Source organism: Chryseobacterium sp. GW823-FHT05E08, from assembly GCF_058795655.1.
Genome location: NZ_JBXAHY010000008.1, coordinates 74,557 through 132,227, shown reverse-complemented (window position 1 = coordinate 132,227; position 57,671 = coordinate 74,557). Strand labels below are relative to the sequence as shown.

The following is a 57,671-nucleotide window of genomic DNA, read 5'->3' as shown; positions in this document are numbered from 1 at the left end:
TACTTTTTACCAATTATTTATTGCTCATAAACTGCGGGTAATAAATATTCCTGTACTATTTTCTCAGATTGTGGATGAGCATATGCTTTATTATAGGCCTTTGCTGTAATTACGATCACTAAAGGAATTTCAGTGAACATAATGATTTTGTTACCACCATTTCCACTGCATTGATACGCCTCAAAACTTTGGTCTCCAACCTTATATACTTTTCTCCAAAATAAATATCCGTAGCCTTCAAAGTCTTTATTTTCAGTGAAATAATTAGTGAATGATTTTTTGATCCATGTTTTGTCTATTACTTTTTTGCCTTTCCATTCTCCATTATTTTTGTATAATTGACCTAATTTAGCAAAATCTAATGCATTCATTTTCAGTCCTCCTGCTAATGAGATTTTATGCTGTGGAGTGTATTGCCATTTATAATTTTTGATTTCTAATGGATTAAAAAGTTTTTCTTTGGCGTAATTTTCCAGTCCATTTGGAACCTTTTGGTCTAAAATATCTCCTACAACAACAACTCCCGCTGTGAAATAACTCCATTTTTTACTAATTTTATTATCCGTCATAGGAATATCAAGTGTAAACTTTACCCAATTGTCGGTAGGGTACATGTTTTCTTCATTTCCGGGAGAATCTTCATCTTCATCGTTCCCTTCAAACGCTGAACTCATCGTCAACAAACTTTTCAGGGTTATGCTGTCTTTTTTCGGAGCATAATGTTGGAATTCTTTTAAATGATAAAACTCTCCAAGTGTTTGATTTTCATTCTTTAAATAACCTTCTTTAATGGCAATTCCAGCTAATGCAGACGCAAAAGATTTCCCTACAGAACGGGTATCTTGTAAACTGTCTCTTCCAGAATTATTAAAATATTCTTCAATAAGAAGTTTGTTATTTTTAACAACAACAACAATGCTGGTAATATCTCTGAATCTGTTCTCTGCAATTTTTTGATTTAAATTTCTAATTTTTTCTGTGTTAAATTTTTCTGTAGAAACTTCCCATCCGCTGTTAGGTTTGATAGGTTGAAGTGCGATCTGTTTTTCGCTAATATCTTTTTTAGGAACATTTAGATTAATTTCACCTTTTGCAATAACACGACCTGTTTTTACTGATGCTAACTTTAAATAAGGTCGGATTTCTATTTTTAGAATATGCTTTCCTGCAGTCAAAGCATCGATTCCGCCATGAAGCAAATAAAAACGAGACCATAAATATTTCCCCCAAGAATCTTCATTATTAGAACTCATTAAAGGAATTCTAAAATTTGTTTTTATCTTTTTATTTTCTGCGGTTCCGGCACCTGTATTTAAATTTTCTACATAAATTAATTTCCCATCAACATAAAAAGAGAATTGATAATTTCCTTTTTTGAGTAATTCATCAGCGGTTAGGCTAGGATCGAGTTCATGTAAATAATTAACCAAAGAATTATCCATAAAAACTCTGATATCAAGGTCTTTATCTTCCTGAAAGATCATGTTTTTCAGAAGATCATTTTCTTTAAGGTTTTCCAGAGTGATTACTTTGTCTAAAAAGAGAACTGTATTCAAATGATTTTTCTGAACAGAGTTTTCAATTTTTTCTGGAGTAATAAGGTTTTGAGCTTGTCCATAAGATAAGCTAAATATCAGTGACAGAATAAATATGGAGATTGGTTTCATTTCAATTTTAAATCTAAACAAAAATATACAGCTTAGTTTAGAAAAAATAGAATAAAATTAACATTTGTGATTTCGTTGATTATATAGATTGATCCTTGTCAAGGTTTTAAACCTTGACAAGGATTATGCTGGAAAAAAATATAAACATCTGTGAAAATCTGTGGGATCTGTGGGAAAAAACTACTTCAAAATCTTCCTATATTTCAAAGGCGTTACTCCCATATTTTCTTTAAAACAGCGAATAAAATGGCTTTGATCTGCAAAACCACATTCTAAAGCAATTTCAGTTAAAGATTTTTCGTTCGTAATAAGAATTGACAACGATTTGTTGATCTTTAATTTTCGAACATAATCTCCAAGATTATAGTGAAAATACTTGTGGAAATCTCTGCTTAGATGAGTTGGATGAATGTTTAAAGTTTGGGCAATTTCTGTCAAATTCAGTTTGTCAGTACAAGTTTCATGAAGTAATTCACTGATTTGTTTCACCCAAATCGGTTTCTTTTCTAAAAGTACTTTTTGATTTGATAATTCACTGAAAATATTTAATAAAAGCTGTTGTGTTGAGGTTTCTGAAGCATTGTCATTGATCTTACTTTCTTTAAATATCTTGTACATCAACAACTTTAATTCAGGATTTTTAATATTAAAACTTCCTTCAATATTATCTTTTGAAATGTTAAGATTTTCAAACCATTCTTTTGGAATTTCAATGTGAAAACCTCTTGTAAAACCATCTGGTTTTATGTTGTAATGCGGGTCTTCCCAATGGTGATAGAGCATAGTTCCGGGCAAACATTCGTAGATTTCTTTTTTGTTTCCCTCAATCACATTTCCCTGAAGAAGAAAAGTAAAATAAGCGTTCTCATGATAATGCCAGTCGACATAAGGATGAGTGTATTCCGTATCAGTAATAATCAACCCGTCAAAGTTGAGGGTTTCATTGGTTTGACCGAAAAATTGTCCGTTACGGAGGGTATTCATTATAGTTTAAGCTTTAAATTTTCAATCTGTTCGTACATTTTATTGAAAAATATTTTTCTGTCTCTGTTTCCAGAAGTACTCATCGATTTTGAATTTTTAATCTGATGTTCAAAATAATTCAATGTTTCACCACAGGTTTTAGCATCATTAATCAAAATATATCCAAACATATTGGTCGGCAATGCAAAAAGTGACTGTTTTGGATGATGAAAAAAAATGTCATTGGAAAGATGCATCAATTCATTTTCATATAAGTGAAATTTAGGATTATTTTCTGTTTTTTGTTCAATATACTGTATTAATTCTTTCAGTTCATTCAAAATAATTTGAGCTTCATTTTTTTGTAAAAGTCCGGTGTCGTAATAGAAAGAAATCTGTTGTAAAATACTGGAAATCGTCATGTTATTCCATAGTTCTACTACATTTTGTTCTTCATATTTCTTTTTTAATTCCTTGGTATTTGTTTCAAAATAAGGTGGCGAAAATTGTAGAAAAGGAATAAAAACCTGTTTTGCATTCAATAAATTCATCCAGACATAAATCTTGAAACGGGAAAGAAGTGTATCTGAAAGCGTATAAAAAAACGGAATATCTTTCGCCGAATAATAAATAGTTATCCCATCAGAAAGTGGTAGACTTTCAAAAACATTGAGATTATTTTGAAAAAAAGATTGTAAATCTTCCGTTTCGGTCACTCCCGAAGTTTTTTGTACTACAATTTGGTGATCCGAAGTGATGAATTGATTCAACGAAATCTGATAATGTTTTGCCAATTCCAAAGCCTCTTCAAAACTGAATTTTGCCTTCAGCGAAGTTCTTCTGTGTGCTGCATCATAGCTTATATTAAGAATATTGGCGATTTCGTCATTCAAAGATTTATCTCCAATTCTTTTACGAATTTCCTTAAGCAAACGTTCCTGATGCATTGTTTTGTGATTTTCACAAATGTACTCTTTTATTTTAATTTTTTTTCGCATTCAGATTTGTGTTTTTCGCAGATAATTTTGAGGTATAATTTTAAAATAACGATTATGAAAACTAAATTATTAATAGGATTATTCCTCGTAAGCTCATTTGCTTTTGGGCAAGATAGTTTAAAAGTTAAGTCTTCTTTTTTTACAGTAAACCCGAACCAGAATGTAATTAAAAATACAAACGGAATTAATGTAGGAATCTTGGATGATTATAAGAAACAGAGAATTAATGGGATCAATATACAAGCTAACCCAATTACATTGCTTTACTTATTAATTCCAAAAGGAATTGAAGTTCCTAAAAAAGGACAAGAAACTGCAGTTATTAACGGTCTCCATATTTCCACCGGAGGTATGATGAACGGTAAAAGGCTTAATGGAATTGGTATTTCAATGTATCATATTGCTCAGGAAACCAATGGGGTATCATTTAATGGTTTTAATAATAATTCAGGAAAACTAAATGGACTGCATGTTTCCTGGTTAAATAATTCAGCAGATTCAGGAAATGGGGCAATGATTGCGTTTTCAAACAATGCTGAAAAGTTTAACGGACTTCAAACCGGAGTCTATAATTACAATGGAAAAGGTAAAGGATTACAGGTTGGAGCCAGTAATAAGAGCGAAAGTTTCAATGGGGTTCAGATAGGAGTTATTAATAAAAATAAAAATGGAAAAGCAGTTCAGATAGGATTGTGGAATATAAATGAAAAACGTAAGCTGCCTATCATTAATTGGAATTTTAAAGCTAAGAAATCATGAAAACAATACCTTATATATTAATCGCTATCAGATTCATTCTAGCACCGATTATTATTTCTTTGGCCTATTTTAAAGGAGAAGAATCAAAGTTTTTAATTCTAATATTAATGTACTTTGGATTATTAACAGATATTTTCGACGGAATTATCGCAAGAAAAGTTGGTGTTTCATCAGAAAAATTAAGAAGATTAGATAGTCAGACCGATTTGGTTTTCTGGTTGTCGTTAGGTTTTGCTGCGTACTTTCTCAATCCTGAATTGATCAAAACAGAATGGTTAAGTATTCTTTTAATTTTTATCATGGAAGCACTTTGCTACATCATAAGCATTTGGAAATTCGGAAAAGAAACCTGTACTCATGCATTTTTATCGAAAATATGGGGACTGAGTTTGTTGATTGCTTTTACTTATTTAATAGGATTTCAGGAAGCGGGCTGGGCATTTTACCTCACAATTGTGCTAGGCCTTGTTTCTCATATTGATGTTATTTTAATTATTTTAATCCTTCCAAAATGGCAATTTGATATCCCAAGTTCTTATCACGCATGGAAAATCAGGAATGGGAAACAGAGGAAAAAAACGATATTCTTTAATTAAATAATATTCAAAGCATAGTTTTTAGTTAAATAATTGATAAATGATTTTTTTTAAAAGACAGCGTAATATTCAAGTTGCGCTGTTTTTTTGTAACTTTGCCGACGTTAATTTTTATATAAAAATTTATAGTCAACAAATGAAAAAGCAAACAATTAAAGAAATCCTACAGGATTACAAAAAGGTATTACATCATGACATTACAGTTTACGGTTGGGTAAGAACTTTCCGTGCGAATCGCTTTATTGCGCTTAATGATGGTTCTACAATTAATAATTTGCAGATAGTTGTTGATTTTGAAAATTTTGACGAAGAAATTATCAGTAAAATCAGTACAGCATCTTCTTTAAAAATTGTTGGTGAAGTTGTAGAAAGCCAGGGAGCAGGGCAAGCGGTGGAAATTGTAGCTAAAAAGATTATCATTTTAGGAGATAACTTTACAGAAGAAAGAGACAAAACTATTCTTCAGCCAAAAAAACACTCATTGGAAACATTAAGAGATCAGGCGCATTTAAGATTCAGAACCAATTTGTTTGGGGCTGTTTTCAGAGTACGTCACGCGGTAAGTTTTGCAGTACATTCTTTCTTTAACAAAAACCAATTCTTTTACATCAACACGCCTGTAATTACGGGAGCTGATGCAGAAGGAGCTGGAGAAATGTTTGGAGTAACTAACTTTGATCTAAATAATATTCCAAGAGACGAGCAGGGAGATATTGATTTCGCTCAGGATTTCTTCGGTAAAAAAACGAACTTAACGGTTTCTGGTCAGCTTGAAGGAGAAACTGCAGCTATGGGATTGGGAAGAATCTATACTTTTGGACCGACTTTCCGTGCTGAAAACTCAAACACAACACGTCACCTTGCAGAATTCTGGATGGTGGAGCCGGAAGTTGCTTTCAACAACCTTGAAGATAACATCGACTTGGCAGAAGATTTCTTGAAATACGTTATTCAGTATGTTTTAGATAACTGTAAAGACGATCTTGACTTCCTAGACAAGCGTTTTGCAGAAGAACAAAAATCTAAACCGGAAAAGGACAGGGCAAAAGAAGGTCTTATTGAAAAATTAGAAAATGTTATTGCTAAACGTTTCAAGCGTGTAAGTTATACAGAAGCTATTGAGATCTTGATGAACTCAAAAGAAAATAAAAAAGGGAAGTTCCAGTATCCAGTTGAAAACTGGGGAACCGATCTTCAGTCTGAGCACGAAAGATTCTTAGTTGAAAAACATTTCGAATGTCCTGTAGTTTTATTTGATTATCCAAAAGAAATCAAAGCATTCTACATGAAATTGAATGATGACAACAAGACCGTTGCTGCTATGGACGTACTTTTCCCTGGAATCGGAGAAATTATCGGAGGTTCAGAAAGAGAAGCGAGATTAGATGTATTAAAACAAAAAATGGCAGAAATGCATGTAGATGAGCATGAACTTTGGTGGTATTTGGATACCAGAAAATTCGGTTCTGTTCCACATGCAGGGTTTGGATTAGGATTGGAAAGACTGGTTCTTTTCGTAACGGGAATGACTAACATTAGAGACGTGATTCCTTTCCCAAGAACACCGAAAAATGCTGAATTTTAGATAAATAAAAAAGCCTTAAAGTAAAATTTAAGGCTTTTTTTATTTTTTAATAGTTTATTGGGTACCACATATACAGCAAAAATCGTGCTAAATGCTTTTTTTGTCGAATAAATTTATCTAAATTCGTAGAATATGTTATGTTAAAACACAAAGATTAATATGCTTAGACAACACTTACAACTCAAATTAGGACAGAAGTTAGCGCCTCAGCAGATTCAGTTGATGAAGCTTATTCAGCTTCATACATTGGAGTTTGAAGAGGAATTGGAGAGAGAACTAGAGGAGAACCCTGCTTTGGAAATCGCGAAAGAAGAGTCTAAGGAAGATGATTATGCTTCTTTGGAGGATGCTTATGAAAATGAAGGTACGGAAAGTATTGAAACTGATTTTGATGTTAACGATTATCTTTACGATGACGAGCCAACCTATAAAACTGCTTCAAGCAACTATTCTGCAGATGATGAAGAATTCGATAATGAGAGCCTTTTAACGGAAGGTCAGTCTTTATATGATTATTTATTGGAGCAGATCCATCTTGCCAATATTAATGAAGAAGATGTAAAAATTGCAGAATATATCATCGGAAACTTAGATACAGACGGATATTTAAGAAGAGAGATTAAAGCGATTGTTGATGATCTTGCCTTTTCTCAAGGGATTTATACGACCAAAGAGAGAGTGGATGATGTTCTTGAAAATTATGTTCAGAAACTAGATCCGCCTGGTGTTGGAGCGAGAGGTTTGCAGGAATGTTTATTGTTGCAGATCGAGAAAAAAGTAAGCTCTGATAAAGCCGTTTCTTTGGCTGCCAATATTTTGAGACATCAGTTTGATGCTTTGACGAATAAGCATTACAACAAGATCATTCAGAAATATGATATTGATGAAGAAGATTTAAAAGATGCATTGGAAGAAATCTCAAAACTATCTCCAAAAGTAGGAGGGAATTTTGATACTCAGACGATTACGATCAACCAGGAAATTATTCCGGATTTTGTCATTCAGGTGAAGGATGGAATGGTGATCCCAATGTTGAACAGTAAAAATGCACCAACTCTAAGAGTTTCAGAAGAATATAAAGATATTTTAACGACGTATTCTCACGATAAAAACTCTTCTGAGCATAAACAGGCAGCTTTATTTATCAAGCAAAAACTTGATGCTGCAAAATGGTATATTGATGCGATCAATCAGCGTCAGAATACCTTATTACAGACCATTACGGCTATTGTTAAATTCCAGAAAGATTATTTCATTACTGGAGACGAAAAATCTCTGAGACCAATGATCTTAAAGGATATTGCCGATATTACAGGTTTTGATATTTCTACAATTTCAAGAGTTGTGAAAAGTAAATATGCCGATACTTCAAATGGGATTTTGTATCTAAAAGATCTATTCTCGGATAGTTTAACGAATGACGATGGAGAAGAAGTTTCAACAAAAGAAATTAAAAATCATCTTCAGGAAGTGATCAGCAAGGAGAATAAAAGAAAACCTTTGACTGATGATGCTTTGGTAGTTATCTTAAAAGAGCAAGGTTATAATATTGCAAGAAGAACTATTGCAAAATACAGAGAACAGTTAAATATTCCTGTTGCGAGACTAAGAAAAGAATTATAAAAATTCTATAAAATATGTAAAATGCTCAGATTGTTCTGAGCATTTTTTGTTTTTAGATATAAAATTAGATTTATCCGTATCTTAAAAAATTCTGGTAAGTACAATTCTATACTCTAAGCTCACGTTCCCATTGTTAGTAAGATTTATACTTCCTGCAGAAGGCATTGTTAAAGTATAGCTAAATGCCGTATTTGTTCCACCTGCACAATTTGGAATTCCAGACCAAACAACTGAAGTGGTATTTCTGTTTACTTCGGTAAAAGCTGGTGCTTTGTCGGTTGTATCGGTATTCAAGAGTCCGTTTATTCCTTTGATTGAGAAAGCGCTATTGAAATTATTATTAGTCACATAATAATCTGCAACTGCAACACGTCCACAAGAATTACTAACACTCACAACAGCTTTATATATTCCGCCGTCAGCAATTCCTGTAATAAGAGTATTTGTAGCTCCTGATGCTATATTGACTGTGTTATTAATTACTGTTCCGTATACATTACTCACAGCCTTGTTTAAAACTCCGTTAGGATCAGTATATACGGGAGTAATTAAGGTAGCTCCTGCTGCAACATCTAAAGTTCTTACTCTCGCGCTACCGGCTACATCTAAAGTATTTGTAGGAATGTTTGTGGCAACTCCTATATTACCTGTAGTTAAATCCATTGCAAAATCAGATCCGCCGGGAATACGCGAGATAATAAAAGCGCCATTATTTCCGTTGAAATTTGGATTTATTCCCATTACAGCTTGTTTGATTCCTGTAGTCCCGATTGTTCTTAAAATAGCTAATATGGAATTGTTAGTAACAGGATTTTCTATCAAAAGTCCGGTATTTGTTGCTTCACCACCTCCAATACTTGTAGCAGTTCCATTATTTACGATATGGAGATTTGATGTAGGAGTGATGTTTCCAATTCCGACTCTACCTGCTGAGGTTACTGTAAAGTCATTAGCTTGTTGTACGGTGTTAGGAATTCCTGTTGAAGGATTGTCTTTTCCTCCGTCAACATGTAGCATACCCTGAGGGTTTGGGGTATTAATCCCGACTTGGGAATACGCCCATGGCGCTACTGCCAAAAGACATAAAAGAATGAATTTTTTTCTCATTTTTAATCAATTTTGATGTTTGTATTATTTAATATCACTTTAATGTTTAGGACAATTAAAATCGTTTTTAAGTTTTAAAAAACAAATAACTCTAATTTTTCATATCGCGGTATCAAAGTTAAAACCCTTTATTAAAAGTTAAAATACTGCAATTATACTGCATCATGTTAATCAGTTGAAAACTAAATACTTTTAAATAATAAAATTGGAAAATGTGGTACGTAAAATTATTAAATTTAACATAATAAAAAATAAAATTTAAATTTTTTTACTGTGTTTTTTGATTTTACTTTAATGATATTTTATTTAAGTTTATGATATAAAAAAAGCATTTCAAATTGAAATGCTTTTCTTGTTTATAATTGTAAAAGATATTAGTCTTCCTCAGAATCAATATCTTTTAATTGTTTTAAATTTTTATCGAGCTTCCTCATAATGATTCCGTACACAATTTTGTAATAAAGCCAGATCAGAAGCACTGCCAATGCGGTACTTACAATGGTTCCAATTATGAAAACCATTAGATTAGAATTATTGACCTCAATATGCTGAGTATTTAAAATATAAAATACAAAAACAGTGAAAACAGACGTAAATGCTATTAATAGAAGGATATTAATTAAAATAAAAGCATTAACCGTTTTCTTAAACTGAATAATTCTAAGTATAAATTTCTTTAAGTTTTCTTCAATCTTTATTTTCTTATAATTTTGATAAAATTTGAATACAAAATAAGCAGTTATAGAAAGGCTTAAAATCTTTAATACTACATATATATTGTCGAGAAAACCTTCAAGCTCAGTAGTTTTTTTGGCACCAAGTCTTTCCAGAATACTGAGAAAACTGTTTGATTCTTTATCTTGGATAATATAAAATAATCCCAACACGGTAAAAAACAGAAATTCTACAACACTGATCCAGAAAATATACTTCACATAATTGCGTGATTTTCTGTTCAACATCTTGAGGATCTCGTTATTGTCGTATTTTTGCTGAACAGGCTGTTCCTGCCATGTTTTCTTAAAGCTGTCTAAATCAAATTCAGGCATATTTTTCCATCTGTTCTTTAAGGGTTTTCTTTAATCTGTTCATTTTCACACGCGCATTTACTTCGGTAATCCCGAGGTTTTCTGCAATATCCTTGTAAGGCAAATCATCCAGATACATGGTAACAATCGCTCTTTCCACATTGGGAAGCGTCTTTATTACTGTATACAAAAGTGAGACCTGTTGGTGTTTTTCGTCATCATCTTCGATAAAATCTCTGTGATTGATGTCTAATTCATTAGTAGGCAGACTTTTGCTTTTTTTTCTGAAAAGGGTAATAGCTGTATTCAGGGCTACACGATACATCCAGGTAGAAATTTTAGAATTTCCTTTAAAAGAATCATAACTTCTCCAGAGCTGTAAAACAATTTCCTGAAAAAGATCTTCCTCATCTTCCAGAGAGTTGGTATAAAGACGCGAAACCTTGATAATCAAGCCCTGATTATCTTTTATCAATTGCGCAAATTCTTTTTCTCTCGAGATCAAAATGGATGTGTAATAATTCACGAAGATAATAATAATTTGTTGATTGTGAACCGTCAATAGTTAATGGTGAATTGTCAATTTTTCAGTTTGGATTAATTTTTTACATTATTAAATTTGAAGAGAATAATTTTATGGGTTCTTTAAAATCTTCGACTTCACAATTGACTATTCACAATTCACAAATTATCTATACTAAAATTCCCTATCTTTGCAGCCACGAGAAAGTCGGCTTGTTGATTCTTGTTTCGGCAAGGGTAGGAAAGTCCGGACACCATAGAGCAGCAAAGCGGATAACATCCGTCACCCGCGAGGGTAGGACAAGTGCAACAGAAAGTATGTACAGTTCGGCTGTAGTGAAACCAGGTAAACTCTTTGCGGTGCAATGGTAAGTATATCGGTTCTTTTCAGTAATGAAAATAGGAGCGGCTCGCTCTGAAAGCCGAGGGGTAATCAGCTCAAGTTTTGCAGTAATGCACGACGTAGATAAATAACAGGCACTTCTTCGGAAGTACAAAATCCGGCTTATAGATTTTCTCGTGATTTTTTTTAGACGGAAGTTAGAGGCTTGAAGATGGAGGTTTAAAATTATTGCGTTAAAAACTTCTATCTTCAAGCTCCCATCTTCCATCAAAATTTATTCACTCTCCAATTGCTTTTTCGCTTCTTGCAACCCTGCTTTGTCTTCTTTTGAAAGTTCAGGATACTTCAAATCCATTTTTTCTAAAGTATCAATAATAATCTGGATAGCAGCTACTCTTGCAAACCATTTATTATCTGCCGGAAGCACATACCACGGAGCATCTTTTTTATTGGTTTCATTAATAGCAGTTTCGTAATTTTCCATGTATTGATCGAATAAAGCTCTTTCCGGAAGATCGGCAGTTGAGAATTTCCAGTTTTTTTCAGGCTCGTTGATTCTGTCTAAAAGTCTTTTCTTTTGCTCTTCTTTGGAAACATTCAAAAATATTTTAACGATGGTTGTTCCGTTCTGAGCCAGATGTTTTTCAAAATTTCTGATGCTTTCATATCTGTTTGCCCAGAATTTATCATCGAAATCTTTCACAGAACCCCATGTTTTTTCACTTAAATTATATTCCGGATGAACTTTACAAACCAAAACGCTTTCATAATGTGAACGGTTAAAAATCCCAATCATCCCTTTTTGAGGAAGTGCCAAATAATGTCTCCATAAAAAATCGTGGGAATATTCTTTTGAGCTTGGAGTTTTAAAGCTTGTCACATTACAGCCTTGTGGATTCACTCCTCCGAAAACATGTTCAATTAAGCTGTCTTTTCCGGCTGCATCCATTGCCTGAAGAACAACCAACAGAGATTTGCTTCCATCAGCATATAATTTTTCCTGCAGATCACGAAGTTTTTCCTTTTCCTGAATTAATAATTGTCCTCCCTCTTCTTTGGTAAGTTTTCCTTTATATTCTGTTGAAGTTTTTTTTATTGAAAATTTTCCTTGTACCAGGAAGTCGTCTGAGAAATTGGTGTCCATATTTTTTATAGTTATTAAAAGATTAATTTTGCCTAAAGCCTAAAGCCTAAAGCCTAAAGCCTAAAGCCTAAAGCCTAAAGCCTAAATATAACAAAAAAACCGTCTCCATGGAGACGGTTTCTTATTTTTTTTGAGTAGAGATTACTTCGCAGCAGCTACTTTTTTTGCAGCTTTAGCAGCTTTCTTTGCTTCTTTTTTAGCAGCTTTAGCATCAGCTGGAGTTTCCATTTTAGCTGGAGCTACTACAACATCAGGTGCATTAGCATCAACAGTTCCTTTGATGTAAATTACGCTTCTGCTGTTTGCAGGGTCGTTAGAGAAAACTTCAATCATTTTGTTGAATCCTCCATTGATTGCTGTGTTGTATCCAACTTTGATTTTAGCAGATTTTCCTGGCATAATAGGATCAGTGCTGAACTCAGGAGTTGTACATCCGCAAGAAGCTTTTACATTAGAAAGAACAAGAGGCTTATCACCAGTATTCGTTACAGTGAAGAATCTTACACCGTCAGAACTAGGCTTCACATTACCGTAGTCAAAAGTAGTTTTATCAAAAGTGATAGTCTGTGCAGATGCTAGAGCAAATGTTCCAAATAGTGCAATTCCTGCAATTAATTTTTTCATATTCTTGAATGTTAATATGTTTGTTAGATAAATTTTGAGAAACAAAGTTAAAAATTATTTTAATTCATACTGAATTTTTTTTTTCTTTAGACTATTTTTGCAAATTGTAAGCCAAAGAAATAGAATTTATGCAGATTTCAGAAAAGTATAATCCACAGGAAACAGAACAAAAATGGTACAACTACTGGTTGGAAAACAAGTACTTCCATTCAGAGCCTAATGAGAAACCACCATATACTATTGTAATTCCTCCGCCAAACGTTACGGGGATCTTACACATGGGTCATATGTTGAATAATACCATTCAGGATGTTCTGGTCCGTCGTGCAAGAATGCAGGGCTTTAATGCTTGCTGGGTTCCGGGAACAGATCACGCTTCAATTGCTACGGAAGCGAAGGTTGTTGCCAAACTGAAATCAGAAGGAATTAATAAATCAGATATTACCCGCGAAGAGTTTTTAAAACACGCTTGGGAATGGACAGATAAATACGGAGGAACGATCCTTGAGCAGTTGAAAAAATTGGGTTGTTCATGCGATTGGGACAGAACCCGTTTTACAATGGAAGAGTCACTTTCTCAGCAGGTGATCAAATCTTTTGTTGATCTATATAATAAAGGACTTATTTATAGAGGGTACAGAATGGTCAACTGGGATCCGGAAGCGAAAACCAATATTTCTGACGAAGAAGTTATTTTTAAAGAACAAAACGGAAAATTATATTTCCTAAAATATAAAATCGAAGGTACAGAAGAATTCCTTTCGGTTGCTACAACGCGTCCTGAAACGATTTTCGGTGATACTGCGGTTTGTATCAATCCTAATGATGAGAGATATGCTCATTTAAAAGGTAAAAATGTAATTGTACCGATCGTAAACAGAGTCGTTCCGATTATTGAAGACGAATATGTTGATATTGAATTCGGAACAGGTGCTTTGAAAATTACGCCTGCTCATGACATCAATGACTACGAGATCGGAAAGAAACACAATCTTCAAATGATTGATTCTTTGGATGATGACGGAAACTTAAACGATCACGGTTTACATTACTCAGGAAAAAACAGATTTGATGTAAGAAAGCAAATCGCGAAAGAATTAGAAGAAAAAGATCTTTTGTTGAAAGCAGAAGATTACGTAAATAAAGTTGGAACTTCAGAAAGAACAGGTGCAGTTATTGAGCCTAAAGTTTCTGTTCAATGGTTCTTAAAAATGGCTGATATTGCTAAACCAGCTTTGGATGTAGTAATGGATGATGAGGTTAAATTTTATCCTGAAAAGTTTAAAAACACCTACAAACACTGGATGGAAAACATCCGCGACTGGAATATTTCCCGTCAATTATGGTGGGGACAACAAATTCCTGCATTCTACTATGGAGAAGGAGAAAATGATTTCGTAGTTGCAGAAAACATCGAAGAAGCACTAGAACTTGCGAAGCAAAAAACCAACAACCAACAACTAACAACCAGCAACTTAAGACAAGACGAAGACGCTCTTGATACATGGTTCTCATCATGGTTGTGGCCAATGTCTGTTTTTGATGGTTTGAATGATCCTGAAAATAAGGATATTAATTATTATTATCCGACTTCTGACTTGGTAACTGGTCCGGATATTATTTTCTTCTGGGTAGCGAGAATGATCATGGCAGGATTGGAATACAGAAAAGAAGTTCCGTTCAAAAATGTTTATTTCACTGGGATTGTACGAGATAAGCAGAGAAGAAAGATGTCAAAATCTTTAGGAAATTCACCGGATCCGTTAGAATTGATGGATAAATATGGCGCAGATGGCGTTCGTGTTGGTATTTTATTGAGTTCGGCGGCAGGAAATGATCTTCTTTTTGATGAAGATTTAATGCTTCAGGGAAGAAATTTCATGACAAAAATCTGGAGCGCTTTCCGTTTGATCAACATGTGGAATCATGAGGACAAGCCAGCAAATATTGCAGATAACCAAGCTATTGAATGGTTTGAAAATAAATTAAATAAAACAATTTTAGAAATCGATCAGCAGTTTGAGAAATTCAGAATTTCTGATGCATTACATTTGATTTATAAATTGATTTGGGATGATTTTTGTGGTTGGTATTTGGAAGCAATCAAACCAAATTATGGAGAAGGTATTTCTAAAGAAGTTTATAATAAAACAGTTGCACTTTTTGAGGAATTAATGAAATTGGTTCATCCGTTCATGCCTTTCCAATCAGAAGAAATCTGGCAATTGATCTCGGACAGAAATATTGAAGAAGCATTAATTATTTCTCAGCAAAAAAAGGCGGAAACGTTTAATGAAGATATTATTAAAAACTTTGAAACTGCGGAAGAAATTATCTCTGGGGTAAGAAATTACCGTCAGACAAAAGGTATTTCACCAAAAGAAGCGGTTGAGATTTATACAAGTGCGAGCGAATTTGAAAATGAAGCCGTTATAAGAAAATTAGCCAACGTTTCTGATATTCATTTCGGTGAAAAAACAGATAAACCAAGCTTTACTTTCCTGATCGGATCAACGGAAGTTTCAATTCCTTTAAGTGATAATTTAGATTTAGGAGAAGAAAAAATCAAGACAGAAGAAGAGATAAAATATTTAAAAGGATTCTTAATTTCTGTTGATAAAAAACTTTCTAATGAAAAATTTGTTGCCAATGCAAAACAGGAAGTAGTAGACGGTGAGCGTAAGAAACAAAAAGATGCGCAGGATAAAATTGCAATTCTGGAAGAGAAACTGAAAAGTTTGTAATGAACTTTAAAGATAAAGTTGGTACTTTTAGGGTCATTAGCAGTTTTACAATAAGAAGAAAAAAAGAGTTTTATTTGATTGGAGAATTGTTGGAGGGAAGTTTAAATGAAAATAATTATATTAATATTATTTTAAATTCCAGTCTGGCCATATCTGCAAAAATTTCTTCACTTGAAAATGTTGAAGTTGCTAATGATTCTAAAACCTATCAATTGATAATAATAGAGAGTTTGGATGATGAAATGAATGATATTTTATTTCATTTAAATGTAGAAAGTGAAAATGTACACATCACAGTAAGTGGTGAAGAATAATTAAAACTAAATGACACACATAGAAAACATAAAAAAGCTATTCTCAAAAGACTTCGTAGAAAGTCCGTTATTAGAGAGCTTTGAGGTTGGGAAAATTTATCTTTCCAGCGGGAAATTGGTTGCCTGTGATCCTTTGATTACTAATGATATGCAGCCTTTTTCTATAGAATTTCCAAAAGGAGATTTTTCTGTTTTATTGCATAAAGAAAGAGAGAGTAATTGTGTAGCGTATGCCGAAATTATTTTCGCAAATTCTGAAGTCACCGACTGGAAATTGGCCACGACAGCCGATCAAAATGTAAAAGATCTGGCAGAAGGCGAGGTTTTTGGGTATCCTGCTGAAAGCGGCATGGGCTGTTTTATGGATGTAGATACTCAAGACAGTCTGGATAAGCTGGAAAAAAAGTTATATCACAGCAAAGGAGCAGATTTCATGGGAATTTATGAAGAATTCTTCCATGACTATTTCTTTGATGAAAATGGCGCGATCGATCAATATGCATTTTTAAAACCGTCAGAAGACCATCCCGGAACCATTTTTGGTTTTGAAACAGGGTATGGTGAAGGCTTTTATGCAAGCTATATTGGTTATGATAAGAATAATAATCCTGTAAAGATCATTACAGAATTTATAGAAATTAGTTAATTAAAGTTAATTGTTTTTGAAACAATATTTCCCTTTTTTACATTTGTTCAAACTAAAAACTAAATAAAAAAAACACAATGAATTTTTCCTCAGAACAACCCAAAATTATAGTGGTCGGCAGTTCTTCAATAGATCTGATTTTAGAAACCGAAAAAATTCCCATTCCAAACGAAACTGTTTTAGCCACTAATTCAGACAGTTATTTCGGAGGTAAGGGAGCAAATCAGGCAGTTGGTGCAGCGAGATTGGGGGCAAGTGTTTATTTTGTTGGCTGTGTGGGGATGGATCCTCTTGGTCAGCAAATCATGAGAAATCTTGTAGGTGAGGGTGTAAACGTAGGATTTGTTTATGAAACAGACAGAGAGTCTACGGGAACGGCTTATGTAACGACTTCCGGTGGAGACGCGGCTATAGTTGTGGTTCCGGCGGCTAATAAATGTTTAAGTATTGAACATATTGAGGCGGCAGATAAATATTTTCATACCGTTGATTTGATGCTTGTTCAACTTGAAGTTTCTCTTGAAGTGGTAGAATATTCGATCAGAAAAGCTAAGAAATACGGTAAAAAAGTCGGTTTATATGCTTCTCCTGCCATGAGGTTAAGTGATGAGCTTCTTGAAAATGTAGATTTTATCGTTTCTAAAAGTAGCGAATTGCATATTGTCTTTGGCGAAGATCAGCGAGAAGATATTCTTAAAAAGTATTCCAACAAAGTTTTTGTTAGAGATGATACCAATTCTACCGTTTATTTTGATGGAACAGAAATGAAGTATTACAGAAACGATAAAGACGAAACGGTTTATAAAATGGGAATGGGAGATGCTTTTACATCAGGATTTGCTGTAGCATTGTGCCACGGAAATTCTATTGAAGAATGCGTGAAATTCGGGAATGAAGTTTCTTCAAGAGTTTCAGGAACAAAGGGTTCACAGAGTGCATTGCCGAGAGTTTCAGACTTCTTTTCTTAAAACTATTTACTGCATATCGATAACAGATAAGTTAACATAAAAAATATCAATAAAATCTCCACTTTTATAGTGGATTTTTTGTTTTAAAATATGGAGAAGTTAATTCTTAACACTCACGACAATACAGCGCTCACAGCACATCTTTTTTTGCCTGAAAAGAGTAATAATAAATTCCTGCTCATCAATTCTGCGACGGGAGTTAAACAGCAGATTTATTTTTCATTTGCTCAGTTTTTTGCTGAAAAAGGATTTACAGTAATTACATATGATTATCGCGGAATCGGACTTTCAAAACCTGAAAATATGAAAGGTTTTAAAGCTTCCATGAGAATTTGGGGTTCAGAAGATTATAAAATATTGACGCAATATATCAAAACACAATTTCCAAACTACGAAAAATATTGTTTGGGACATTCTGTTGGGGCTTTGATTTTAGGAATGAATCAGGACTCTGAAATGTTTAAAGAATTTATTTTTGTTGGAACGCAAAATGCTTTTGTCGGACACTTAAAATTCAAAACAAAAATTGAAGCTTACGTAGGTTTCGGAATTATTCAGCCTGTAACTACCACTTTATTAGGTTATTTCCCAGCAAATTGGTTTGGTTTGGGAGAAAGTCTTCCAAAAAATTGCGCTTATGACTGGAGAATCTTAATTTTGAACAAGAAATCAACCAACGGTTTATTAGAGAAAATTGATGATTTTTCTAAAAATTTAACGCAAAAAGTATTCGTTATTCGGGCTGAAGATGATGCCTGGCTAACGGAAAAAGGAGTGAAAAGCCTTTTAAATGATACTTACCCTAACCTAAAACCAACTTACAGATTAGTTAAGGTTTCTGAATCAGAAAAGAGAGAAATTGGGCACGTTAATTTTTTTAGAAGCTTTAATAAAAAACTTTGGAACATTATTTTAAATGAATTAATTGAGAAATGAAAGAAATTATAGATAACACGGTAGAATTTGTAAAACAAAAACTGAAAGGTGCAGAAGCTGGTCACGACTGGTTTCATATCGAAAGAGTATGGAAGCTTTCAAAGAAAATAGCTCAGGATGAGGATTGTAATCAAGATGTTGTGGAACTTTCTGCGTTGTTGCACGATATTGCAGATCCCAAATTTCATAATGGTGATGAAACTTTAGCTTTAAAGGTTTCCCGTGAGTTTCTGGAAGGTCAAAATACACCTGAAAATATTATTGAGCAGGTTTTATTCGTTATCAAAAATATTTCATTCAAGAATAGAGGTGAAGCACCAAAAAATCTTCCTATTGAGCTTAAAATCGTTCAGGATGCAGATCGTATTGATGCGATTGGTGCCATCGGGGTTGGCAGAACGTTCAACTTTGGTGGATTTAAAAATAATCTGATGTATCATCCTGATATTAAGCCTCAACTGAATATGTCTAAAGACGAATACAAAAAATCGAATGGAACAACAATCAATCATTTTTACGAAAAACTATTGCTTCTGAAAGATCTAATGAATACTGAAAAAGGAAAAGAGATCGCGCAGGAAAGACACGATTTTATGTTAAAATTTCTGGATCAGTTTTATAAAGAATGGAATGTAGAGTAGTCTTCTTTTAAAGACCTTGCGAAATCAGTATCTTTGCAACATGGGCTTAATCATTTTTGTTATCTTTCTGGCTTCTATCGTTTCTCTGATTTTATCAAAAATCAAAAAAGGGAAAGGTGCCGAATGGGCGAAGATTTTCAGAATTGCTACTGTTGTTTTCTCGATCTCCATTTTTACGTATTGGTTTGTGAAGAAAAGTGCGGTGGGAATTGTGAAGGATTCTTTGGCTTTACAGGTAATCAATAAACTTCCTCAGACGCTTGATTTTTATGTGATTAACAATAATGATCCTGATAAAAATGGAATTTTAGAGGCCAAACATATCGGGAAAATTCGTCCAGAATACTACAGAATTGAACATCTTAAAATGGATAAATCCAATGAATACTGGATTGTAGGATATTTAGGGAAAAAGAATCTGGTCTATTTCTCACAACATTCCGTTCCTAATAAAAATATTGATCAGATTATTGAGGTTCAGAATTATATCAATCAGAGTGTAAAGCTTTCCGAAATCGCAAAGAAAGATGTTGAAGCTTATAATCATGAGAATATTAAACTTGGAATTTGGGTGTCTTTGGATTTTCTTTTATTGTTCCTGAATATGGTTTTGTTATTGAGAAAGAAAAAATAAAAAAAAGATAACGTAAGTTGGGATTTGTTTCGCTGAATTATGGTTTTTAATTGAGTTTTTTAACTTTTTTAGAAATTAAGGATAATCTAAAATCTGCATCACTCTTTCTTTGAATTCTTCAGGACAATTTTTAATCAGTTTATCCTTGTTTTGTTTACTGATTTGCTCTGCTTCCAGCCATTCGCTTACATCGGAACTCAGGCTGTTTTGTCATAAACTCTTTTTATCTTATTATCATCATAAAAAGTGTAGGTATCTCCAAGCCAAGTTGTGGCTATACTGATTGTACAAATTTCTTTTTCCATAACATTAATTTTTGAACATTAAATATTCAATATGTTTTCATCTCTAATTTAGTCAATTTTTATTATAAATAGAGGGTTTTATTAATGTTTTTATAAAACAGGATTATGGAGAAATCTATTATATTGAGATCAAATAGGTGTGAATTATTTTAGGGTATTACTTATGTCTAAAGTATAATAAAAAATGATTAAAATAAGGTTGGCGTGTTTTCTGTTGCCATTTTAGGGAGGAGAAGATCAGTTTTCCATTCTTCATTCATTTTATTAATGAAATAAGCGGATAATAGCGGAGATGCCTTTTCGATATTCTGATGCACAAAAAAGTATAGATTCTGAAGACCTTCTTTTTTCCATTTTGTTAAATGTTTCATCCAGTCATCCAGCCTTTCGTAATCACTTTCGGCATTGGCGCCCACGTATCGGATGAACGCGTTTGGAGTTGTAAGACGCATGTGAAGCATATCTCTTCTTCCGGCAGTATCTACAATGATGTTCGTAATATTATTAGCCTCAAAAAGCTCGCAGGTAGTATTAAAAATGTCTTCATCGGTAAACCATTCGGTATTTCTTAACTCAATAGCGAGAGGAATCTCTTTTGGCCACTCTTTCACGAATTTTTCTAACCTATCGTAATCTTTTGGTTTAAAATTATCATGAAGCTGCAGAAAAACCATTCCTAATTTTTCGTTGAAATTCATCACAGAAGTCGCAAATTGAGTCACAGGATCTGTAACATCAATCAGCCTTCTAAAATGAGAAACAGTATTCGTTATTTTTGGAAAAAATTTGAAGTTTTCCGGAGTCTTTTCTTTCCATGTAAGAACTTGCTCCGGAGTTGGCATTCCGTAAAATGTAGCATTTAATTCAATGGAATTGAACTGTGTTGCGTAATATGTTAATTCGTCTTTTGTTCCTTTAGGATAAAATCCTTTAAGATCTGTTTTGTTCCATTTTGCACATCCGATAGAAATATTTTCTAAGCCTTTTTTGTTTTGACTTAAAATTTCCTTTGTTCTGGAATGATCTTTTGGTAACGTAAAATCTATTTTTGAAGGATCTTCTACTTGCCCGAATTTCATATCTATTTTTTTTTGGAATTAAACCGTCTAACAAATATAAAACAAAACCACAGAAATTTCCATGGATTTTGATGTTAAAATATCAGGATAAATATTTTATAGTTTTGATTAAGTTTTAATTCAAACAAAAAAAAGATCCCAAACGAGATCTTTATATTTAAATTATTAATAATCAATTTTATTGTCCTAAATACACAAAAATATACGTTGACAAATACTTAGGAGTTAAATTCAACGGAGTGCTTGATCCTCCTGTAGACAAACTGTAAGTGTGCGTGTGAGCCCCGGCACTGGCTGTGGTTGATATTTCAGAATCATTATCAACTACGGTTTTGGTACTTCCGCCTTCTACACTGTCTGTAATACCGCTTGCTCTGTCATTATAAGTGTGAGTATGTGCTCCTGCGCTCGTAGTTGTAGCGTTATAAGTTGTGTTTGGCAAGTTAACTCTTGCAAGGGTAACAGAAGTGCTTCCACTGGTCGTTCCTAATGTTTCAGATGCTGATTTTGCCTTTAAAAATTTATCTGAACTATCCGGTAAAACGGTTGAAAATCCCAGAGAAGTTGCATTCGTTTGTGCAACAGCTGGTAAAGTAGATATTGTTCTTCCGTTTAAAAGATACCATCCTTCGTGATCGGTTGCTGTGCTGCTGTGTTTTATGTCTCCTACAGTTGGTGTCTGTACTTCCAGTTTATTCCATGAAGTTCCGTCGTTGTAATAAAATCCGGGTGTTACGCTTGTCAGAGCTGTTGCTGTAGCAGTATTTGTGTTATAAACTGTAATTCCTGCAATATGACTCGGAAGCGGACTTGGGTTATTAGTTGCCGTTAAAGATACTTTTGGCATTAATAAACCTTTATTTCTATTTTGTGAATATAATTCTAAAGCAGCATCTGTATTAGGTGAAGGTGTTGCTGTAACACCTGCCGTGATCATAACCTGAGCCTGAGTAAAAGTGCAAGCTATAAGTAAGAGTATGTAACTTAATTTTTTCATTGATTTTTGTGTTTTTGTTTATTTTCCTAAATAAATAAAGTTCTGAACAACCATATGTTTAGGATATTGATTGATAGCTGTATTTGTTCCTCCACTTGGGACAGAGAATGTATGCTGGTGATCTCCTGCAGCTCCTGTTGTTCTTACTTCTGTGTTAACCGTTCTTGTTGTATTTTGTCCTCCGGCATTGTAATTCCAATAATTAACACCTCTGTTGGTGTAACTATGAGTGTGTGCTCCACTTTGAACGGTGTTTCCGGTGATGCTTAGATTGGGTAAATTAGCCTGAGTAATCGAGTAAGAATTATTTCCTCCCACGGCAGCTAGAGCTTCTGATGTATTTTTACCTTTTAAAATTCTGTCGCTTGAATTGGGCAGAGTAGTGGCAAAACCAAGTGAAGAAGCATTTGTTTGACTAATTGTTGGTAAAGCTGTGATATTTCTTCCGTTCAACAAATACCAACCGTCGTGATCTGTTGTTACCACACTAGATTTGATATCTCCAATTCTTGGAAGATTGTCATTGATGGACATTAATACCCATTTAGCTCCGTCATTGTAATATAATCCAGGAATTACGTTATTGGGTGAAGTTCCTGCTGTTGCTGTATTGTAAACCCACATTCCTTCAACATGGCTACTCATCGGAGAAGCAGAGTTTAAAGAAGCAAGAGAAACAGTATTCATAAGAAGGCCTTTATTAGAACTATTTAATTCTAAAACAGCAGAGTTGGAAGGATTTGAAGTTCCTATACCAACTTGGGATTTCAATACTGCAAAAAAAAGAATCCCTATCGATGTGTAAAATGATCTTGTTCTCATAATTAGTTGCCTAAATAGATAAATACGTTAGTGATAATATTGTCCGGTTTTAAGCTTACAGCCTGACTGCTTCCTAGTGTAAAACTAAGAGAGTGGGTATGCGCTCCTGAGCTGAAAGTTGTGTCATTTACACTTGCTGTATTAGAAATCGGATTGTTAGTTCCCGCTGCAACACCATTTGTTGTTGCGTTTGCCGGATTATCTGTATAAGTATGCGTATGACTTCCTGTCGTATTGGTTGTTCCTGTGAACGTTACATTCGGTAAATTAGCTTGTACTAAAGTAAATGTATCACTTCCTGAAGCAGTTCCCATATTGTCACTTCCACTTGTATTTTTTAAATACCTGTCTGTTGCATCAGGTAAGATTGCAGAAAAGCCTAAAGCAGCGGCTCTGGCTCTTGGATTTACCGCTAACGTAGAAACCGTTCTTCCGTTTAAAAGATACCATCCGTTGTGATCAGCACTTTGGAAACCGTTTTTAATATCTCCAACTTGAGGTTTTTTTGTAGATAATTTCACCCAAGCTGTACCATTATTGTAGTAAAGACCTGGAGTTACATTGTTAGGTGAAATTCCTGCTGTTGCTGTATTGTAAACAACCATTCCTGCAGAATGTGAAGCAAGGGGAGCTGCTAAATTCGTGGCTTGAAGTGTAATTCTCGTCAACAAGAAACCTTTGTCGCTGGAATTACTTTCAAGATGTAAAACACTTTCTGAGTTTATTACGGGTGATGAATTTGAGATTTTTACCTGAGCCTTGACTTCAAAGAGGGCTGTTAATAAAATCAACATAATGATTTTATTAGCGTTAATAATTTTTGTCATAATAAGGGTTTGAAATAATTTTTATTGTGTTGTGGGCACAAAAATATAAAAAAAATACAAAATATTGTTACTTGGAAATCAACGATATACCGTCTAAATATCACTGTTTGGAGAGTATGAGCGTAAAATTTCTAGTATTAATCGCAGATAAACGAAAAATAAATGTTTATTAATGCTAAATTAAATTTTCATTAAAAATTTTAAAAACACGAAAAAAGCACGCTAAAAAACGTGCTTTTATGAATAATATGTTGAGGTTTATTACTTGTATTCTATGCTTCGCAAGCTGAACATGAAACAAAATTTACCATCATTTCTTTAGAAACTGATGAACTTCTTTGGTAATACAACGTCTTAACTCCTTTTTTCCAAGCTTCTATGTAAAGGTAGTTTACATCTTTTACCGGCATTGTAGAAGGAATCTGTAAGTTTAATGATTGAGCTTGGTCAATATACTGTTGTCTTTGAGCAGCCTGAGAAATAATCTCCATCGGAGAAATTTCCTTAAATGTTTTGAATACTGCTTTTTCTTCGTCAGTTAATTCAGCTAAATGCTGAACAGAACCGTGGTTTAACATGATCGTTCTCCAAGTTTCCTCGTTGTCTAATCCTTTTTCTTCTAATAATTTAGCTAAATACTTGTTCTTACGCATAAAGTTTCCTTTAGCCAAACCAGCCTTGTAATAGTTAGATGCAAAAGGTTCAATTCCAGGAGAAGTTTGTCCTAAAATTGCAGAACTTGAAGTGGTAGGAGCAATAGCCATTGTTGTGGTATTTCTTAATCCGTAACCTTTTAATAATTCAGGTTCTCCGTAGATATTTGCAAGCTCTCTTGAAGCTGTTTCTGCCTGTTCTTTGATGTGTCTGAAAGCTCTTGCATTGAATTGAGTCGCTTCAAAACTTTCAAACGGAATCATGTTTTTCTGTAAATAAGAATGGTATCCTAAAACTCCTAAACCAAGCGCTCTGTGACGCAATGCGAAGTTTCTAGCTCCTTGTAGATAGTAGTTTCCTTCTGTTTTTTCGATAAATTCAGTTAGAACTGCATCCAGGAAGTAAACAGCCAATTTTACAGCGTCCGTATCTTTCCATTCGTCGTACAATTCTAAGTTCATAGAAGATAAACAGCAGATGAAAGATTCTTCTCTTGTTGAAGGAAGCATAATTTCAGAACAAAGGTTACTTGCATTTACAGGCATTCCTAAGTCTTTGTAAACCTGAGGTTTATTTCTGTTAACGTTATCTGTAAAGAAAATATAAGGTAGCCCTTTTTGCTGACGGCTTTCCAATACTCTTGCCCAGATTTTACGCTTATCCATATCACCATCGATCATATCCTGCATCCAGTAATCAGGAACGCAAATTCCTGTAAACAAGTTCTGGATGGGGCTTCCGATGTCTTTAATTGATAAAAATTCTTCAATATCTCCGTGATCAATATCCAAATAAGCAGCAAAAGCACCTCTTCTTACACCGCCTTGAGAAACTACATCCATTGCAGTATCAAACAATTTCATGAAAGAAACAGCTCCTGAAGATTTTCCGTTATCCGTTACTGCAGTTCCTCTGTTACGAAGTTCCCCGAAATAACCTGAAGTTCCACCTCCAATTTTCGTCTGCATGATAACCTCGCCCATTTTGTGGGTAATTCCTTCAATGCTGTCCGGAATGTGAACGTTGAAACAAGAGATTGGAAGACCTCTCTGCGTTCCCATGTTTGCCCAAACCGGAGAAGAGAAACTGATCCATCCTTTTACGATCATTTCCTTGAAAGCCGGCTGTAATTCAGGCTTGTATAATTTTTTTGCAGCTGCGGTGGTGATTCTGTCGATTGCTCCGTCTACAGTTTCCCCTTTTAACAGATATCCTCTGTTAAGCATTTGCTCAGACTCTTCATTGAGCCACCATATATTTGAATTTTGCTCTTCCATAGATGTTTGTATGTTTTCAAACTTCCGGGTTTGTTTTATTACCCGGAAATTTTGTGTTGTTTATATTGATTGTAAAATTTCTACTTTATGAGAACCGTTCAGTCCGCTTTCATCTCTTAACCTTTGAAATTCTTTAAAAGATGGTACATTCAAAACCTCATGCTGAACCGCTTCATTGATATAATTTGAATAATGAACAAAGGTAACGCCGTCTTCTTTTACATAAACTTTATATTCAAATGTTTCTTGATCTAAATTTTTAAAATCATTCAAAAACTTCTGAATATTAACTTTGTTTTCTGAAACAAAATCGGGATTTACAGTATAAGATACGATTACGTTGATCATTATTTTTTTTGTTTGATTTTAATACGCTTGTCATTGCGAGGAACGAAGCAATCTCTTAATAATCTTAACCTCCTAATGGTTTAAAATTTCAATTATTAATATTTAAGATGCTTCGACAGGCTCAGCATGACATTGCTAATACTAACTGCTTTGACGCTCGCTTCGCTCGCGCTCTTTATCCAAAATTCAGAATCTAAAATCTAGAAAAGATCATTCGCCGTAATACTCTTATCATGCTTCGTATAATCCACAGGTCTTTTTGCAAAGAAATCATCCATAGAATTTGCGAAAACTTCCTCTTCAAACCACTTCATTGGACGGTATTGCTCTGGAGTAATATTGTAACGCGTATCCATGTTGATTTTCTTTAAACTGTCATCAACACGGTATTTCATGAAGTTTAAAAGATCTTCTTTTGAGAAAACGCTTAATTCTCCTAATTCAAAAATCCAGTCAAGGATTTCACCTTCTAATTCTACAGATTGATCAACTAACGTATAAATATCTTCAATATCAGAATCAGTCAATAAATCAGGTTGCTCTTCACGGATTTTGTTGATTAAATAAATTCCTGCATTAGCGTGAATCTGCTCATCAATAGAAGTCCAAGCGATAATATTAGAAACATTTTTCATGTATCCTTTAAATCTTGTGAAAGAAAGAATAATCGCAAATTGTGAGAAAAGCGATACGTTTTCAATCAGGATACTGAATAATAAAAGAGAAGAAACATATTCTTTCGGTGTTGTAGAATTCGCGTGCTTAAGAACGTTTGATAAGAAATCAATTCTCTTTTTTACGGCAGGAATTTCTATCACGTTAGAGAATTCTTCGCTATATCCTAAAACTTCTACCAAACGGGAATAAGCTTCAGAATGACGGAATTCGCATTCTGCAAAAGTAGCTCCAAGACCGTTTAATTCAGGTTTTGGCATGTGGTTGTATAGGTTTCCCCAGAATGTCTTTACAGACACCTCGATCTGTGCAATGGCTAAAAGTGCATTTTTTACAGCATATTTTTCGTGCGGTTCAAGTTGCGAATGAAAATCCTGAACATCTGCGGTAAAATCCACTTCCGAATGTACCCAAAACGATTTGTTGATTGCCTCTACAAATTGAAGAACCTCAGGGTATTCAAATGGTTTATAGCTTACTCTTTTATCAAAAATTCCCATATTAAAATGTCTTTAAAATTAAAATAATTAGATCACTGTGGATAAGATTCAAGAAATATTTAACGTTCTGATTATTTGAAGCTTATAATTAAAAGTTATTCACTCAACCAACGCGCTTATTTCTTGTTACGTGCGAAGCACAAAGGTCGAAAAAAAGAACTGATTTTAAAAGAGGCAAATACTAATTGGTTGACTTTTAACCTTAAAAGTTTTCCACATTTACATGAAACTTGCTCTGATATTGGCTTATACACTATTATTCAGCAAAAATAAATAAAATTGCCGAGTTACAGTTAAACACTTTATCGTAAATACCTATAAACAGAATAGAAAATAGTTAAACACTAAATTATTTGAATAAATTTTTATTCTTGTAACAAATTGAAAATTACTTCTACTTATTAGGATATAAAAACATACATCACTTAATGTTAGTAATTCAGGATCTACATAAATCATACGATACAGGAAAAAGCAAGTTGCACGTTCTCCAGGGTATTAATCTTAATATTTCCGAAGGCGAGTTTGTTTCTATTATGGGAAGTTCCGGTTCCGGAAAATCTACACTCCTTAATATTATTGGTATTCTGGATGAAAAAGATTCAGGGACTTATGAATTAGATAGTGTGCCGATCGAGCATTTATCTGAAATAAAAGCTGCAGAATACAGAAGTAAATTTCTTGGTTTTATTTTCCAGTCTTTTAATCTTATTGGATATAAAACAGCTTTGGATAATGTTGCCCTTCCTTTATATTATCAAAATGTACCGAGAAAAGAGCGTAACCAAAAAGCAATGGAATATTTGGAAAAAGTAGGTCTTGCACAATGGGCGAATCACCTTCCTAACGAACTTTCCGGAGGACAGAAACAAAGAGTTGCCATCGCAAGAGCTTTGATCACCAATCCTAAAATTGTTTTGGCGGATGAGCCAACAGGAGCTTTGGATTCTAAGACAACGCATGATATTATGAAACTTCTTCAGGATATTAATAATGAAGGGAAAACGATCATCGTTGTAACTCACGAACCAGACGTTGCAGCACAGACAAAAAGAAACGTTATTTTAAAAGACGGTATCATTGAAAGTGATGAGTTTATAAAGCAGATTGTTTTGTAGCTGGGAGCTAGAAGAAGGAGGCAGGAAGTTTAAAAATTAAGTAAAAAATATGCGGTAAGTTGGAGAGCTTCAAGCTTCAATCTTCCCGCTTCAAACCAAAAATATATGTTCGACTTAGATCGTTGGCAGGAAATATTCAGTTCTATTCGCAGTAATGTATTGCGGACGGTACTTTCGGGATTTACGGTGGCTTTGGGATTATTTATCTTCATTGTTCTTTTCGGAATTGGTACAGGATTGCAAAATGCTTTTACAGAAGGCTTTGCGAGAGATGCTCAAAACCTGATCACTATTTTTACAGGGAAAACGACTATTGCTTATAAAGGTTTGCAGTCGGATAGAACGGTGACAATGAATAATGATGACTATGATTTTTTGGTTAATTCTGATAAAGAAAAAGTAGGTGAGGCGAGTCCAAGATATCAATCAAGTTTATTGGTGAAATACGGTAAAGAGAGTGGAACTTATCAGATAAATGGAACAGATGCCGAAGAAAAATATATCGAAAACCGTAAAATGCTTGAAGGGCGTTATCTTAATTCTGCAGATTTAGCCAGAAAACAAAATGTAGCGGTAATTGGTAGAATGGTTCAAAGGGATTTAATTAAAAATGGAAGCCCAGTAGGAAAAGATTTAGATATTAATGGAACCATGTTTAAAGTAATCGGTGTATTTTCTGATGACGGAGGAGACTGGGATGAAAGACATATTTCGGTTCCTATCACTACGTTGCAGCAAATGAAAAAGGGCTCAGATACCGTGAGTACAGTATTTATTGCCTATAATGATAAATTATCTCCTCAGGAAGCTATAAAATATGGTGATGAACTACAAGATAGATTAAAAGCTAGAAAAAATGTTTCCCCAGATGACGAAAATGGAGTTCGTGTACGGAATAATGCCAAGAATATGAGTGATACATTCACTTTCATGGCAGTAATTACCGCTATTGTAACATTTATTGGATTGGGAACTTTGCTGGCAGGAATTATTGGAATCAGTAACATCATGGTCTACATCGTAAAAGAAAGAACCAAAGAAATCGGAGTAAGAAAAGCGATTGGCGCAAAACCAAGAAGTATTGTTGCTTTGATTGTTCAGGAAAGTGTGGTAATCACCGTAGTTTCAGGATTTGTTGGAGTAGGCGTTGGTGTATTGGCTTTACATTTAATCGGGGATAGTCTTGAAGAATATTTCATAAAAAGCCCGAGTGTTGGTTGGGGAACGATCATCATGGCATTTATTGCGCTTGTTTTTTCAGGATTAATTGCAGGATTTGTTCCGGCATACAGAGCTTCTAGAATCAGACCTATTGAAGCATTAAGAACAGAATAATTTGAAAAAGTGATGATTTGTAATTGAATTAAAATCATTCATCATTTATAATTTATAACTCATAATTAATAAAAGTGAACATCTTATATAATTTATAACTCATAATTAATAAAAGTGAACATCTTATTTAAAAAGGATACTTGGCAGGAAATTTATTATTCATTGAAGAATAATAAGCTTCGAACATTCCTTACCATGATTGGTGTGGGATGGGGGATGTTTCTATACGTGAGTCTTCTGGGAGCAGCAAAAGGAATGGAGAATGGCTTTGATAAAGTATTCTCAGGATTTGCAACGAATTCTATTTTTCTTTGGGCACAAAACACGAATATCCCTTATGAAGGTTTCCCGAAAGGAAGACAGGTACATCTTAATCTTCCGGATATCCAGATGCTTAAAAATAAAATCTCGGAAATTGATTATATCTCTCCACAAAATGCAAGAGGAAGTTTTACAGGAACACCGGGAGAATCAATGTCCAGAAACGGGAAAAATGCGACTTATTCTCTTACCGGAGATTATCCGATAGGAAATAAGATCTCTGAAAAGAAACTGATTTTTGGAAGATATATCAACGATGCAGATGTATCAGGAAATAAAAATGTAGTAGTGATTGGAGAAGAGGTTTACAAGAACTTTTTCGATTCTAAAAAGAATGAAAATCCTATCGGAAAATCAATCAATGTTAAAGGGATATTCTTTAATGTGATTGGAGTTTTCAGAGTGAAAAAAGGAGGTGGATTTGAGAATGACCAAACCGTTTTTATTCCACTTTCTACCTATACGAAAATGTACAATGCAGGAGACAATATTGATATGTTTGCGATTGTTAGCAAGCCTAATGCCAACGTAAATGAGGTTGAAGAGCAAGTAAAACTGGCTTTAAAGGCTAAAAATAAAGTTTCACCGGAAGATACAAATGCTTTTGGAAGTTTCAACCTTGGAAAAGAGTTTAAAAAACTGACAGGTTTCTTAACCGGAATGCAGTTATTAACCATAATTGTAGGTGCTTTAACTATTCTTGCGGGGGTAATTGCGATTTCAAACATTCTATTAATTACAGTAAAAGAAAGAACAAAAGAAATAGGGATCAGAAGAGCTTTAGGGGCAAAACCTTCGGAAGTAAGAAACCAGATTTTGCTTGAAAGTGTTGTGATAACATTGTCTTCGGGAATACTCGGTTTTATATTCGGGATTTTTGTATTAATTATTTTGAATATGGCGACTCAGGGACAGGATGAATTTCCATTTTATAACCCAACGGTAAACTATGCAAACGTATTTGGAGCCATGGCAGTAATGGTAATTTTAGGATTAATTATCGGGATGATTCCTGCGCAGAGAGCGGTGAAAATTAGACCTATTGAAGCATTAAGATCAGAGTAAGGTTTTCTGAGTTATTAATTATAAGTTTTTACAGAGCGTAATCTTTTAATTTTTAAATCATTTAATAAATAAAAACTATTCAACATTAAAAAATAAACTAGATATATGAAAAAGAAATTCACTTGGAAAAAAGCCATTTATATATTCTTGGGGCTTTTATTTGCAGTGGCATTATTCTCAGGGATTGGCTACCTTGTAAAGTCGAATTCTAAAGAAAGTGAAGCTTTCCTTACCCGTAAACCAACCATTCAGAATATGGATGATAAAGTGATGGCAACAGGAAAAATTGTTCCAAAAGAAGAAATTGAGATCAAGCCGAATATTGCCGGAATCATCGACAAAATTTTAGTTGATGAAGGTGATAAAGTGACTGCTGGACAGTTAATCGCAACGGTAAGAATTATTCCAAGTGTGAGTGATGTGAATAATGCACAGCAGGAGGTTCAAAATTCTCAGCTTCAGATCAGTAACTCTAAAATGAATGTTGAGAACATGCAGAAGCAGTTTGCGATGCAGGAGAGGTTGTTTAAGCAAGGCGTTATTTCTAAGCAGGAATACCTTAATTCTCAACAACAATTATATACACAACAGCAGAATCTTAAAAACGCTAACCAACAATTAGTAACGGCTCAAAAAAGATTACAAATTGTAAAAACAGGTGCTACTCCGGAATTACAAGGTTTTGCAACGACTCAGATTCGTTCTAAAGCTGCGGGTACGGTTCTTGAAGTTCCTGTGAAAGTGGGAAGTCAGGTAATTGAAGCCAACTCATTCAATGCAGGAACAACGATTTGTTCTATTGCAGACCTTAGCGCTTTGATCTTCCAAGGGGAAATTGATGAAGCTCAGGCTGGGAAATTAAAGCAAGGAATGGATATGAAAATCGTGATCGGAGCTTTACAGAACAAAACGTTCCCTGGGACGCTGACGATGATTGCTCCAAAAGGAAAAGACACCAACGGAACGATAAAATTCCCTGTTGAAGGTGATGTTCAGAACCCTAATAATGACTACATCAGAGCTGGATTCTCTGCCAACGGTGAAATTGTTCTAAGTTCTCAGAAAAATGCTTTGCTATTGGATGAATCATTGGTTCAGTATGAAAAGAAAAATGGTAAAGACGTTCCTTTTGTTGAGGTAAAACAAGCTAACGGAACATTCAAAAAAGTATACGTGAAGTTAGGAGCTAGTGACGGAATCAACGTTCAGGTTCTTTCAGGAATTGATAAAAATTCTGAAGTAAAAGTTTGGAATCCGTCTGATAAAGACAAAGAAGAGCTTAAAGAAAAGAAAGGCAAGAAATAATAAACTAACTAGATACATTTTATCTGAAGTCCCGAAATTTTTTCGGGATTTTTTTTGTTTAAAACTTACATGAAATTTTCAATTGAAGGGCAACTTTTACAGTGTTATTGTCATTCAGAATGAAGCGTAGCGGAATGAAGAATCTCAACCAAGCAGGAAAAAGGATAAAGGAGTGACACTTAATTAAGAACAATTCGCACAATATCCCGAAATAAATCCATTAAAATTTACAGATTGATAGCCTGCCGGTAATTTCACCTCAATCTCATTAGGAATACATTCAATTTTTCCACAGCTTAAACATCTGAAATGGAAATGATTATGTTGATGTGCCTTTTCTGAACAGTTGACGCAGAAAGCAAAATAATATTTCCCATCATCACTTAAAATTTTATGCACAATTCCATCATCACAGAAGCTGTTTAAAACTCTGTAAATGGTAGCTCTGTCAACTTCATCTCCTAATTCTTTTAATAAAATATCCTGACTAACCGCTGATTTTGAATTCTTTAAAGAATCCAGGATCAGCTGTTTTGTTTTAGTATTTCTCTTAAGCATATACAAATATATAAAATATTATTGCGATAAGGTCGCATTAAAGAAAATTTGTTTTACATTTGCAACAAGAAACAAGCAATATGAAAAACTTCGACGTAATTATTATTGGAGGAAGCTACTCCGGACTTTCAGCAGGAATGGCTTTAGGCAGATCTTTAAGAAATGTTTTAATCATCGACAGCGGAAAACCTTGTAACAGACAAACTCCACATTCTCATAATTTTCTGACTCAGGACGGGAAAACTCCAAAAGAAATAAGCACGATTGCAAGAGAACAGGTAGAAAAATATGATACGGTAAAATTTCATGATGGAGTAGTGGTGAAAATCGCTAGGCTTGATATTGGTTTTGAAGTAGAAACTGAACAAGGAGAAAAATTTTCTGCTAAAAAACTCATTATTGCGACAGGTATAAAAGATATTCAACCCAATATTCCCGGATTTGCTGAATGTTGGGGAATTTCTGTTTTGCATTGTCCATATTGTCATGGATATGAAGTTAAGAATGAAACTACTGGAATTTTTGCCAACGGAGATATCGCTTTTGAATTTTCAAAAATAATCCTGAACTGGACAAAAGACTTAACATTATTCACGAATGGAAAATCAAGTTTAAATGAAGAACAGAGTCAAAAATTAAGAGAGAAAAACATCAATATTAATGAAAACGAAATTGAAAAAATAATCCATAAAAACGGACAAATTCAAAAATTAGTTTTCAAGAATGGACAAGAATTTTCATTGAAAGCATTGTATGCAAAAATCCCATTTCAACAAAATATCAATGTATCAGAAGATCTTGGCTGTGAAATGACCGAACATGGATTTATTAAAGTTGATCCTTTTCAAAAAACAAATATTTACGGAGTTTATGCCTGCGGAGATAACGTTACAATGATGCGCTCTGTTTCAAATGCCATTGCTCAAGGGAATTTTGCCGGAGCGATGGTGAATAAAGAATTAGTGGATGAACAGTTTTAATTATATTATATTTTTTGAATCCTTGTTGTTATTTCAGCAAGGATTTTTTGTTAAATGTAGAAAAAATCTTTCATGGTTTTATTTATTATCGTAATATTGCGATATAAAATTATTTATAAAAATGGGTGCAACTAAAACAGACTTTTTTACAGAACAGCAAAACCAGATCGCGACCATCGCAAAAGCTTTAGGACATCCTGCCAGAATAGCAATCATAGAACATTTATTGAAAGTGAATGAATGTATCTGTGGAGATATCGTCAATGAATTACCGCTTGCCCAGCCAACAGTTTCTCAACATTTAAAAGAACTTAAAAACGCTGGTTTAATCAAAGGTAATATTGAAGGAAACAAAATTTGTTATTGTATCGATGATAAAGCTTTCGAAGTTTTAAATACCTATTTCTCGAATATTATTTCCACAGTAAAAAAGCAAAACTGCTGTTAAAAAATTTTTGATCAAGTTTATTGTAATATTGCAATTTGACAATTTAAAATAAAGAAAAAATGACTTTAGAACAAATTAAAAATATTCTACTATCATTAGAAAACGTAGAATTTCAATTAGAAAATGGAAAGTTTGTCCCTGAACATTTCCATGTCACAGAAATCGGAATGGTGACCAAAAACTTTATAGATTGTGGGGGGACCATGAGAAAAGAAGAAAGAGTGAATTTCCAACTTTGGAATGCTGATGATTTTGAACATCGCCTGAAACCGGGAAATCTTTTGCATATCATTACGCTTTCAGAAGAAAAACTAGGCATCGGGAATTTTGAAATCGAAGTAGAATATCAAGACACAACGATTGGAAAGTATGATCTTGATTTTAATGGAAAGAATTTTATCCTTAAAAATAAAGTAACTGCTTGTTTAGCTCAGGACGCTTGCGGAATTCCTCAGGAAAAACAAAAAATAAACCTGAGCGAATTGAAAGGTGATAAGAGTAATTCTTGCTCTCCGAATTCAGGATGTTGCTGATTATGAAACAAAAATTGATTAAGTATAAAAAAGCAATCATTATAACGTTTTCAATTATTGTTTTACAGCTTATTTTTGGATTTGATCCTAAGTTTTGTGCAATTAATATAATATGGTTATTTGTTTAGATATGAAAAAGAAAATATTGGTACTTTGTACGGGAAACAGTTGCCGAAGCCAGATCGCAGAAGGATATTTAAGATATTTTGCAGAAAATAAAGCAGACATTTACAGCGCAGGAATTGAAACTCACGGTGTTAATCCAAAGGCGATCGAAATAATGGCAGAAGATGGGATTGATATTTCAAATCACACTTCAAATCATATTAATGAGTACCAAAATATAAACTTTGATTTTGTGATTACGGTTTGTGATAATGCCAAAGAAAACTGCCCGTATTTTCCTAATAAAGCTGAAAAGTTTCATTATAACTTTCCGGATCCCACAAAAGCGGTCGGTACCGAAGAAGAGGTGAAGCAACTATTTAGAGATGTTCGGTTACAGATAAAAAATTATTGCCGGAAGTTTATTAGTGATAATGTAAGCTGAACAGGGATTTATTGATTATGATTAAATTTTTAGTCCAAAAATCATAAATGAGGATACTGAAATCTAGCCTAAAAATCCGTATATTTGGGGTGAAAAATTTCAAAATCTAAAAGTAAATGGACATTATTTTCGACCTTATTGAAAAAGAAAGACAAAGACAATCCCATGGATTAGAGTTGATTGCATCAGAAAACTTTGTTTCTGAAAATGTAATGAAAGCAATGGGAAGCGTATTGACTAATAAATATGCAGAAGGATATCCGGGTAAAAGATATTACGGAGGATGTGAAGTAGTAGATGAGGTTGAAACATTGGCGATCGATAGAGCGAAGGAGCTTTTCGGAGTTGATTATGTAAATGTTCAGCCACACTCTGGTTCTCAGGCTAATGCCGCAATTTACTTGGCAGTTTTGAAACCTGGAGACAAAATCATGGGAATGGATCTTTCAATGGGAGGTCACCTTACTCACGGTTCTGCAGTTAATTTCTCAGGAATTCAATATAATGTAGTTTCTTACGGAGTTCAGCAGGAAACTGGTTTGATTGATTATGATCAAATGAGAGAAGTTGCTTTAAGAGAAAGACCAAAAATGTTGATCGCTGGTTTCTCTGCGTATTCAAGAGATTTGGATTATGCTAAATTCAGAGAGGTTGCAGACGAGATCGGAGCTACACTTTGGGCTGATATTGCTCACCCTGCTGGTTTGGTTGCAAAAGGATTATTAAATTCTCCATTCGCACATTGCCACGTGGTAACAACTACTACTCACAAGACATTAAGAGGTCCAAGAGGTGGAATGATCATGATGGGTAAAGATTTTGAAAATACATACGGTCACAAAACTCCAAAAGGAGAAACTAAAATGATGAGCCAAGTATTGGATGGAGCTGTTTTCCCAGGAATTCAAGGAGGTCCATTAGAGCACGTTATCGCTGGTAAAGCAATTGCTTTCGGTGAAGCGTTGGATGTTCAGTTTGAAACGTATGCTAAACAGGTTAAATCTAATGCTCAGGCGTTAGCAAAAGCAATGGTAAGCAGAGGTTTTGATATCGTAAGTGGAGGAACAGACAATCACTTAATGTTGGTAGATCTTAGAAATAAAGGCGTAAACGGTAAAGAAACTGAAAAAGCTCTTGTAAAAGCTGATATTACTTGTAATAAAAATATGGTTCCGTTTGATGATAAGTCACCATTCACAACTTCTGGAATCAGATTGGGAACTGCGGCAATCACAACAAGAGGATTGAAAGAAAACGATATGGAAACGATTTCGGAATTAATCTCTGAAGTGGTTGATAATATTAAAAATGAAGAGGTTCTTACTTCTGTAAGAAAAAAAGTTAATGAATTAATGGAAGGTAAAGCGTTATTTAACTACTAATATTTACCGAATTTAAAATATGAAGAATGGGCTTATGCTCATTCTTTTTTTATAGCTATGGAAAAGAAATCTTTCACTTTTGATGAAATTAAGCTGAAATTGGTAAACTATTGTGTTTATCAGGATCGTTGTCATGCAGAAGTAGAGCAGAAAATGCGAGAATTTATGTTAATTGAAGAAGCTAAAGATGAAATAATCCTTTATCTTTTAAAAGAAAACTATTTAAATGAAGAAAGATTTACCCGAAGTTACATCCGTGGAAAGTTTTACATAAAACATTGGGGGAGAAATAAGATTAAAATTAATCTGAAGCAAAAACAGATTTCTGAAAAACTAATAAATAGCTGTTTTGATGAAATTTATGAACCAGATTATGAAAAAGCATTAAAAAAAATGTTTGAAGATTATTATTCTAAACAAACAGGCTTAAAGGAATATCAAAGAAAATCAAAGACTATTAAATATTTGATGGGCAAAGGTTTTGAATATGAAAAAATAAATGATATTTTTGATTAAACATAAACAAGATTGAAAGAGGAAAAAATCTGGCTTTCGCCTCCACACATGGGAGGAAGCGAGTTGAAATATATACAGAACGCATTTGATACCAATTGGGTTTCACAATACGGTTCCAACATTGATGAGTTTGAAAAAAGTCTTGAAAATTATCTTGGAAAAAACTCGTTCGTTACTGCTTTGTCTTCCGGGACTGCTGCTATTCATTTAGCATTGAGTATATTAAATGTACAAGAAGGTGATTTTGTGATCTGTCAATCGTTTACTTTTGTAGCATCTGCTAATCCTATTCTTTATTTAAAAGCTATTCCTGTTTTTGTTGATAGTGAAAATTCAACTTGGAATATGTGCCCAAATGCATTGGAAGATGCTGTTAAATATTGCATGAGTCAAGGCAAAAAACCTAAAGCAATTATTACAGTTTCTTTATATGGAATGCCTTTTATGGTGGATGAAATTCTTGAAATTTCCAGAAAATATGAAATTCCTATTATAGAAGATAGTGCAGAAGCTTTAGGAAGTAAATATAAAGGGCAACCTTGCGGAACTTTTGGAGATTTATCAATAATCAGTTTTAACGGAAATAAAATTATTACGACCTCAGGAGGTGGAATTTTGATTTCGAAAAATCAAACGGATAAAAATAAAGCCCTTTTTTTGGCCACACAGGCAAAAGATAATGAGGAATATTATAGCCATTCTGAAGTTGGATATAACTATAGAATGAGTAATATTTCTGCTGGAATAGGGAGAGGGCAGATGGAAGTACTGGAAAATAGAATACAGCAAAGGCGAGAAAACCATGATTTTTATCAAGAAATTCTTAAAGATATTGATGGAATAAATCTGTTTTCAGCGCCAAATGATGACTTTTATTCCAATTATTGGCTCAATACAATTGTAATAAAGAAAAATATTTTATCAAAAGAAAATATTAGAGAAATTTTTTCGCAAAATAATATAGAAACCAGATATTTATGGAATCCGATGCATTTACAACCGCTTTACAGGAAATGTAAGTTCTTTGGTAATAATTTTTCTGGTATAATTTTTGCCAATGGTTTGTGCTTGCCGTCAGGAACTGACCTTACTGATAATAGCAAAAACAGGATTGCTGAAGCTTTAAAAAAAATTAATCACTAAATTTATTTTTTAAATAGTAAGTATAGATGAAATTTTATTTTAATTTTGCAAGATTGATATAACTATTAATAATGAATATCAGGTTTTATACCTTATTAAATATGAACACAAATAACGACAATGTACAATTCTCTTAGAAATAAAATATTTGGAGGGGATAATGTTGTCAATCTCTCAGACGTAAGATACCTTCCCAGATGGATAATACTTGTAATAGACATTATTATTCTGGTAGTATCCTTATTTCTTTCAACTTACATTATTGAAAAAATCAGCATAAAAGAATTTATTTATCATGATAATGAAAGCATTGTTTTTGTTTCTATCATCTTGGTGAATGTAATATTCATGTATTTTTTTAAAACTTATGCAGGAATTATAAGGCATTCAACGTTTATTGATTTATTTAAATTATTGATTTCGTGCTTCTGTACCATGTTCATTGTAGGAATGATCAATATGATTTATTTCTGGACAACCGGAGAAAAATTCATACTAACACCTTATTTGATACTTTATTTCATCATTTCCTTCATGGGGTTATTTCTTTTTAGATTATACGTAAAAGAATTTTTTCATATCGTTAGAGAATACCGCAGAAGTGCCCTGAAAAAAAGGATTTTGGTTTTAGGTATTGATGAGCAGTCTATTGCCATTGCAAGGGCTATTTTAGATAACCCTAGTCTACCATATCAGGTTGTAGGATTTCTTACCCAAAGAACTGATTCTAAAAGAGCTTCGTTATTAGGAAAACCTATTTACGAAAAGAAAAGAATAGAAGAAAACTCAAAAGAAGATCTTATTATAGACGGTGTAATTATCGTTAAAGAAATGATGTCTAAAGACGAAATGAATTCATGGGTGAATTTATTTTTAGAAAAAGACTTAAATATTTTCAAAGCTCCATCGGTACAAAAACTCAGAGAAAATGATTTAGGAGTTTCCATCAGAAATCTTCAAATTGAGGATCTATTGAACAGAAAGCCTATAAAAATCGAAAATGAAGAGGTTAAGAGCAGGCATTATAATAAAAATGTTTTAGTAACAGGTGGTGCGGGTTCTATTGGTAGTGAAATTGTAAGACAGGTAGCGCAATTTAACCCATCTCTTATCGTTGTATTAGATCAAGCTGAGACACCTCTATATGATATAGAACTGGAGATGAAGGAGAAATTTCCTCATATCAGATTCAAATTTGTTCTGGCAGATGTTTCAAACAAACACAGAATTGAGCCGTTATTCCAAATGTATAACTTTTCAATGGTTTATCATGCTGCTGCTTATAAACATGTTCCTTTAGTTGAAGAAAATCCACATGAAGCTATTTTAGTTAATATTTTAGGTTCCAAAAATGTCTCTACTTTATCAAATAAATATAAAGTGAACAGATTTGTGATGGTTTCTACAGATAAAGCTGTTAATCCTACCAATGTGATGGGAGCTTCTAAAAGAGCTTCAGAGCTATTTGTTCAGTCTTTACAAAATGTTGAGGGTAATGCCACTAAGTTTATTACCACAAGATTTGGAAATGTTTTAGGATCTAACGGATCTGTTATTCCACATTTTAAAAGACAGATCGAAGCTGGAGGGCCTGTTACCATTACTCACCCGGATATTGTAAGATATTTCATGACAATTCCTGAAGCTTGTGAATTGGTTTTGCAGGCTGGAACAATGGGACAAGGTGGGGAGATTTTTGTATTCGATATGGGAGATCCTGTAAAAATATTGGATCTGGCTAAAAGAATGATAAAATTGTCTGGTTTTGAGCCGGAAATCGATATTAAAATAATATATACAGGTTTAAGACCTGGAGAAAAATTATATGAGGAGTTATTAAGTGATAATGCGAAAACTCTTCCTACTCATAACGAAAAAATTATGATCTCTAAAGATCCAACAATGGATTTCTCGGAGATAGAAGCGTTGGTAAATTCTATTACACGAGCCTCGATAAAAAGAGATAAAGTTGATATAGTAAAGATTTTAAAGATAATTGTTCCAGAATTTAGGAGTAATAATTCTGTCTATGAGGTATTAGACAAATAGAAAAAATATAAATGTATATTTGTACAATTTTAAAATATGAAGGGTAAAATATTGGCATTATTTGTTGTGTTTTCATTAATTGGATGTAAAACCAATCCTAATAGACACAATGATTTGAACTATATGCAAAATATAGAGCAAACAGCCACAGAAGCGTCTGCAAAAAATTCAAATTCTACAATACAGATAGGAGATCAATTGATTATCCTAATTACGGCGAAGGATATGGATGTTGTAAAACCGTTCAACCAAAATTATTCTTCTGCAGAAATGGTTCAAACCAATGCTTTGGCTGGCGGTAATACCCCCAATCAGGGGATAACTACACTTTCCGGACCAACTTATATAGTAGATACGCAAGGAAATATTGATTTTCCTATTTTAGGTAAGATTAACACAACAGATAAATCTCTTGTTGAGTTTAAAGATGAACTTCGTGATAAAATGACAAAGTATATCATTAGCCCAACGGTAAGTGTAAGACTTGCTAATTTCAAAATTACGGTATTGGGAGAAGTGAACAGACAGGGAGATTATACAATAGCAAACGGACAGGCAACTATTTGGAATGCTCTAGGTCTTGCGGGTGACTTAACGATGTACGGAAAAAGAAATGATGTACTTGTAATAAGAACTGAAAATGGAGCTATTACGCACGGAAAAGTTAATTTGCAGGATGCTAATCTTATCAATTCACCTTACTATAATTTAAAGCAAGGTGATGCTATCATAGTTTCTGCCAGCAATACCAGAGACTTAGCAGCTAAACAGAATCCGAATACCGGACTTTATTTAACGGCAGCATCTATAGCCATTACAGCAGTAGCAGTAGTAGTAAGTTTATTCAAGAAATAAAAAATTAATGGACAACCAATCTTCACAATTTTCAGAAGTAGAAAATAACTCAGACAGTATTAATATTAATGAAATAATAAGGCCTTATTTAAGAAAATGGCCATGGTTTATTCTAAACGCATTTATAGCTTTAATACTTGGTTACGTTTCATTAAAATTTATGATACCTGTATATCAGGTTCAATCTACAGTACTGATAAAAGATGCTAAAAATTCAACTTCACCTGTAGGCACCGATCTAGGTGTATTACCTGATTTATCTGGATTTGGAGGTTTAAAAACAAATAGTATAGCCAATGAGATTGAGATTCTGAAATCAAAAAAGATGATGAGAGATGTTATCATCAGCCAAAATCTTCAGACCAATATTGTTGCTAAAGGAAGAGTTACTACAGTAGAACTATATAAGGAGACTTCTCCAATAGAGGTGAGAGTCGTTACAGAGAAGCCTGATAACGGAGCAAATAATATTGTTAACTTAACTATTGATGGAGATAAGCTTACTGTAAAATCAGGAAAAAATGCTAAAGATATTGTTACAACATATGGCAAAACAATAGGCTTGCCATTTGCTAATATTATCATTACAAAAAATAATAAATTTAATCCTATTGCAGCAAAGGGAATAAATACTAAAAATTTAGAGTTGCAAATTTCTTCATTGGAAGCTAGAGTAAGTAAACTTCAAAGTGCTCTTACTGTAAGTTTAGTGTCAAAAGACGCAACTGTTGTGAAGCTTGATATGAAATATCCTCAGATATCGAAATCTGAAGATGTACTTAATTCTTTGGTTGTTGCTTATAACAATGATGCTATTTTAGATAAAAATTCAGAATCGAAAAAAACTTTAGACTTTATTGAAGATAGGATAAAAAAATTGTCTGGAGAATTAGGGGATGTTGAAAATCAAAAAGAGAATTTTAAATCAAAAAATAATCTTACAGATCTTGAAACTGAAGCGAAAATTAACTTAGAAAGTTCGGCTGCGGCGAGAGCAAAACAGTTGGATGTAGACGCTCAATTAGAATTAACAAATGCATTAATAGGTTTTGTTAATAATCAAGGTCAATATCAGGTATTACCTTCGAATGTGGGATTAAATAATCCTGATGCTGTTGCAGGCGTATCAACTTATAACCAACTTGTTTTACAAAGGAATAGGTTATTGGAGTCTGCTACTCCGGAAAACCCTGCTGTTGTTGATGTAACTAAGCAGATCAGTTCTATGCGTACCTCTATTATGCAAAGCTTACAAAGAAATAGGACGGGTCTTGAATTGGCTAGGAATGAATATGTAGGAGAGCAGAATAAAGTTTCAGGTAAAATATCTAAGCTTCCGTCTATAGAAAAAATGTTCAGAAGCATTGAAAGACAGCAGCAGATAAAAGAAAATTTATATCTTTTATTACTTCAGAAAAGAGAAGAAACAGCAATTTCATTATCTATCACAGCACCAAAAGCAAGAGTAATTGATGTTGCATATGCTTCAAATGCACCTATATCACCAAAGAGAAATGTTGTCCTACTTATAGCGTTAGCTTTAGGATTGTTGTTACCATTTATAGTAATTTATTTAAAAGAACTGCTGAATAATAAGCTAGTTACTAAACATGATTTAGAAAAATTAGTTAAAGCACCAGTTATTGCAGAATTACCAAGTCTTGAAAAAGGGGATTCTGAAATTGTTCAAATGAATGATATCACGCCAATGGCAGAAGCATTTAGAATTCTTATTACAAATATGAATTTTATGCTTCCTAAAGATAAAGCAGGTGGAAAAGTTGTTTTTGTAACTTCTACAGTGAAAGGAGAAGGTAAAACATTTGCATCAGTGAATTTAGCTCTAACATTAGCTAATCCTAAAAAGAGAGCAATTATTATCGGATCTGATATCAGAAACCCACAATTGCAAAGATATAATCCTGCAAGAAAAGGATTGATAGGGCTTACGGAATATCTTTATTCAGATCAGACAAAGTTAGAAGAAGTTATTCATGTTTCATCATTTAATCCTCACTTGGATGTAATTTATTCGGGTATGATACCTCCAAATCCTACAGAATTATTGTCTAGTGGAAGATACGAAATACTTTTATCAGAATTAAGAGCAAGATATGACTATATCATTTTAGATACAGCACCATTGCTTCTTGTCACAGATACTTTCTTAATTGCAGAATTAGCAGATGTTACCATCTATGTTTCAAGATCTAAATACACTGAGAAAGCTTTGATGGAATTCGCAAATAATAATATTAATCAAAATAAAATCAAAAACGTTGGGTTTGTCTTAAATGATGTCAGCAGAGAAAATTTAGGATACAGCAACAAATATGGTTACGGATACAATAATCATAAAGAACAAACATGGTTTGAAAAAATCAAAAATAAACTTAGCTAATGATGAAAACATATAAAATAGCTGTTATTGGGCAAGGCTACGTAGGCTTACCTTTGTCTTTAGAATTTGCTGGACATTATCCAGTGTTAGGATTTGATATTAATGCACAAAGAGTTGATCAACTTAATGAAGGTTTAGATATAACACTTGAAGCAGATATAGAGAAACTTAATAACGGCTTAAAAAAATACAAAGAATCTAATAACGGTATTGGATATAAAGCTACAAGCCAATTATCAGATATCGCTCAATCAAATATATTTATTGTTACTGTTCCCACACCTATCGATAAATATAATGCTCCGGATCTTAATCCATTAATTTCTGCTTCAAAAATGCTAGGAGAGATTATTAAAAAAGGAGACATTGTTATCTATGAATCTACAGTTTTCCCTGGCTGTACAGAAGAAGAATGTGTTCCTATTTTAGAGAAGCATTCTGGATTAAAGTTTAATGAAGACTTTTTCGTAGGATACTCCCCAGAAAGAATTAATCCGGGAGATAAAGTAAATACTTTGACGAGTGTTAAAAAAGTAACTTCAGGATCTACAGAAGATATTGCAGAAGAAGTGGATAATCTTTATAAAAAAATTATCACTGCAGGAACTCATAAAGCACCAAGTATCAAAGTAGCAGAAGCCTCTAAAGCAATAGAGAATGCTCAGCGTGATGTTAATATTTCTTTTGTAAATGAATTGGCGCTGATTTTTGATAGAGTTGGTATTGATACCAATGATGTTTTGGAAGCAGCAGGAACAAAATATAATTTCCTTAAATATAAGCCAGGTTTGGTAGGTGGTCACTGTATATCTGTTGATCCTTATTATTTGGCTCATAAAGCGGAGCAACTTGGTTATCATCCGGATGTTATCCTATCCGGACGTAGAGTAAATGACTCTATTGCAAAGTTTGTTGCTTCTAAGGTAGTAAAGCTTCTTATTGCAAAGGGAGGAATTATTAAAGATTCTCAGTCTTTAATTTTAGGAGTAACTTTTAAAGAAAACTGTCCGGATGTAAGAAATACAAAAGTGGTAGATATTTACAAAGAGCTTAAAGATTATGGAGTGAATGTAGATATTTATGACCCATGGGCAAGTAAAGAAGAAGTGAAGCACGAATACGGAATTGATATTCTTGATGCTCTTATTGCAGGTAAAAAATATGAATCTATTATCATTGCAGTTTCTCACAGCGAATTTCTTGAAATGGATTTAAACCTATTGAAGAAAGAAAATGCAGTAGTTTTTGATACTAAAGCTTGTTTAGACAGGAACTTAGTAGACGCAAGATTATAATAAAAGACAATGAATTATGACATCGTAATCATCGGCGCGGGCTTGGTAGGATTGGCAACTGCTTATCAGACAAAGCTTAAAAATCCGGATTCTAAGATTTTAATTTTAGAAAAAGAAAAAGATGTATCCTTACATCAATCCGGCCACAATAGCGGGGTGATTCATAGTGGAATATATTATAAACCGGGAAGCTTAAAGGCTAAGAACTGCATCGAAGGCTATAATTCTGTAATAAACTTTGCTAAAGAATACGGAATTAAATACGATTTGTGCGGTAAAATAATTGTTGCAACTTCTCAGGAAGAGCTGCCACTTTTAGATAATATTTATAAAAGGGGAATTGATAACGGTCTTAGTAATTTACAATACCTTTCAAGAGAAGAGTTTCGTGAAATAGAACCTCATTGCGAGGGAGTAAAAGCCATCAAAGTTCCGCAAACTGGAATTATAGATTATCCGGGAGTTGCAAAAAAGATAAAAGAATTATTTGAAGAGCTTGGAGGAGAGGTTAAATTTAATAATGAAGTAAAAGGCATTATTAATAAAGGTTCAGAAATTATTATTAAAACTAATAATTCTGAATTTAAAACAAAAAAATTGGTCTCTTGCGCTGGCCTATATTCAGATAAAATAACAAAAATGACCAATGAGAAGAATGATGTTATCATTATTCCGTTCAGAGGTGAATATTATAAAATAAAAGACGAAAAAAAACACCTTGTAAAGCATCTTATTTATCCTGTTCCGGATCCTAATTTTCCATTTTTGGGAGTCCATTTCACGAGAATGGTTGATGGGAATATTGAAGCAGGACCTAATGCTGTTTTAGCTTTTAAAAAAGAGGGTTACCAGTTTTTTGACTTTAATTTTAGTGAGACCATGCAGACGCTTACTTGGCCAGGTTTTAGAAAAATTGTTGCTAAGTACGGAAAAACAGGAATGGGAGAAGTACATCGTTCTCTTTCAAAAGCTGCATTTACCAAAGCTTTGCAAAAACTAATGCCGGAAATACAGGAAAATGATCTTGTACCTGGAGGTTCAGGAGTTAGAGCACAGGCTTGTGACAGAAATGGCGCCTTGATTGATGATTTTGATATCGTTAAAAACGGAAACATTATCCACGTAAGAAACGCACCTTCGCCTGCTGCAACTTCATGTCTTTCTATAGGAAATAAAATTAGCGAGCTTATAGAAAATTAATTTTTTCTCTAAAGCTTTCGTTATACCCAAACATAAATTATTATATGAAAATTCAAATGGTTGACCTAAAAGGTCAATATGAAAAAATTAAAAACGAAGTAGATGCTGGAATTCAGAATTGTATAGATAATACAGCATTTATTAATGGTCCTGCAGTAAAAGAATTTCAGCAGGATTTTGAAAATTACTTAAATGTAAAGCATGTTATTCCTTGTGCTAATGGTACAGACGCATTGCAGATCGCAATGATGGCATTAGAATTAAAACCTGGGGATGAAATCATTTGTCCTGCCTTTACATACGTTGCAACTGCTGAAGTTATGGGACTTTTAGGATTAAAACCTATAATGGTAGATGTAGATGAAAATACTTTTGAGATTGAACTTAACGGTTTAGAAAAATATATAACTCCAAATACTAAAGCCATCGTTCCTGTTCATTTATACGGACAAAGTGCTGATATGGAGAAAATTCTTGAATTTGCAAAAAAGCATAACTTATTTGTAATTGAGGATAATGCACAGGCAATTGGTTCTGATTATACATTCTCTGACGGAACTATTAAAAAATCCGGAACCATAGGTCATATTGGATGTACTTCTTTCTTCCCTTCAAAAAACTTAGGCTGTTATGGAGATGGGGGAGCTTTAATGACTAATGATGATGATTTAGCATTAAAAATAAGAATGATCGCAAACCACGGTCAGCAAAAAAAATATTATCACAAAGTTTTGGGTTGTAACTCAAGGTTAGATACAATTCAGGCTGCGGTTCTTAAAGTGAAACTGCAACATCTTGATGAATATTCAGCGGCAAGAAATAAAATGGCAGATTATTATGATAAAAATTTAGCCGAAATTTCTGATATTCAGATTCCTGCAAGAGCAAAAAATTCCACTCATGTTTTCCATCAATATACTTTAAAGGTAAAAAATGGAAAAAGAGATGAGCTACAAAAATATCTTGGTGAAAAAAATATCCCAAGTATGATTTATTATCCGCTTCCGTTATATAAGCAGGAGGCTTTTCAGCAATATGTGGAAGAAGATTTCAGTCTTCCTGTTACAGAAAAACTTTGTTCAGAAGTTATTTCACTTCCGATTCACACAGAATTTGATCAGGAGGTATTAGATTTTATTATTTCTGAAATTAAGAACTTTTTTAATTAATAATCAATAAAGATATGTCAGATTTTTTTGCACACGAAACAGCTATTATAGATGAAGGCTGCGAAATAGGAGCCGGAACTAAAATTTGGCACTTTTCACATATTATGCCTAATTGTATTTTGGGAGAAAAATGTAATATTGGGCAAAATGTAGTAGTTTCGCCTAAAGTTATTTTAGGAAAGAATGTGAAGGTTCAGAACAATGTTTCCATATATGAAGGTGTTACTTGTGATGATGACGTTTTTTTAGGACCTTCAATGGTCTTTACAAATGTTATTAATCCTAGGAGTGCTGTAAATAGAAAAAATGAATATTTAAAAACACATGTTGGAGTAGGTGCGTCAATTGGAGCTAATGCAACAGTAGTTTGTGGTCATAACATAGGTAAATATGCCTTTATTGGTGCAGGTGCCGTTGTAACAAAAGAAGTTCCGGATTATGCTTTGGTAGTCGGAAATCCTGCAAGGCAGATGGGTTGGATGAGCGAGTTTGGTCAGCGTCTTCATTTTAATGATGAAGGTATTGCAGTATGTGAAGAAAGCGGAGAAGAATATAGACTTGAAAATAATAAAGTTTCAAAAAATTAAAAAATACAAATGTCTGATAAAATAAAATTTGCAGTTATCGGTTGTGGGCATATTGGGAAAAGACATGCCGAAATGGTGTCTAGGAATTCCGAATGTGAATTGGTAGCTTTAGTTGACGTAAAAGATAAATCTGTTTTAGGAATTGAAGATTATGACGTTCCTTTTTTCGCTTCATTAGATGATTTTTTGAAATCCGGGATTGAAGTAGATGTTATCAACATTGCTTCGCCAAACGGATTTCACTTCGAACAGGCATATAAAGCTATCGACGCGGGAAAACATGTCGTAGTTGAAAAGCCAATGGCTCTAAATAAGCAAGATGCTGAAAAACTTATTTTTCAGGCACTTCACAAACATAAGCAGGTTTTTGCAGTAATGCAAAACCGTTATTCTCCACCTTCTGCATGGATAAAAGAAATGGTAGAAAGTGGAAGATTAGGAGATATATACATGGTTCAGCTTAATTGTTATTGGAACCGTGACGACAGATATTATAAGCCGGAATCTTGGCACGGAAAAAAAGATCTTGACGGAGGAACACTATTTACACAGTTTTCTCACTTTATAGATATTATGTACTGGTTATTTGGAGATCTTACCAATATTCAGGCAAAATTTGCAGACTTTAATCACAAAGATCTTACAGATTTTGAAGATTCAGGTTTTGTGAGTTTTGATTTTGTAAACGGAGGAATGGGTTCTTTAAATTATTCAACATCTGTTTGGAACCAAAACCTTGAAAGTTCGATGACTATTATTGCCGAAAATGGAGCAGTGAAAATCGGAGGACAGTATATGGATAAAGTAGAAGCATGTAATGTAAAAGATTATGTGATGCCTGAATTGGCACCTACAAATCCGGGCAATGATTATGGGGCTTATAAAGGTTCTGCGGCAAATCATCACTACATTATTGAAAACGTAGTCGATGTATTGAAAGGAAGAAACACTATTACTACAAATGCGTTGGAAGGCTTGAAAGTAGTAGATATTATTGAGAGAATTTATACTTTGAAAAGCATTGCAAAAAATTAAAACTTGAAAGATAAACTTAAAGAGCTTTCTCGCAACAAATTTTTAAGAAATGTTTCTACATTGGCTTTTGGTACTATAATAAGCCAAGCTATTGTAGTTGCTTCCTCACCATTACTTTCAAGATTATTTTCGATAGAAGCTTTTGGTATTTTATCTGTATTTACAAGCTTTACCGTTTTTTTTGCAGTTTTATCCACTGGAAGATATGAACTTGCCATAGGATTACCTGAAAATGATGAAAAAGCTTTAAAAATTTTTAAGCTAATAATTTATATAGGGCTTTCTATTTCAATAATTTATTTTTTAATAATTTTTTTATTAAAAATTGTTTTTAAAATTTATGATAAAACAGGTTTTTTAATCCAAAATGAATCACTCATTGCCCCTTTTTATATATTTTTTATTGCAGTATATTCGGCCTTAGGTTATTGGAAGCAAAGAAAAAAAGAATACAAAAGAATTACTATTGCTAATGCAGTTCAAGTCATTTCAGCTACTGTTTTTAGTATAATATTGGGATTGTTAGGCTTTTCTGAAGGAATGATATGGGCGCTTATTTTAGGGATTATAATATCGAGTGCATATTTGTTTATATCTGAAAGAGGTTTATTTACTAATGTATTTAAACAGAGAAATATTAAAAGCATTGCTAAAGAATATTCTTCATTCCCTAGGTACATGATTTTTTCAGATTTATCATTAACTGCAAGTCAACAATTTATTCCAATTTTATTCTCTACACTTTATAGTACAACCATTGTAGGCTTTTTTTCAATGGCAAATAGAATGTTAAGATTACCAAATATTGTTATTACTAGTTCCATAGCAAATGTTTTTAGGAATGATGCTATAGACGAAATAAGAGAAAAAGGAAACTGCGAAGAACTTTATAAGTCAACATTTAAAAAATTGATTTTAATGTCTCTACCATGTTATCTTGTTTTATTTATTATTTCTCCTTATTTGTTTGGAATAATATTTGGAGAACAATGGCACGAAGCAGGAGTATTCGCACGTATTATTTCGGTATTTCTTTTAGTAGAGTTTGTGGCAACACCATTAAATACTCTTTTTTATGTAAGAAAGAAACAAAAAGTATTAATGAGATTGCAGTTTATGAATGCATTATTTGGAGGGATTATGATATATTTAGGGTTCAAGTTTTTTGCTAGTCCTTCAACATCTCTTATATTATTTAGTTTAAATTCTTTAGCATTTAACATATTATTTTTATTCCTTTCATTTAAAATTTCAAAATATGTTTAAGAGAGTTTATAATAAAAAAATAACGAAAATTATTATATCTATATTATATATTCTCTTGTTTATGTACGGATACAGAGAATTCTTATATGGAGCATATTTGTATGCAGGTTTTGATATTGTTAAGGGAAGAATTGAAGAAACAGAATTTAAGTATTACACGTTTATTATTTCATTTTTACCAGTAATATTTCATAATGGAATAAAACAAATTTCAAGCTTTATTTCAATTTTCATTTATTATATTTTATATGTACCAATTGTTGTAACGTTTTACTATAATATGGAAGAGCATATATCTTATATAATGCTTCTTCAGTTTTTTTTTATGATAAGTATGTCAACACTATTTTTGGCAGACAGAGTGAAAATATCAAGAAGTTTTATTATACCATCTAATATAAATCCTTTTAAAGTTATTCTTGTATTAACTTGGTTATCTACATTATATATAGCATTTGTATATAGAAATAATCTTAATTTTTCTTCTTATGAAGATGTTTATATTCAAAGATCATCAACACAAGAACTTGGTCAAGATATTTTTACTGCATATTTCGGAGCTTGGCTAGCTAACGTTTTTATTCCTATATCCGCTACTTATGGTCTTTTTTCAAAAAAGAGAATCTATTTTATTTCAGCAGTTATAGGAAGTATTATCATCTATATGTCAACTGCTGATAAGCAAATACTTTTATTTCCATTTATTATTTTCGGTATTTATAAACTACTAATCAAATCATCTTTAAAAAACTCATTTTCTACTATAGGTGTTGGTTTAATTATTTTAATGATTGTAACATTACTTTCAGGTCTTTCTATATTTTCGGCTTTATTTTGGATGAGAACTATAGGCAATGGAGGAATGTTAACAACATATTATAATAAATTTTTCTCTGAGCATCCACATACACATTATTCACATATAAATTTAGTTAATGCAATTACTAATGAATATCCTTATGGAAATAACTCTCTTGGACAAGTAGTAGGTAAAGAATATTGGTCAGACGATTTAAATGCAAATGCTAATTTTTGGGCTACCGATGGGTTTGCTGCAATAGGAGATATTGGCATATTAATTTCAGGATTTATTTTATTTTGTATTTTTATTATTTTTAATAAAATAAGCCTTTATTATAATAAGATATTTCTTGTTTGTATTTTAATACCTTTTTTAGGTACATTAATGAATACTTCATTATTTACATCATTAGTAACTGGAGGAGGTTTTCTTATTTTTCTTTTTCTATCTTTAAAAAACACTATAAAAAATCCGTATATAAATGAAAATTATAACAATAATAGGAGCTAGACCTCAATTTATAAAAGCAGCAGTTTTAAGTAGAATTATTAAAAATGATTCTGAAATTCATGAAGTTTTAGTCCATACTGGACAGCATTATGATGAGAATATGTCTGAAGTCTTTTTCGAAGAAATGAATATTCCAAAACCTCAATACAACCTACATATTCAAAGTAAACATCATGGAGAAATGACAGGTAAAATGATAATGGAAATTGAAAAAGTTGTTTTGCAGGAAAATCCTGATTGGATCTTGGTATATGGGGATACAAATTCTACATTAGCAGGTGCACTGGTAGCTTCTAAATTAAACATAAAATTAGCTCATGTTGAGGCAGGCTTACGTTCATTCAACAATAAAATGCCTGAGGAAATCAATAGAATTATAACGGATAGATTAAGTAATATTCTTTTCTGTCCTACAGATTATGCTATAGAAAATCTTAAATCAGAAGGTTTTGAAAATTTTGCTGAAAAGGAAATTGTAAAAACTGGTGATATTATGTTAGATGCATCTATTTTTTATTCCAAAAATAAAATAAATTTTAATAAAAATATTCCTGAAAATTTTGTATTATGTACTGTACATAGAGCAGAAAACACAGATAATGATGAAAAATTATTCACAATTTTTGAATCATTAAATGAAATTGGAGTTACTAATAAAGTAGTTTTACCCTTACATCCAAGAACAAAGTCTAAGCTGGATCTATTAAAACCAGAGTATAAATCAATGTATCCTAATATTATTTTTCTTGAACCTTTGGGATATTTAGAAATTATTTGGTGCCTTACCCATTGTAAATTTGTAATTACTGATAGTGGCGGACTTCAAAAAGAAGCTTACTTTTTTAAGAAAATGTGTCTTACTCTTAGAGATGAAACTGAATGGAAAGAGTTAGTAGATAACGGATACAATATCCTCACAGGTATAAATAAGAATGAAATTTTAGAAAAATCTGATAAGATATTGAATATTAAACAGAACTTTGATAAAGAATTATATGGAAATGGTAAAGCAGGAGAATTAATTCTTGAAAAGCTTAAAAATTATTAAGAAATGAAATTTGTACATGTAGAAGATTTTGTACACCCTAATGCTGGGTACCAAATAAATTTGTTAACAAGACTACAAGCTGCACAAGGACATGAAGTTGTTGTTGTTGCAGGTGAATTAGATGAAATTCCAGTGTTTCTTACATCCTTTTTTGGGAAAGATAATATTGAAGAAAAAGATAAAAAATTTGAAGACGCTACGGGTGTTAAAATTATAAGACATCCTTTATACAAATATTATAGTGGTCGTGCTATTTTTAAGCCAGGTTTACATAAGCTTATTAAATCACTTAATCCGGATGTCCTATTTATTCATAATGAAGATACGGTAATGGGAATTAAGCTCCTGTGGGATTATAAAAAGATGAATGTACCTTATGTTTTAGATTGTCATATGCTTGAAATGGCCTCTGAAAATAGGTTTAGGGGATATTTCAGAGCATTCTATAGAAAATTTGTAACACCTGTAATTCTTAAAAATAACATCCCATTAATTAGAGTAGTTGATACAGATTTTGTTCAAAAGCATTATAATATACCATTGGAAAAAACTAAACTTTTATCCTTTGGAACAGATACAGATTTTTATAAACCAAATTCTGAAGTAAAAAAACAATTTAGAAAGGAATTAGGAATTGGAGATAATGATTTTGTTGTAATTTATGCCGGAAAAATGGATCCGGCTAAAGGTGGAAAGTTCTTAGCTGAAACATTAAAAACAAAAATTGCTCTTAATAATAAAGAAATTAAATTTATTGTTATAGGGAATGCACCGAAAGATGAATACGGTAATGAAGTTAATAAGATATTATCAGAGTCAGAAAATACGATTATAAAATTTCCGACACAGACCTATTTTGATTTGGCTAAATTTTACCAAACAGCAGATATTGCTATTTTTCCAAAACAATGTAGTATGAGCTATTTCGAAGTACAAGCTTGTGAGCTGCCCGTGATACTTGAGGAAAATGAAATTAATAATTCTAGAATTGAAGATAAAAAAGGACGAATATTTTCTGAAGGATCTAAAGAAGAATTTGTTGCCGCAATAGAATATTTTGGAAATATGAATGAAGATGAATTTGAGGTTTACAAAAAAAAATCAAGAAAAAATATTGTTGATAATTATAATTTTGTTCCCATTGCACAACAATTTACAGATGTAATGATTGAAGAGTATGAAAGATTTCATGCTAAAAATAAATAATAATTAAGATAGAGTATTGAGTGTCTATATTAAAAATATTTCAATTAATTAAATTATGAAGCAGACAATAGCAATAATAGGAGGAAACGGATTTGTAGGAAAAAATTTCACATCATACTTTTTAGATAAAGGGTATAGAGTTATTGTTGTTGATCATAGTATAAAAAAACTGACGGCAGAAAATTCTGATATTGAATTTGTTGCTGTAGACATTCATCACACCAAAGAACTTTTAAATGTAACCGAAAAAGCAGATTATGTTATCTGGCTTGTACATGCTTCTGTACCTTCAACACAGGATGAAAGTCTGGTTGATGATTTTTCTTTGAATGTTTCTCCAATAATAAAATTTTTAGAAAAAGCGGATAGCTTAAAAAATCTTAAAAAGTTTATATATCTTTCTTCGGGTGGTACAGTCTATGGTGACACAGCGGAGCATCTACCCATTAAAGAAGATCATACTCAAAAACCGATTTCTAACTATGGACTTTCAAAATCTGTTGCTGAAAAATATATAGAATATATTACAAAAAATAAATCTTTTGAAACCGTTGTTTTAAGACCTTCGAATGTATATGGACCTTATCAGAACCTTGTAAAGCCTCAAGGTATTATAGGATTTGCATTTAAAGCTATAAAAAATAAGCTTGTTTTGGATCTTTATGATGAAGGAAAGGTCATTCGTGATTTTATTTATATTAAAGATCTTGCTAATGCAGTTGAAAACTTTTTAGATAATAATACAGTATCAGGAAACATTTCTTTCTACAATGTTGGAAGTAAAGAAGGAATTTCAATTAAAGAGATTTTAAATAAAATAGAAAATATAACAGGAGAAAAACTACAGTTGAACCATAAAACCTCCCGCAATTTCGATTGTGAATATAGTGTATTAGACACCTCAAAAATAAATCAGGAAAATGGTTGGTATAGAGAGACTAAAATAGAAGACGGTCTTCTGAGTGTATGGGAATGGATAAAATCTGAGAATCAATTATGAAAATTTTATTTATAGCACCTGTTCCGCCACCTATTAATGGTCAAAGTAAGGCTTCAAAGATTCTACTAGATGCATTGGTAGAGAAACATGATGTGAAGATTGTAAATTTAAGTAAATCAAGCTTAAAAAATGGTGTTAATTCTTTCGGAAGATTTTTCGAAATATTTAATATACTTAAAGATGTAAAGAAGAAAAGAAATGATAATGATATTATTTACCTTTCTTTAGCTGAGTCTTTTGCAGGAAATATGAGAGATCTGGCTATTTATAATTTATGTAAAAGAGATCTTAGTAAAACTTATATTCATATGCTTGGTGGTGCTGGAATGAAAGAAATTCTTTCGGGTACAGGCTGGCAAAAAAATATGAATGCCGGATTTATGAAAAAGCTAGCCGGAGTAATTGTAGAAGGACCTATTAATTACGAAAGTTTTAAAAGAGTTATTCCCGAAAATAAAATTCATATAGTTCCTAACTTTGCAGAGGATTTTCTTTTTGTTTCTGATGAAGAGATAGAACATAAATTTGCGAATACAGAACCTATTCAATTGTTATATTTAAGCAACCTGATTCCCGGAAAAGGATATAATGAGTTAGCAGATGCTTATTTGCAGCTTACAGAAGAAGAGCAAAAACAAATAAAAATAAGTTTTGTAGGTGGTTTTGAAAATGAAGAAAGTGAGAAAGCATTTTTAGAAAAAATTAATAAAAATTCCGGATTTAAATATTTAGGAAAATTTATTGATGGTGATGAAAAAAGAAAGCTTTATTGCAAAAGCCATGTATTTTGTTTACCAACATATTATCCTTTTGAAGGTCAGCCTATAAGTATTTTGGAAGGATACGCAACAGGGTGTGTCGTAATTACAAGTAATCACAGTGGAATACCTTTTATTTCTAAAGATAATGAGAATGGATTTATGGTTGAGAAAAAATCTGTTCCATCTTTAGTAGGTGCACTTAAGAAACTGATTTCTGAAAAGCAAAATCTTAAAAGTATTGCTTTTCATAACAGAAATGAAGCTTTGGAAAAATACAGAACCTCTATTTATCAGCAAAAGATTATGAAAATATTTAATGAAAAATCATGAAAAAATTATTATTAATATTTACTATTATTTCTAATCTTTTTTTTGCACAATCTAAAGATACTATCTATGTTACCATAGATAAAAATAAAAAAATTGATGATAACAAAGCATTTCAGGGCGCTTTAAATGAAAAAAAAGGGTCGATTTTAAAAATTGTAGTAAAGAAGGGTGAATATTTTATTGATCGTTCTCTTTCAAGTTCAAGATCCAATACGGTAATAGTTTTTGAAAAAGGAGGAATCATTAATTTTATAAATAATAAATCTTCAGGATTTATTGTAACTCATGATAATTTTACATTAAAGGGAGCCTATATAAAAGGAAATGGTAAAAGTGCATTAGACTTTTATACTGGATATGGCATTCTACTTAATGGGGTGAATAATTGTAATATTTTAAACAATACTTTTGATAATATAAGTGGTAATAATATTCTCTTTTATCCTACATCATTAAATAAAGGATGTAGTTATAACACTATTAGAAATAACAAGTTTATTAATCCGGTGTTTAATATTTCAGTAAATGGTGATGAGTCTGTGATTATGATGGGATATTCAGGGAATTCTTATTCACATGATAATAATATTATTGATAATAATAGCATTGATGGTAATAATATTTTAAAAAATGGTATAAGTTTCATTGGACACGGAAATAACAATAAAATACAAAATAATAATGTATCTAACTGTCTTGCTTATGGTATTGTAGTTTATGAATCACAAACCGTCGGGACATCTGTAAATAACACTCAAATTATTGGTAATGAAATAAAAAATATTGGTGAAATAGGAAATAATAAAACAGTTAAAGGAATGGGAATTTATCTTATGACAGCAAATAATTCTGTCGTTTCGGGTAATAAAATTTATAATGTTTTGAGAAATTCTGATAGATCAGAAACTCTCGGTGCTGGTGCTATATCAGTAAGTCTCTCACCAGGAGCTGTTGTTTCAAATAATTTTATAGATAATTCAAATATGTATGGAATTGTAAGTGATTATAGTTTTGGCTCAAAATTTATAAACAATACAGTTCAAAATATTAAAAAGTCCGGAGCATACTTTATTAATATGAATGATGTAACAGTTTCCGGAAATACATTTAAAAATATTGGAGAGGTTGTTATTAAAGGTTATTTCGAAAATACTTCTTTACCCTATATAAAAGAACAGTTAAGAAGTGATATTTATAAAAATATAGATACTGGAAATAACTTTATGATTACCAAGAATAAAATATATTCAGATAAGGATATAATCTATTTTACAAGTTATAATGAGGATAAAGCTAAAAATTTTCGAGGAAATACAATGAATAATAACATAGTAGAAAATAATGAAATTTTTGGCAATAATAAACCTCAAAATAATTTAATATTATTTAAACAAGAAAATAAAGGAAAAAATCAAATTTTAAAAAACAAATTTTTAAGTTCTATAAAATAGTTTTTAAAATAGGTGTAGTATAACTTTTGTATATTAGCAAATTAAAATTCAAAGATGGATAATTCGAAAAAACCTGTTCAAATCTGTGTAAACTGTATCATGGATACCACAGATGAGACTATTATA

General features: G+C 32.7%; 54 protein-coding genes and 1 other RNA gene (1 of these 55 running past the window's edge). 39 read left to right on the top strand and 16 right to left on the bottom strand.

The window, feature by feature from the left end; genetic code table 11:
- Positions 1-17: 17 nt before the first annotated feature.
- From AC1Q7L_RS21235 to AC1Q7L_RS21225, 3 genes are all read right to left on the bottom strand, one after another.
- On the bottom strand, positions 18-1,667 hold the full coding sequence (locus AC1Q7L_RS21235; protein WP_492307885.1) for a serine hydrolase domain-containing protein: 1,650 nt from the start codon (positions 1,665-1,667) through the stop codon (positions 18-20).
- A gap of 180 nt (positions 1,668-1,847) precedes the next feature.
- Positions 1,848-2,651, bottom strand: a complete 804-nt coding sequence (locus AC1Q7L_RS21230; RefSeq protein ID WP_492307886.1) for an AraC family transcriptional regulator — start codon at positions 2,649-2,651, stop codon at positions 1,848-1,850.
- Positions 2,651-3,628 carry an XRE family transcriptional regulator gene (locus tag AC1Q7L_RS21225; protein WP_492307887.1) on the bottom strand — a complete coding sequence of 326 codons (978 nt, stop codon included), beginning with the start codon at positions 3,626-3,628 and terminating at the stop codon, positions 2,651-2,653. The genes AC1Q7L_RS21230 and AC1Q7L_RS21225 overlap by 1 nt, the downstream gene beginning before the upstream one ends.
- 54 nt (positions 3,629-3,682) lie before the next feature.
- On the opposite strand from AC1Q7L_RS21225, the gene AC1Q7L_RS21220 reads away from it, so the two are divergent.
- The 4 genes from AC1Q7L_RS21220 to rpoN all read left to right on the top strand — a co-directional run bounded on the left by AC1Q7L_RS21220 (position 3,683) and on the right by rpoN (position 8,191).
- Positions 3,683-4,387 (top strand): LA_2272 family surface repeat-containing protein, encoded by a 705-nt coding sequence (locus tag AC1Q7L_RS21220; protein WP_492307888.1) that lies wholly within the window; start codon positions 3,683-3,685, stop codon positions 4,385-4,387.
- On the top strand, positions 4,384-4,983 hold the full coding sequence (locus tag AC1Q7L_RS21215; protein WP_492307889.1) for a CDP-alcohol phosphatidyltransferase family protein: 600 nt from the start codon (positions 4,384-4,386) through the stop codon (positions 4,981-4,983). The genes AC1Q7L_RS21220 and AC1Q7L_RS21215 overlap by 4 nt, the downstream gene beginning before the upstream one ends.
- Before the next feature lie 136 nt (positions 4,984-5,119).
- The gene (gene asnS / locus AC1Q7L_RS21210; protein ID WP_492307890.1) at positions 5,120-6,568 is read left to right on the top strand and encodes an asparagine--tRNA ligase; all 1,449 of its coding nucleotides are present in this window, start codon (positions 5,120-5,122) and stop codon (positions 6,566-6,568) included.
- A gap of 159 nt (positions 6,569-6,727) precedes the next feature.
- The gene (rpoN, locus tag AC1Q7L_RS21205) at positions 6,728-8,191 is read left to right on the top strand and encodes an RNA polymerase factor sigma-54 (protein ID WP_410692239.1); all 1,464 of its coding nucleotides are present in this window, start codon (positions 6,728-6,730) and stop codon (positions 8,189-8,191) included.
- A gap of 81 nt (positions 8,192-8,272) precedes the next feature.
- Here the strand turns inward: rpoN and AC1Q7L_RS21200 are convergent, their stop codons facing one another.
- The 3 genes from AC1Q7L_RS21200 to AC1Q7L_RS21190 form a co-directional block, all read right to left on the bottom strand.
- Complete coding sequence (locus AC1Q7L_RS21200) at positions 8,273-9,298, bottom strand: hypothetical protein (RefSeq protein ID WP_492307891.1); 1,026 nt, start codon at positions 9,296-9,298, stop codon at positions 8,273-8,275.
- Positions 9,299-9,672: 374 nt separating this feature from the next.
- Positions 9,673-10,347 carry a DUF8845 family protein gene (locus AC1Q7L_RS21195; RefSeq protein WP_492307892.1) on the bottom strand — a complete coding sequence of 225 codons (675 nt, stop codon included), beginning with the start codon at positions 10,345-10,347 and terminating at the stop codon, positions 9,673-9,675.
- Positions 10,340-10,831 (bottom strand): RNA polymerase sigma factor, encoded by a 492-nt coding sequence (locus tag AC1Q7L_RS21190; RefSeq protein WP_066759721.1) that lies wholly within the window; start codon positions 10,829-10,831, stop codon positions 10,340-10,342. Before AC1Q7L_RS21190 ends, AC1Q7L_RS21195 begins: the two co-directional genes overlap by 8 nt.
- 217 nt (positions 10,832-11,048) lie before the next feature.
- Between AC1Q7L_RS21190 and rnpB the strand changes: the two genes are divergently transcribed.
- Positions 11,049-11,372, top strand: an RNA gene (gene rnpB / locus AC1Q7L_RS21185) — RNase P RNA component class A.
- Positions 11,373-11,465: 93 nt separating this feature from the next.
- Here the strand turns inward: rnpB and AC1Q7L_RS21180 are convergent.
- Both AC1Q7L_RS21180 and AC1Q7L_RS21175 read right to left on the bottom strand, forming a co-directional pair.
- The gene (locus AC1Q7L_RS21180) at positions 11,466-12,335 is read right to left on the bottom strand and encodes a polyphosphate kinase 2 family protein (RefSeq protein ID WP_492307893.1); all 870 of its coding nucleotides are present in this window, start codon (positions 12,333-12,335) and stop codon (positions 11,466-11,468) included.
- Positions 12,336-12,476: 141 nt separating this feature from the next.
- Complete coding sequence (locus AC1Q7L_RS21175; protein WP_492307894.1) at positions 12,477-12,959, bottom strand: DUF1573 domain-containing protein; 483 nt, start codon at positions 12,957-12,959, stop codon at positions 12,477-12,479.
- 128 nt (positions 12,960-13,087) lie between these two features.
- Here AC1Q7L_RS21175 and AC1Q7L_RS21170 point away from each other — a divergent pair, with 128 nt between their 5' ends.
- The 7 genes from AC1Q7L_RS21170 (at position 13,088) to AC1Q7L_RS21140 (ending at position 19,842) form a co-directional block, all read left to right on the top strand.
- On the top strand, positions 13,088-15,703 hold the full coding sequence (locus AC1Q7L_RS21170; RefSeq protein WP_492307895.1) for a valine--tRNA ligase: 2,616 nt from the start codon (positions 13,088-13,090) through the stop codon (positions 15,701-15,703).
- Positions 15,703-16,017 carry a hypothetical protein gene (locus AC1Q7L_RS21165; protein ID WP_492307896.1) on the top strand — a complete coding sequence of 105 codons (315 nt, stop codon included), beginning with the start codon at positions 15,703-15,705 and terminating at the stop codon, positions 16,015-16,017. The genes AC1Q7L_RS21170 and AC1Q7L_RS21165 overlap by 1 nt, the downstream gene beginning before the upstream one ends.
- A gap of 10 nt (positions 16,018-16,027) precedes the next feature.
- The gene (locus AC1Q7L_RS21160) at positions 16,028-16,663 is read left to right on the top strand and encodes a DUF4241 domain-containing protein (RefSeq protein WP_492307897.1); all 636 of its coding nucleotides are present in this window, start codon (positions 16,028-16,030) and stop codon (positions 16,661-16,663) included.
- Between the two features lie 77 nt (positions 16,664-16,740).
- Complete coding sequence (locus AC1Q7L_RS21155) at positions 16,741-17,631, top strand: ribokinase (RefSeq protein WP_492307898.1); 891 nt, start codon at positions 16,741-16,743, stop codon at positions 17,629-17,631.
- Between the two features lie 90 nt (positions 17,632-17,721).
- Positions 17,722-18,567 carry an alpha/beta hydrolase family protein gene (locus tag AC1Q7L_RS21150; RefSeq protein ID WP_492307899.1) on the top strand — a complete coding sequence of 282 codons (846 nt, stop codon included), beginning with the start codon at positions 17,722-17,724 and terminating at the stop codon, positions 18,565-18,567.
- Complete coding sequence (locus AC1Q7L_RS21145; RefSeq protein WP_492307900.1) at positions 18,564-19,208, top strand: HD domain-containing protein; 645 nt, start codon at positions 18,564-18,566, stop codon at positions 19,206-19,208. Before AC1Q7L_RS21150 ends, AC1Q7L_RS21145 begins: the two co-directional genes overlap by 4 nt.
- A gap of 40 nt (positions 19,209-19,248) precedes the next feature.
- Positions 19,249-19,842, top strand: a complete 594-nt coding sequence (locus AC1Q7L_RS21140) for a hypothetical protein (RefSeq protein ID WP_492307901.1) — start codon at positions 19,249-19,251, stop codon at positions 19,840-19,842.
- Positions 19,843-20,335: 493 nt separating this feature from the next.
- Here the strand turns inward: AC1Q7L_RS21140 and AC1Q7L_RS21135 are convergent, their stop codons facing one another.
- From AC1Q7L_RS21135 to AC1Q7L_RS21105, 7 genes are all read right to left on the bottom strand, one after another.
- On the bottom strand, positions 20,336-21,226 hold the full coding sequence (locus AC1Q7L_RS21135; RefSeq protein ID WP_492307902.1) for a DUF72 domain-containing protein: 891 nt from the start codon (positions 21,224-21,226) through the stop codon (positions 20,336-20,338).
- Positions 21,227-21,404: 178 nt separating this feature from the next.
- Positions 21,405-22,223, bottom strand: coding sequence for a phage tail-like protein (locus AC1Q7L_RS21130; protein WP_492307903.1), 819 nt, complete (start codon positions 22,221-22,223; stop codon positions 21,405-21,407).
- A gap of 18 nt (positions 22,224-22,241) precedes the next feature.
- Positions 22,242-23,045 (bottom strand): phage tail-like protein, encoded by an 804-nt coding sequence (locus tag AC1Q7L_RS21125; protein WP_492307904.1) that lies wholly within the window; start codon positions 23,043-23,045, stop codon positions 22,242-22,244.
- Between the two features lie 2 nt (positions 23,046-23,047).
- Positions 23,048-23,872 (bottom strand): phage tail-like protein, encoded by an 825-nt coding sequence (locus AC1Q7L_RS21120; protein WP_492307905.1) that lies wholly within the window; start codon positions 23,870-23,872, stop codon positions 23,048-23,050.
- Positions 23,873-24,144: 272 nt separating this feature from the next.
- Positions 24,145-25,842, bottom strand: a complete 1,698-nt coding sequence (locus AC1Q7L_RS21115) for a ribonucleoside-diphosphate reductase subunit alpha (RefSeq protein ID WP_410692680.1) — start codon at positions 25,840-25,842, stop codon at positions 24,145-24,147.
- A 21-nt stretch (positions 25,843-25,863) separates the two neighbouring features.
- Complete coding sequence (locus tag AC1Q7L_RS21110) at positions 25,864-26,151, bottom strand: hypothetical protein (protein ID WP_492307906.1); 288 nt, start codon at positions 26,149-26,151, stop codon at positions 25,864-25,866.
- Positions 26,152-26,351: 200 nt separating this feature from the next.
- The gene (locus AC1Q7L_RS21105) at positions 26,352-27,326 is read right to left on the bottom strand and encodes a ribonucleotide-diphosphate reductase subunit beta (RefSeq protein ID WP_410692258.1); all 975 of its coding nucleotides are present in this window, start codon (positions 27,324-27,326) and stop codon (positions 26,352-26,354) included.
- A 428-nt stretch (positions 27,327-27,754) separates the two neighbouring features.
- Between AC1Q7L_RS21105 and AC1Q7L_RS21100 the strand changes: the two genes are divergently transcribed.
- The 4 genes from AC1Q7L_RS21100 to AC1Q7L_RS21085 all read left to right on the top strand — a co-directional run bounded on the left by AC1Q7L_RS21100 (position 27,755) and on the right by AC1Q7L_RS21085 (position 32,470).
- Positions 27,755-28,444 (top strand): ABC transporter ATP-binding protein, encoded by a 690-nt coding sequence (locus AC1Q7L_RS21100; RefSeq protein WP_492307907.1) that lies wholly within the window; start codon positions 27,755-27,757, stop codon positions 28,442-28,444.
- Between the two features lie 105 nt (positions 28,445-28,549).
- Complete coding sequence (locus AC1Q7L_RS21095; RefSeq protein WP_492307908.1) at positions 28,550-29,779, top strand: ABC transporter permease; 1,230 nt, start codon at positions 28,550-28,552, stop codon at positions 29,777-29,779.
- A 114-nt stretch (positions 29,780-29,893) separates the two neighbouring features.
- Positions 29,894-31,165: an ABC transporter permease gene (locus AC1Q7L_RS21090; RefSeq protein ID WP_410692260.1), complete on the top strand. Its 1,272-nt coding sequence runs from the start codon at positions 29,894-29,896 to the stop codon at positions 31,163-31,165.
- A 105-nt stretch (positions 31,166-31,270) separates the two neighbouring features.
- Positions 31,271-32,470, top strand: a complete 1,200-nt coding sequence (locus AC1Q7L_RS21085; RefSeq protein WP_492307909.1) for an efflux RND transporter periplasmic adaptor subunit — start codon at positions 31,271-31,273, stop codon at positions 32,468-32,470.
- A 183-nt stretch (positions 32,471-32,653) separates the two neighbouring features.
- On the opposite strand, the gene AC1Q7L_RS21080 is transcribed toward AC1Q7L_RS21085, so the two are convergent.
- Positions 32,654-33,028 (bottom strand): Fur family transcriptional regulator, encoded by a 375-nt coding sequence (locus tag AC1Q7L_RS21080; protein WP_492307910.1) that lies wholly within the window; start codon positions 33,026-33,028, stop codon positions 32,654-32,656.
- A gap of 80 nt (positions 33,029-33,108) precedes the next feature.
- On the opposite strand from AC1Q7L_RS21080, the gene AC1Q7L_RS21075 reads away from it, so the two are divergent.
- From AC1Q7L_RS21075 to AC1Q7L_RS20965, 23 genes are all read left to right on the top strand, one after another.
- Positions 33,109-34,008: an NAD(P)/FAD-dependent oxidoreductase gene (locus tag AC1Q7L_RS21075; protein ID WP_492307911.1), complete on the top strand. Its 900-nt coding sequence runs from the start codon at positions 33,109-33,111 to the stop codon at positions 34,006-34,008.
- A gap of 121 nt (positions 34,009-34,129) precedes the next feature.
- Positions 34,130-34,456, top strand: coding sequence for an ArsR/SmtB family transcription factor (locus AC1Q7L_RS21070; protein ID WP_410692267.1), 327 nt, complete (start codon positions 34,130-34,132; stop codon positions 34,454-34,456).
- Between the two features lie 59 nt (positions 34,457-34,515).
- Complete coding sequence (locus AC1Q7L_RS21065) at positions 34,516-34,989, top strand: DUF6428 family protein (protein WP_492307912.1); 474 nt, start codon at positions 34,516-34,518, stop codon at positions 34,987-34,989.
- A gap of 130 nt (positions 34,990-35,119) precedes the next feature.
- Positions 35,120-35,539, top strand: a complete 420-nt coding sequence (locus AC1Q7L_RS21060) for an arsenate reductase ArsC (RefSeq protein ID WP_492307913.1) — start codon at positions 35,120-35,122, stop codon at positions 35,537-35,539.
- Positions 35,540-35,655: 116 nt separating this feature from the next.
- Positions 35,656-36,921 (top strand): serine hydroxymethyltransferase, encoded by a 1,266-nt coding sequence (gene glyA, locus AC1Q7L_RS21055; RefSeq protein WP_054510318.1) that lies wholly within the window; start codon positions 35,656-35,658, stop codon positions 36,919-36,921.
- Positions 36,922-36,978: 57 nt separating this feature from the next.
- A complete protein-coding gene (locus AC1Q7L_RS21050; RefSeq protein ID WP_410692272.1) occupies positions 36,979-37,437 on the top strand; it encodes a regulatory protein RecX in 459 nt (152 codons plus the stop codon).
- Positions 37,438-37,449: 12 nt separating this feature from the next.
- Positions 37,450-38,580, top strand: a complete 1,131-nt coding sequence (locus AC1Q7L_RS21045; RefSeq protein WP_492307914.1) for a DegT/DnrJ/EryC1/StrS family aminotransferase — start codon at positions 37,450-37,452, stop codon at positions 38,578-38,580.
- Between the two features lie 120 nt (positions 38,581-38,700).
- The gene (locus tag AC1Q7L_RS21040; protein ID WP_492307915.1) at positions 38,701-40,629 is read left to right on the top strand and encodes a polysaccharide biosynthesis protein; all 1,929 of its coding nucleotides are present in this window, start codon (positions 38,701-38,703) and stop codon (positions 40,627-40,629) included.
- Positions 40,630-40,665: 36 nt separating this feature from the next.
- Positions 40,666-41,484, top strand: a complete 819-nt coding sequence (locus AC1Q7L_RS21035) for a polysaccharide biosynthesis/export family protein (protein ID WP_492307916.1) — start codon at positions 40,666-40,668, stop codon at positions 41,482-41,484.
- A gap of 7 nt (positions 41,485-41,491) precedes the next feature.
- Positions 41,492-43,885: a GumC family protein gene (locus AC1Q7L_RS21030; RefSeq protein WP_492307917.1), complete on the top strand. Its 2,394-nt coding sequence runs from the start codon at positions 41,492-41,494 to the stop codon at positions 43,883-43,885.
- Positions 43,885-45,180, top strand: a complete 1,296-nt coding sequence (locus AC1Q7L_RS21025; RefSeq protein ID WP_492307918.1) for a nucleotide sugar dehydrogenase — start codon at positions 43,885-43,887, stop codon at positions 45,178-45,180. Before AC1Q7L_RS21030 ends, AC1Q7L_RS21025 begins: the two co-directional genes overlap by 1 nt.
- Positions 45,181-45,189: 9 nt before the next feature.
- A complete protein-coding gene (gene lhgO, locus AC1Q7L_RS21020; RefSeq protein WP_492307919.1) occupies positions 45,190-46,380 on the top strand; it encodes an L-2-hydroxyglutarate oxidase in 1,191 nt (396 codons plus the stop codon).
- 44 nt (positions 46,381-46,424) lie between these two features.
- Entirely contained in the window at positions 46,425-47,549 is a 1,125-nt protein-coding gene (locus AC1Q7L_RS21015) for a DegT/DnrJ/EryC1/StrS family aminotransferase (RefSeq protein ID WP_492307920.1), read from the top strand.
- 14 nt (positions 47,550-47,563) lie between these two features.
- Positions 47,564-48,136: an acyltransferase gene (locus AC1Q7L_RS21010; RefSeq protein WP_492307921.1), complete on the top strand. Its 573-nt coding sequence runs from the start codon at positions 47,564-47,566 to the stop codon at positions 48,134-48,136.
- Positions 48,137-48,145: 9 nt separating this feature from the next.
- Positions 48,146-49,171: a Gfo/Idh/MocA family protein gene (locus AC1Q7L_RS21005; protein ID WP_492307922.1), complete on the top strand. Its 1,026-nt coding sequence runs from the start codon at positions 48,146-48,148 to the stop codon at positions 49,169-49,171.
- A gap of 3 nt (positions 49,172-49,174) precedes the next feature.
- Complete coding sequence (locus AC1Q7L_RS21000) at positions 49,175-50,437, top strand: oligosaccharide flippase family protein (protein WP_492307923.1); 1,263 nt, start codon at positions 49,175-49,177, stop codon at positions 50,435-50,437.
- Positions 50,430-51,749, top strand: coding sequence for a hypothetical protein (locus AC1Q7L_RS20995; protein WP_492307924.1), 1,320 nt, complete (start codon positions 50,430-50,432; stop codon positions 51,747-51,749). The genes AC1Q7L_RS21000 and AC1Q7L_RS20995 overlap by 8 nt, the downstream gene beginning before the upstream one ends.
- Positions 51,721-52,797: a non-hydrolyzing UDP-N-acetylglucosamine 2-epimerase gene (gene wecB / locus AC1Q7L_RS20990; protein ID WP_492307925.1), complete on the top strand. Its 1,077-nt coding sequence runs from the start codon at positions 51,721-51,723 to the stop codon at positions 52,795-52,797. The genes AC1Q7L_RS20995 and wecB overlap by 29 nt, the downstream gene beginning before the upstream one ends.
- Before the next feature lie 3 nt (positions 52,798-52,800).
- Positions 52,801-54,003, top strand: a complete 1,203-nt coding sequence (locus AC1Q7L_RS20985; protein ID WP_492307926.1) for a glycosyltransferase — start codon at positions 52,801-52,803, stop codon at positions 54,001-54,003.
- 55 nt (positions 54,004-54,058) lie between these two features.
- A complete protein-coding gene (locus tag AC1Q7L_RS20980; RefSeq protein ID WP_492307927.1) occupies positions 54,059-55,003 on the top strand; it encodes an NAD-dependent epimerase/dehydratase family protein in 945 nt (314 codons plus the stop codon).
- The gene (locus AC1Q7L_RS20975) at positions 55,000-56,094 is read left to right on the top strand and encodes a glycosyltransferase family 4 protein (RefSeq protein WP_492307928.1); all 1,095 of its coding nucleotides are present in this window, start codon (positions 55,000-55,002) and stop codon (positions 56,092-56,094) included. Before AC1Q7L_RS20980 ends, AC1Q7L_RS20975 begins: the two co-directional genes overlap by 4 nt.
- Positions 56,091-57,545, top strand: coding sequence for a right-handed parallel beta-helix repeat-containing protein (locus tag AC1Q7L_RS20970; protein ID WP_492307929.1), 1,455 nt, complete (start codon positions 56,091-56,093; stop codon positions 57,543-57,545). Before AC1Q7L_RS20975 ends, AC1Q7L_RS20970 begins: the two co-directional genes overlap by 4 nt.
- A gap of 54 nt (positions 57,546-57,599) precedes the next feature.
- Positions 57,600-57,671 carry the beginning of an N-acetyl sugar amidotransferase gene (locus tag AC1Q7L_RS20965; protein ID WP_492307930.1) on the top strand. It continues 1,077 nt past the right edge of the window, so 72 of the gene's 1,149 nt are visible here — the first part of the coding sequence; it begins with the start codon at positions 57,600-57,602; the stop codon falls past the right edge of the window.

Excerpts from the sequence above, each read along its gene's own strand:
- AC1Q7L_RS21225 (WP_492307887.1), bottom strand. The coding sequence starts at position 3,628 with ATGCGAAAAAAAATTAAAATAAAAGAGTACATTTGTGAAAATCACAAA.
- AC1Q7L_RS21085 (WP_492307909.1), top strand. The coding sequence starts at position 31,271 with ATGAAAAAGAAATTCACTTGGAAAAAAGCCATTTATATATTCTTGGGG.
- AC1Q7L_RS21140 (WP_492307901.1), top strand. The coding sequence starts at position 19,249 with ATGGGCTTAATCATTTTTGTTATCTTTCTGGCTTCTATCGTTTCTCTG.
- AC1Q7L_RS21150 (WP_492307899.1), top strand. The coding sequence starts at position 17,722 with ATGGAGAAGTTAATTCTTAACACTCACGACAATACAGCGCTCACAGCA.
- AC1Q7L_RS20970 (WP_492307929.1), top strand. The coding sequence starts at position 56,091 with ATGAAAAAATTATTATTAATATTTACTATTATTTCTAATCTTTTTTTT.
- AC1Q7L_RS20995 (WP_492307924.1), top strand. The coding sequence starts at position 50,430 with ATGTTTAAGAGAGTTTATAATAAAAAAATAACGAAAATTATTATATCT.
- AC1Q7L_RS21105 (WP_410692258.1), bottom strand. The coding sequence starts at position 27,326 with ATGGGAATTTTTGATAAAAGAGTAAGCTATAAACCATTTGAATACCCT.
- AC1Q7L_RS21060 (WP_492307913.1), top strand. The coding sequence starts at position 35,120 with ATGAAAAAGAAAATATTGGTACTTTGTACGGGAAACAGTTGCCGAAGC.
- AC1Q7L_RS21095 (WP_492307908.1), top strand. The coding sequence starts at position 28,550 with ATGTTCGACTTAGATCGTTGGCAGGAAATATTCAGTTCTATTCGCAGT.
- AC1Q7L_RS21050 (WP_410692272.1), top strand. The coding sequence starts at position 36,979 with ATGGAAAAGAAATCTTTCACTTTTGATGAAATTAAGCTGAAATTGGTA.
- AC1Q7L_RS21200 (WP_492307891.1), bottom strand. The coding sequence starts at position 9,298 with ATGAGAAAAAAATTCATTCTTTTATGTCTTTTGGCAGTAGCGCCATGG.
- AC1Q7L_RS21080 (WP_492307910.1), bottom strand. The coding sequence starts at position 33,028 with ATGCTTAAGAGAAATACTAAAACAAAACAGCTGATCCTGGATTCTTTA.
- AC1Q7L_RS21175 (WP_492307894.1), bottom strand. The coding sequence starts at position 12,959 with ATGAAAAAATTAATTGCAGGAATTGCACTATTTGGAACATTTGCTCTA.
- rpoN (WP_410692239.1), top strand. The coding sequence starts at position 6,728 with ATGCTTAGACAACACTTACAACTCAAATTAGGACAGAAGTTAGCGCCT.
- AC1Q7L_RS21025 (WP_492307918.1), top strand. The coding sequence starts at position 43,885 with ATGATGAAAACATATAAAATAGCTGTTATTGGGCAAGGCTACGTAGGC.
- AC1Q7L_RS21005 (WP_492307922.1), top strand. The coding sequence starts at position 48,146 with ATGTCTGATAAAATAAAATTTGCAGTTATCGGTTGTGGGCATATTGGG.
- lhgO (WP_492307919.1), top strand. The coding sequence starts at position 45,190 with ATGAATTATGACATCGTAATCATCGGCGCGGGCTTGGTAGGATTGGCA.
- AC1Q7L_RS21145 (WP_492307900.1), top strand. The coding sequence starts at position 18,564 with ATGAAAGAAATTATAGATAACACGGTAGAATTTGTAAAACAAAAACTG.
- AC1Q7L_RS21235 (WP_492307885.1), bottom strand. The coding sequence starts at position 1,667 with ATGAAACCAATCTCCATATTTATTCTGTCACTGATATTTAGCTTATCT.
- AC1Q7L_RS21220 (WP_492307888.1), top strand. The coding sequence starts at position 3,683 with ATGAAAACTAAATTATTAATAGGATTATTCCTCGTAAGCTCATTTGCT.
- AC1Q7L_RS21195 (WP_492307892.1), bottom strand. The coding sequence starts at position 10,347 with ATGCCTGAATTTGATTTAGACAGCTTTAAGAAAACATGGCAGGAACAG.
- AC1Q7L_RS21110 (WP_492307906.1), bottom strand. The coding sequence starts at position 26,151 with ATGATCAACGTAATCGTATCTTATACTGTAAATCCCGATTTTGTTTCA.
- AC1Q7L_RS21125 (WP_492307904.1), bottom strand. The coding sequence starts at position 23,045 with ATGAGAACAAGATCATTTTACACATCGATAGGGATTCTTTTTTTTGCA.
- AC1Q7L_RS21130 (WP_492307903.1), bottom strand. The coding sequence starts at position 22,223 with ATGAAAAAATTAAGTTACATACTCTTACTTATAGCTTGCACTTTTACT.
- AC1Q7L_RS21135 (WP_492307902.1), bottom strand. The coding sequence starts at position 21,226 with ATGAAATTCGGGCAAGTAGAAGATCCTTCAAAAATAGATTTTACGTTA.
- AC1Q7L_RS21040 (WP_492307915.1), top strand. The coding sequence starts at position 38,701 with ATGTACAATTCTCTTAGAAATAAAATATTTGGAGGGGATAATGTTGTC.
- glyA (WP_054510318.1), top strand. The coding sequence starts at position 35,656 with ATGGACATTATTTTCGACCTTATTGAAAAAGAAAGACAAAGACAATCC.
- AC1Q7L_RS21030 (WP_492307917.1), top strand. The coding sequence starts at position 41,492 with ATGGACAACCAATCTTCACAATTTTCAGAAGTAGAAAATAACTCAGAC.
- wecB (WP_492307925.1), top strand. The coding sequence starts at position 51,721 with ATGAAAATTATAACAATAATAGGAGCTAGACCTCAATTTATAAAAGCA.
- AC1Q7L_RS21230 (WP_492307886.1), bottom strand. The coding sequence starts at position 2,651 with ATGAATACCCTCCGTAACGGACAATTTTTCGGTCAAACCAATGAAACC.
- AC1Q7L_RS20980 (WP_492307927.1), top strand. The coding sequence starts at position 54,059 with ATGAAGCAGACAATAGCAATAATAGGAGGAAACGGATTTGTAGGAAAA.
- AC1Q7L_RS21155 (WP_492307898.1), top strand. The coding sequence starts at position 16,741 with ATGAATTTTTCCTCAGAACAACCCAAAATTATAGTGGTCGGCAGTTCT.
- AC1Q7L_RS21120 (WP_492307905.1), bottom strand. The coding sequence starts at position 23,872 with ATGACAAAAATTATTAACGCTAATAAAATCATTATGTTGATTTTATTA.
- AC1Q7L_RS21160 (WP_492307897.1), top strand. The coding sequence starts at position 16,028 with ATGACACACATAGAAAACATAAAAAAGCTATTCTCAAAAGACTTCGTA.
- asnS (WP_492307890.1), top strand. The coding sequence starts at position 5,120 with ATGAAAAAGCAAACAATTAAAGAAATCCTACAGGATTACAAAAAGGTA.
- AC1Q7L_RS21015 (WP_492307920.1), top strand. The coding sequence starts at position 46,425 with ATGAAAATTCAAATGGTTGACCTAAAAGGTCAATATGAAAAAATTAAA.
- AC1Q7L_RS21065 (WP_492307912.1), top strand. The coding sequence starts at position 34,516 with ATGACTTTAGAACAAATTAAAAATATTCTACTATCATTAGAAAACGTA.
- AC1Q7L_RS21070 (WP_410692267.1), top strand. The coding sequence starts at position 34,130 with ATGGGTGCAACTAAAACAGACTTTTTTACAGAACAGCAAAACCAGATC.
- AC1Q7L_RS21170 (WP_492307895.1), top strand. The coding sequence starts at position 13,088 with ATGCAGATTTCAGAAAAGTATAATCCACAGGAAACAGAACAAAAATGG.
- AC1Q7L_RS21165 (WP_492307896.1), top strand. The coding sequence starts at position 15,703 with ATGAACTTTAAAGATAAAGTTGGTACTTTTAGGGTCATTAGCAGTTTT.
- AC1Q7L_RS21035 (WP_492307916.1), top strand. The coding sequence starts at position 40,666 with ATGAAGGGTAAAATATTGGCATTATTTGTTGTGTTTTCATTAATTGGA.
- AC1Q7L_RS21180 (WP_492307893.1), bottom strand. The coding sequence starts at position 12,335 with ATGGACACCAATTTCTCAGACGACTTCCTGGTACAAGGAAAATTTTCA.
- AC1Q7L_RS21075 (WP_492307911.1), top strand. The coding sequence starts at position 33,109 with ATGAAAAACTTCGACGTAATTATTATTGGAGGAAGCTACTCCGGACTT.
- AC1Q7L_RS20975 (WP_492307928.1), top strand. The coding sequence starts at position 55,000 with ATGAAAATTTTATTTATAGCACCTGTTCCGCCACCTATTAATGGTCAA.
- AC1Q7L_RS20985 (WP_492307926.1), top strand. The coding sequence starts at position 52,801 with ATGAAATTTGTACATGTAGAAGATTTTGTACACCCTAATGCTGGGTAC.
- AC1Q7L_RS21215 (WP_492307889.1), top strand. The coding sequence starts at position 4,384 with ATGAAAACAATACCTTATATATTAATCGCTATCAGATTCATTCTAGCA.
- AC1Q7L_RS21010 (WP_492307921.1), top strand. The coding sequence starts at position 47,564 with ATGTCAGATTTTTTTGCACACGAAACAGCTATTATAGATGAAGGCTGC.
- AC1Q7L_RS21100 (WP_492307907.1), top strand. The coding sequence starts at position 27,755 with ATGTTAGTAATTCAGGATCTACATAAATCATACGATACAGGAAAAAGC.